The following is a 52,712-nucleotide window of genomic DNA, read 5'->3' as shown; positions in this document are numbered from 1 at the left end:
CTTGTTCTCGGCCGCCTGATCACTTGCGGTCAGCTCCTCGCATGAGCGGCCCGCCGAGCTGAGATCTTGGTGGATTTACCACCGAAAACGGTGGTAAATCCACCAAGATCTGCCAGGGCCGAGGCCGGGCGTGGACACGCGCGCCGAGAATTGACCACGAGCGGGCTCGCCACCAAGAAGAAGACTCAAATCGGCGGCAAAGTGACCAAGATCGACCCGGGGAGGACATTAGCGCGGAGAGGACATTGACACAGGAAGGGCATTAGCGCAAGAAAGGCATTAGCGCAAGGAAAGCGCGGCGCAAGGAAAGCATGGCGCAGGGAGGGCGCGGTGCGGGGAGGGCGTTGGCGCGGGGAGGGCATTGGTGCGCGGAATTGGCGGCAAGTGGACCCAAGGGGCGAGATGAAGGCCGAAGCTGCGGGAAACGATCATGCTTCGCCACGGGAGGACCTCGCTAGATCAACAGCGGACGAGATCAGACCGCCAGGAAGCGCGCTCACCCTCCACTGGTAACGGATGGATAACGAGAGCGCCGCACCGACCTTCACAGAGGTAGACATGTGTCTATTCCGTTACGGATTTGTTTCCGGATGAGGGAGTGACCATGGGTCTGCCGATCAGTCGTCGTGCCGTTCTGGCCACCGGGGCCGGAGTCGCCGCCGGAGTGGCTCTGCCGGGCAGCGCGGCCCTGGCCGGTGGCAGCAACAGCGTCACGTTCACGCTCGATGCCCGGACCCTTGACGGTGGGGAGCAGGTCACCTCGGTCACCCTGGACACCTCGCGGCTCGGCCGGATCGATCCGGCCAGTGTCACCGCCGGCACCTTCGCCGTGCATGTCACGGCCACCAGCCCGATCACGGGGACCACAGCGGGCTACGACCTGGACCGCACGGTCACCGCCGCCCGGATGGACCGGCGTGGGGACATCGTGCTCGACCTGAGTTCTGCCGAAGGTGCGGTCGGCGGCAACACCCTCGGGTATCTCGTCAGCAGGGGCCGTAACGTGCGCCTGACTCTGGCGTACACCATCAGGCAGTTGACGCCTTTGATCGTCAAGGGTCGACCGGTCACGATCGGGCGGTTCCGGCAGGGGCGGTTGGGTAATCCCGAGGTCGACGTGTACCGGCATCACGAGTCCGCGTCGGGGATGAGGTATCGGCTGTTCAGTCCCGGACAGCGCGGGCGCCGGCCGCTGATCGTCTGGCTGCACGGCGGTGGGGAGGGCGCGTCACTGCCGGACGGCTACTACGACAACGAGACGACACTGCGCGCCAACCGTGGGGCGCTCGGTTTCTCCACTCCGGAGGCCCAGCGGATCTTCGGCGGGGCGTATGTGGTGGCCCCGCAGAGTTTCTCCGCCTGGATGCTGGACGGCCCCCGGTTCGCCCCGCTGATCCAGGAGATCGTGACCGACGTGGCCCGCCGGCACCGGGTCGACCGCCGCCGGATCTACGTCGCGGGGTGCAGTAACGGCGGCTACATGGCGATGAAGATGACGACGGTCTACCCGGCGGCGTACGCGGCCTCGGTCCCGGTCTGCGGTGTGGTGGCCGGGAGTCCGCCGCTGATCCCGGACGCCGAACTGGCCGCGATCACCACCCCGACCTGGCTGGTCACGTCCCGCGACGACACCACCGTGGATCCGGTGGCGAATACCGTGCACGCGCACGATCTGATCGCCCGGTCCCGGATGACGCTCTACGACAACGTGATCTGGAACGGTCACCAGTTCCCCGGCCACTGGTCATGGATCTACCTGGCCCGCAACGACCGGGGTTTCTGGCAGTGGATGGCCCGGCAGTCGCGGCCCGAGCGCTGACAGGCCACGCAACGCCACCTCGGCCTACCTCGGCTTCACCATGGCCGGGCACATCCTCGGCCGCGCCACCGCCGAGACACCCGCCGCTTGAGAAGCCCCCCGGTCACTCGCAGAACGCCGGATGGCCGTCGATGCGGGTGACCGGGCCGGAGCCGTCCCGGTGCTCGCCGGTCCACAACAGGTCCGGCTCGGCCCTGGTGCGGATCGCGTAGAAGCCGAACACCTCGTCGTACTCACCGGTGGCCGTGGGGATCAAGGACAGGGCCTTGCTTACGGGCGTGGTGGTGCTCACCCCGTAGGGCAGGTCCAACCGTGCCGACATCCGGCCCGGTGTGACCGTCCAGGAGGCGACGGTCTCCGGGGCGCCCGCTTTCGAGGACACCGTCACGGTCAGGTTCTTCCAGATCAGAGCCCGTTGCCGTACGTCGGTGGGGCCGGCGAGTTCACAGGGTGTCATCTTCCGGACCTTGGTGGGACGGCCGAGCAGGGCGGTCACCTCGGCTCTCATCGTGGCGGCCGGACCGCCGATGGCCACGCTGCCCACCGCACCGGCGGTCAGCCTCAGGCGCGGCGGTTCGGCGGCCGGCGCGGGTGTGATCGCCGCGACGGCCAGGATCGATGTCGTCAACACGTGCATGCATGATCAACGGGTGAAACCGGGCTCTGGACACCGGAGGGGTGTGGCGGATAACACTGGTGACAGTGGATTCGGGTGGTGATCTCATGATCGCTCGCTGTTCGCGACCCTGGCGGGGTGTGCGGACGCCGCCGGCGCGGGAAGACACCGACGGCGACCGATTTGACCTTGGGCGAGAGAATCCCACCGATGAACACCGATAAGCCCACCCCCGATGCCAGTACGCCCGGCGAGACCGCCCCGGTCGACGAGGCGGCCGAACCGACCGTCGCCCTGACCGCTCCCGGTGACGGATCGCCTGCTGAGAGCCCCGCCGACGAGCCGACGGTGCTGCTGTCACCGGCCGCCGCCGAAGCGACTGTCGATCTGTCGGCCGCCGAGGCCGACGCGGGGAACGAATCGACTGCCGACGTGTCGGCGGATTCCGCCTCGGGGGTGGAGGAATCCGAGCCGACGGTGGTCCTGACAGCGACAGCGACCGGGGTGGCCGAGGAGACGGCCGAGGCAGCCGAGGAGACGGCCGCTCTCCCGGTGGAGAAGGCTGAGGCGACGGTCACTCCGCCGGTCGCGGCGGACACCGGCGAATCCGGCAGAACCGTCGCCCTGCCCGTGGAGAAGTCCGAAGAGACGGTCACTCTCTCCGTGGGTGAGGTAGCCGCGGCAGTGGCCGCCGCGGAGGCTGCCGAGAAGACCGCGCAGGTCACCGAAGCCCTGAAGGTCGCAGCGGCCGCGGAGGACGAGGCGACCGCGGTGATCTCCGGCGGGGACGAGGCGACGATTGCCCTGCCCAAGCCAAGGACCTCGCCGGAAGCGACGGTCGCCCTGCCGGTGTCGCGGGTGGCCGCGCCCGCGGCGGAACCGGCGACCGCCCCGGAGCCACCGGCCGTCCCGCTGACGCCGACGCCGTCCTGGGCCTCGCGGGCTGGTGAGTTCGTGCCGGCTTCCGGTGGGGAGTCGACGGTCGCGCTGCCGCCGGTACCCGCTCAGCGGTCCGCGCCGACGGTGACGCCGCCGCCCGCCGAGCCGACGATCGCGCTGCCGCTCGGCCCTCGGACCGACCCGGACGGGTTGGGGACCGCCCCGGCCGTACCGCCGCAATCGAGGCCGTTGAGTCGTCGCCGTCTGCTCTGGGCCATTCCGGCGATCGCCGGGACCGCCCTGGTCGGCGGGACCGTCGCCGCGCTGGCCGGGCGGGACACCCCGGCCGCCACCAAGGCGCCCAACCTGGTGGTCAGTGAGCCGCCCCCGCCGATCCCGTCGCCGGCGCCGACCACGCCCCGGCCCACCGCCCCGGTCATGAAGGTTCCGGTGCACACCCTGGCGGACTTCCGCAAGGTGGTCCCGGGTGACGACTTCCCCACCGACGCGATCGCGCTGACCATCGACGACGGGCCACACCCGGTGTGGACGCCGCAGATTCTGCGACTGCTGGAGAAGTACCACGTACCGGCGCTGTTCTGCATGATCGGCAACCAGGTGCTGGGGCATGAGCCGACCGCCCGGGATGTGGTCGCCGACGGCCACCACATCGCCAACCACACCTGGAGCCATCCGCTGAACGTGGCCGAACTGTCCGCCCGCAAGGCGCTCAAGGAGATCGACCGGGCCCAGGACAAGATCTACAGCACTACCGGGTACGCGCCCACCCTGTTCCGCGCCCCGGGCGGCGCCTGGTCCGACGGCCTGTCGAAGTCGGTGTCGAAGAGCAGTGTGATCCCGATGGACTGGACCACCGACCCGCGCGACTGGTCCCGCCCCGGGGTGGCTCACATCACCAAGCGCCTGATGGCCGCCAAGCCCGGTCAGATCCTGCTGTGTCACGACGGTGGTGGGGACCGTTCGCAGACGGTGGCCTCGTTGAGGAAGGTGATCCCGGCGTTGCAGGCCAAGGGTCTGAAGTTCGTGGCTCTGGTCTGATCACCGGATGCCACACGCATCGTCGTCGGCTGATCTGATCGGCCGGTACCCGCCACCGGCGACCGGGGCGGGCCCGAGCAGCGTCCGTCATTCCGGCGGGGTGGCGCCTCCGGTGGCCGTCTTGACCGCCGTGGCGATCCGGCGTGACGCCGCGAGGTCGGCCGGGTCCAGGCGGCCGATCAGGTATTCGCGGACCGCCGCGACGTGGCCCGGGGTGGCCGCCTCCACCACCCGGTAGCCCGCGTCGGTCAGGGTGGCGACGGTGCGCCGGCCGGGGCAGGGACCCGGGCACGGGCCGGCAGCCCGCGTTTCTCCAGCCGGCCGACCACGTGGGAGAGCCGGGACAGCGACGACGAGGTGCGGGCGGCGAGTGCCCGCCGCACGGTGCCGAGCAGGAGCATCCGCCGGCTGCGCTGGCCGGCCCAGAGTGTCCGGACGGCCGCCGGCCAGCAGCTGGCCGAGCTGGTCGCCGGGTGTCCGATGGTGGGTGAGGCCGAAGCCGTCCACTGGTTGCCTCCGCCCGGACCGATGGGCGTCCACATGGACGCCTGTCGGTGAATCTAGTCGTCGGGGACCCACCGGAGGATGTCTCCGGGCTGGCACTCCAGGACCCGACAGATCGCGTCCAGGGTGCTGAACCGGATGGCTTTGGCACGGCCGTTCTTCAGGACCGAGATGTTGGCGGCGCTGATGTTGACCGCGGCCACGAAGTCACCGACCGACATCTTGCGCTTGGCCAGTTGCACGTCGATGTCGACGATGATCGCCATCAGACGACCTCGTCCAGCTCGCTGCGCAGCGCGATCGCCTTCCCCAGCAGGTGACGGCCGACCAGGGTGAGCAGGAGCAGGGCCACCGACCCGGCCACCGAGGCGGCCGAGCCCATCCACAGGCCGATCACCTCCATGCCGTCGGCGGGTGACGGGATGTCCGCGAACGTCACGTACACCAACAGCACGAAGGTCACCACCGCGGCGCCGGCGGCCGCACCGAGCAGCACGTTCACCCAGGTCATGGCGGGTGGCTCGAAGACCGAACCGGCGCCCGCCCGGTGCAGCAGCAGGATCGACGCGACGATCCACGCCTGGACGCAGAGGACGAAGAGGATCGCCGCCGTGACCAGCGGGACCCGCAACGGCTCGTACGGCGGGAACCGCTCCACCTCGTCGGCGGCCACCGCCGGGATCAGGACGGTCTGCGCCCAGATCCCGGCGAGGAGCACGAACCCGAGGAACGCCTGCAGCAGGACCACCAGTGTGCGATGCATATATCGATATTCGATATCCAGCCATCGAAAGTCAAGCCATAAGACTCGAATATCGGAACACGATGGCTGGCTCACCGGTCAGCCGGCCCGGTTGTAGAGGCGCTTGGCCCACAGGTAGCCGACAGCCGCGATGCCGGCGCACCAGGCCAGCGCGATCCACACCGTGCCGCCGAGTGGGGTGCCCATGAGCAGGCCGCGCACGGTTTCGATGATCGGGGTGAAGGGCTGGTACTCGGCGAACCAGCGGATGCCCGCCGGCATCGAGTCGGTGGGGACGAACCCGCTGCCCAGGAACGGCAGCAGGATCAGCGGCATCGGCGTGTTGCTGGCCGTCTCCACCGTCTTCGCCGCCAGGCCCAGCGCCACGCACAGCCAGACGAACGCGAACGCCATCACGGTCAGGAACCCGATCGCGGCCAGCCACCCGAGCGGGCCGGCGGTGGGACGGAAGCCGACCAGCACGGCCACGCCGGTGACCACGGCCACCGCTAGCATCGCCTGGATCACGCTGCCGAGGACATGGCCGGTCAGGACCGAGACCCGGGCGATGTGCATGGTCCGGAAGCGCATGATGACGCCCTCGGTCATGTCCATCGCCACCGAGATGGCGGTGCCCTGCACGGCCGCCATCACCGTCATCATGATGATCGCCGGCGCCACGTAGTTGGCGTAGTCGGCCCGCCCGCCGCCCTCGCCGAGCCCGGCGCCCAGGGTGCCGCCGAGCACGTAGACGAAGAGCAGCAGGAAGACGACCGGCATCAGGACCAGCGTGAGCGTCATCGACGGATAGCGGATCATCCGCCGGAGGTTGCGGCGCAGCATCGTCGCCGAGTCGCGCAGCGGATGCGGCCGGGGAACGGCCGGGGTCATCGTCGTCATCGGGAGGCGGCCTTTCGATCGGTGAGGGCGAGGAAGACGTCGTCCAGGTCGGGCGTGTGCACGGACAGTTCGCCGACCTCGACGGCCCGCTCGTCGAGGCGCCCGATCAGGGTCTTGAGCGCGGTCAGGCTGCCGTCGCTGGGCACCCGCAGGGCGAGGGAGTCGTCCTCCCGGGTGGCGTCGCCGAGCACCCGCAGGGCGGCGCTGAGGCGCCGCTCGTCGGCGAACCCGAGACGGACGTGCCCGCCCGGGATGCGCCGTTTCAGGTCACCGGGGGTGCCCTCGGCGACGATGCGGCCGCCGTCCAGGACGGCGATCCGGTCGGCGAGTTCGTCGGCCTCCTCCAGGTACTGCGTGGTGAGGAAGATGGTGACGCCCCCGGCGACCAGGGACCGGACGATCTGCCACACCTCACGCCGGCTGCGCGGGTCGAGCCCGGTGGTCGGCTCGTCCAGGAAGATCACCCGTGGGCTGCCGATCAGGGTCATCGCCAGGTCGAGGCGGCGCGTCATGCCGCCGGAGTAGGTGCCGGCCGGTTTCCCGGCCGCCGTGGTCAGGTCGAACCGCTCCAGCAGCCGGGTGACACGCTCCCGGCCCTCGCCGCGGGGCAACTGGTTCAGGTCGGCCATCAGCCGCAGGTTCTCCGCGCCGGTGAGCAGCTTGTCGACGGCGGAGAACTGGCCGGTCACGCCGATCGCGGCTCGCACCGCGTCCGGCTCGCGGGTGACGTCGTGGCCCTCCACCCGGATGTCGCCGGCGTCCGCGCCGACCAGTGTGGAGAGGATCTTGACGGTGGTGGTCTTGCCCGCGCCGTTGGCGCCGAGCAGGGAGAAGACGGTGCCCCGGGGCACGTGCAGGTCGATGCCGTCGAGGACGGTGTGGTCACCGTAGGCCTTGCGCAGCCCGGTGACGGAGATCGCGGCGGTCATGGTGGGTCCTCTCGGCCGGAAGCTAGCGGGATCGGTGGATGCGGATGTCGCCGTGGGAGGTCCGGCCCCGCACCTCGACGGTGTCGTCCGCCTCGCCGGGGCCGGGTGCGTCCGCCAGATCGGTCCGCACCTTGCCGAACGACGTGTCCACCTCGAGCCAGGCGGCGGTGCCCGCGGCGACGCCGACCTCCAGGTCGCCCATCGAGGTGCCGAGCGTGATCCGGCCCCTGATCACCTCGCCGAGCCGGATGTCGCCGCTGGACGTCCGGGCGTCGACCCCGGCGCCGGCCCGGTCGACCCGGATGTCGCCGTTGGCCGAACGGACCTGCACGTCCCCGGAGGCCTGGTCGAGGATCGTCTCACCGTTGGAGTTGCGGATCACCGCGGTGCCGTCGACCTCGCCGATCTGCACCTTGCCGGAGCCGGTGGTGATCTCGGCGTGACCGGTGACGGAGCCGACGGTGACGTGCCCTGCCGAGGTGTTCACCCGGAGCGGGCCGCTGCGCTCGATCCGGATGTGCCCGGCGGAGGTCTTGACCCGGGCCTCGCCGATCCGCCCGGCCCCGGCGAAGTCGCCGGATGCGATCTCGGTGCTGATCCGGGAGTTTTCCGGCAGGCCGACGGTCACCTCCACGGAGCGGCTCTTGCGGGAGAAGTCGAAGGTGCGTTTCGGCGCGATGACCCGCAGCACCCCGTCGGCGAAGTCGACGCGGATCTGGCGCGCGGCCTCCACGTCGGACTGGTCGCCGGGGTCGCTGGGCTGGACGTCGACCACGGTGTCGGCACGGTCGGAGGCGGTGACCCGCACGTCGCCGATGGCCAGCTCGATGATGACGTCGATCGATGCGGGAGTGTCGAAAACAGGCATGGTTGTCCCCTCGAAGTGGGTCGGTGGAGCGTCCCCGCAGGTCAGGGACGCCTGAGGTGGCCGGGCTCGGCGACGCGATCCACGCGCCGGAACCCGGGCCGGACCGGGATCAGCGAACCCAGCCGGTGAAGGTCCTGCTGGATCGGGTGGTGTCACCCCGCGGCTCCGGCCGCGCGGTGTGGGCGGGCTGCTGCAGTGATGCGGCGGCGGCCCGGACGAGCCAGGCGTTGACCGAGCGCCCCTCCTTGGCGGCGGCCTCCTCGACGGCGGCCTTGAGCTGCTCGGGCAGGCGCACGTTGATCCGGGCGGACGGGCCGTCCTCGCCGAACAACGGCTCGGCCTCGGGCGCCGGAGCGGCCGGCTCCGGCGCGGCGGATGGGACGGGTGGCGGGGTGACGACGAAGTCCGGGTCTCGGCCACGCAGGCGCAGCTCGACCGAACCGGGGGCGAGGTCGCGGGTGATCTCGTCAGCGGCGGCCGACAGCGTCTCCAGCAGGGTCATCCGGATCGCCGACTCGAGCGATCCGGTCAGGCGCTCGACCAGCGCACGCGCCTCGTCGCCGCCGGCCTCGGCAAGGGTCGCGAACTCACGGCCGAGATTGCTCACATGCACGGTCAAGTCCATGACGCCATCGTGGCACAGCAGTGGTGCCACATCAAGAAGTTTCTGTGCCACACTGGCACCATGATGGCATCAGTGCCCGAGGGCGACCTTCAGCAGCGACACTCCCGCAGCCGCTCCGGCCAGGGCGAATCCGGCGATCAGCGTCCGCAGCGAGGCTCGCCGCGACCGCAGTCTCTCGATCAGCAGACCGATGAGCGCCATCCGGAAGAGCAGCCACCCCTCCGCGCCGAGGACCGCCGCCCGCTCCGGGATCCACCCGGCCCCACCGGCCACGAAGAGCAGCACCGGCACCAGCCCGGATGTGACGATCGGCAGCGCGTCCCGCAGCTCGTGCAGCAGGTCCGCGCGGCTCATCGGCTCCTCCGACCGCACGTTGTGGCCGACCACGTCGGCGAAGACGTGCGCGACGAAGGTCGACACCGCCGTCCCCAGCACCAGCAGCGCCGCGTGCCCGTGGTGCAGGTCGCCGGTGGTCAGCGGCACGGTCGCCGCGAAGACCAGGATGTTGCCGTAGACATAGGCCGAGATCCGCGCCGCCGCCTGCCCGCGGGTCAGAGCCGGATCCGCCCGGTACCGGATGATCCGGTACCGCCTTCCTCGATCTCGCATGCCTCCACCGTCACATGCCGGCTCGCCCTCACCCGGCTGGACAGGCCAAGAGATCAAGCCGATCTGGTTCGGGATGGGCCCACCGCCCGCAGGCACCGCGCCACCTCGCTGCGCCGGGTCACGCCCAGTTTCCGGAAGACACTGGTCAGATGCTGTTCCACGGTGCTGGCCGTGACACACAGCCGGGCCGACGTCGTCCGGCCGGACCGACGCGCACACGCCCGCGTGGTGCCCGGCGGCCAGGACCCGGCCGGCGAGCACGTGTGGCAGAGCCCGCTCCCCCGCCGTGGACAGGCCGAGGACGAACGGCGACCGAGCCTCCAGGAACCCTTCGGCCAGCACTCCCGGCGAGCATTGCAGGCTCAGCCCGGGACGATCCACGAGATCGAGGATCCGGGCGGCCGGCAGCGGGACGGTTCCGCCCCGCAGGTGGATCACGGCCCGGTGGACACCGGTCAGGGCGTCGAGCGTCTGCCGGAGCGGCTCCTCGTCGGCGGGCGTGGTCACGCTGATCGTCACCTGGTCCGGCAGCAGATCGCGGTCGACGACCGTACGCAGGAAGGCATGGTCCTCGGCCCGCACCGCGGGCGATCCGACCTCGATCTCGCACAGGCCGGCCTGGATCAGCTGCCGGAGGACGGTGAGCCGCCGCGCCACACTCATCGGCCGCCCGCCGCTCAGATCGGTGGCCAGCCACCGCGGCGCCGAGGCGACCGCCGTGTGCCGAAAGGGATGCACCGACGGGGACGGGCGTCGCGATGATCCGCCTCTGGGTTCCACCGGGCCATCGTCGGCGGGTCCGCTATCGATCCACCTTCGCCCCTCTATCGTGTGCCGGTTCAGCAGGCGACGCCCGGGCTTCGGCCAGCAGGGACAGCGTCCGGGCCTCGAAGACCGGGACCCGGATCCCACGGAACGCGGCCAGCGCCCACTCCAGGCCGGCCACCGCACGGTCCGTTTCGCCTCGGGTCAGGGCCAGTTCGCTGAGGGCCAGGACGATCCGGGCCTCGATCAGTTGTTCGCCGATGTCTCCGGCCAGAGCTCGGGCCTCGGTCAGCGCGGCCTCCGCCCCGGCCTGGTCGCCGCCGCGCGGGTGGCCAGTCCCAGCCCGTGCAGGAGGTAGGCACGGCCGATCGGGTCGCCGAGGTCACGTTCCGCGGCCAGTGCCTCGCCGAACCGGGCGGCGGCCCCGGCCGGATCGTCCGCGGCCAGGCGGGCGTGGCCGAGCAGGTGCAGCAGTTGTGTCTCGATGCGCCGGTTGCCGGGCTCCCGGCTGAGGGCGAGTGCCTGGAACAACAGTTCCGCCGCGCCGGCCGCGTCGCCCCGGTCCCGTTCGACCTGTGCCAGGTTGCCCAGCATGTACGCCTCCGCGGCACGGTCGCCGATGTCGTGCAACACGGTAAGGACCGTCCGGTACCAGCGGACGGCCTCGTCCGTGTTGCCCTCCATCCGTTCCAGCCAGGCGAGGCCCCGGTTGGCCATCGCCACGGTGAGAGCGTCGTCGACCGAGCCGGGCGGGGTGACCGACGCGGCCACCGCGAGCGACTCGCCGAACAGGCGCCGGGCGTCGGGCAGCCTGTTCTCGATCACCGCCAGCAGTCCGGACGACATCAGGATCGCCGCCTGGCCCCGCGGTTCACCGGCCTGCCGGGTGACGGCCAGCGCCACCTCGTGGGTGGCGCGCCAGTCGGTGCGGTAGATCCGCGCCTCGAAGGTGGTGGACATGCTGATCGCCAGATCCCAGCACAGGTCGGCGGCGCCGGACCGGGCCGCCTGGTACACCCCGTCGGTCAGGGTCTGCCGTTCCTTCCATCTGCCGCAGCAATTCGCCGGGTTCCAGGCCGAGCTCGTCGATCAGGACGCGGCGGGCGGTCCGGTACTGTTCCAGCGCCTCCGCCTGCCGCCCGGGCCGCCTCGACCAGCCGCTCGTGGTCGAGCAGGTCCACATCGGTGGTGTCCAGCGGATAGCCCTGGTTGCGGGTGACGAGCCGGCCGTCCGGGAGCAGCCGCCGGAGCGCCGACACGCAGATCTGCACCTGGGCCCGGGCGCTGGCCGGCGGCTCCGCCCCATAGATCGCGGCGACCAGACGGTGCACCGGCACGGTCCGCCCGGCCTCCAGGGCCAGGCAGGCGAGCACGATCCGCTGGCGGGCACCACCGAGATCGAGATGCCGCCCGCCGACGACGACTTCGAGCGGGCCGAGCACCCGGTACTCGACCCGGACGTGCTCAGCCAATGCCGGTACCCCCGTGTGTCGGTCACGAGGTTACCGCCCGGTCAGGAAGCGACCGCCCGGTCCCGGTCCCGGTGCCGGAGTGGGATGACCGTGCCGACGGCGATCAGGGCGAGGCCGAGTGCGGTGAACGCGCACGCCACCGGGATCCGCCACGGGTCGCCGACATACAGTGCGGCGAACCACAGCCGTTCGGTGCTGCCGTCGATGATCATCCAGAGTGGGATCAGGCCCTGTGGGAAGAGCGGGATCCAGCAGAACGTCCAGATCAGGGTGACCAGTGTGGACGTACGTTTGGGCAGGGGTGGTGCCGGCGACCGGCCGCGACCGGCCCGCACCGCGGAACCACCGCGCATGTGGGCGAGCATCTCCGGCCCGGTGGCGCTCAACCGCCGGATGGCCAGCCGCCCGCCGTGGACGGTCAGCCAGGCGCCGGTGGCGAGGCCGGCCGGGACCGCCGCCCAGGTGAGCAGGGGCAGGTCGAGGCGGGTGCCGGCCCAGGCGACCGCGACGGCCGGCAGCGCGGTCAGGCTGACCAGCAGCAGCGCCCCGATGACCTGCCCGAAGGCGGGGCCGGCTTCCAGGGGGTTGCCGCTGCGGCGGTTCGGTTCCAGCACCGGGACGAGGGCGTACACCGAGAGCAGCACGATCAGCCCGGCGCCGCCGCCGAGGGTGGCGGCGAGCAGGCCGAGCGCCCACGGCCAGATCTGCGCGGTGCCGCCGTAGAGCAGGCCCGCGACGGTGACGGCCACGGCGAGCGGGCCCACCTGGAGCAGCCAGGCGATCTGACGGCCGCGGATCTCGGCGTGTTCCCGGCCGGGGGCGGTCAGGCTCAGCCACAGCGCGGTGCCGTCGAGGCCGAACAGGTTGGCCGAGACGGCGGCGGCCATCACCACCACGATCACCCCGGTCCAGGGCAGCATGCCGCGCCAGTCGATGATCAGCGGGACCAGGGTGTAGAGCACCCCGAAGAAGACCGCGTAGTAGAAGAGGTGGGTGCGCATCAGGTCGCGGGACCAGGTGCGCAGTTCCTTGGCGGCGACCACGCCGACGGCACCGCGTTCGGTGAGCCGGTCGAGCACCGGGTGCCGGCCGCCGCCGCGGGGCACCCACTGGGCCGGCCGGGTGGTGGTGCGGCGGACCAGCAGGCGGGCCCAGGCCAGCAGGGCACCGGCGATCAGTACGGCGAGCCCGCCCAGCGTGGCGGCCACCAGCGGCCAGTCCCCGGCGCCGGCCGCCTCGATCGCGACGAGTCCCCACGACGACGGCAGCCACTGGAGCACGGTGGAGAACCCGGGCGGGAACCCGTAGGTGAACAGCTCCGATTCCACAGCCGCCCAGATCACGATCCAGGACTGGTTGAGGATCACCGCCATCGCCGCGTTGACCAGGGCGGACAGTACGGCGCCGAGGCGGGACCGGACGGTCACCGCGAGCAGTCCGACGACCAGCCGGGACAGCACCAGGACCAGGATGAGCTGCAGGACGACGGCGACGGCGGAGACCAGCACGGCGAGGATTCCGTGCCCGGCCGCGTACACGGTCAGCGACAGGAACGCGATCAGGCTGACCGCCGGCGCGATCCCGGCGAATCCGGCGACGAGCAGCCCGAAGGCGAGCCGCAGCGGCGGGATCGGCAGGAGCGCGAACTGTTCCGGGCGCAGGCTGTCGGCGCCGCCGCCGGTGTAGACCGGGCCGAGGATCCAGCCGAACATCCAGCCGGCCAGCAGCACGGCGAGCAGATCGGCGCGGACCGCTTCGGGGGCGAGCCCGCTGCCGGCCACCACGATGGTGCCGGCCGCCAGCAGCAGGCCGGCCAGCCCGCCGGCGAACATGTTGGCGGCGCGGGCGCCGGTCAGCGAGTGGGCCAGCACCCGCAGGCGCATCGAGATCAGGACGCCAGCCACGACGGCGCCCTCCGTGCGGTGTCACCGGCGCCGACCAGTGTCACGAAGCGGTTCTCCAGGCTGTCGCCGGCGCGCACCTCGTCCAGGGTGCCGGCGGCCACCACCCGGCCGGTGGCGATCACCCCGACGTGGTCGCAGAGCTGTTCCACGAGGGCCATCACGTGGCTGGACAGGATCACCGAGCCGCCGCCGTCGACGAAGCCGCGCAGGATGCCGCGGATGGTCATCGCGGAGACCGGGTCGACCGCCTCGAACGGTTCGTCCAGCACCAGCAGTCGCGGGCCGTGCAGCAGGGCGGTGGCCAGGCCGATCTTCTTGCGCATGCCGGTGGAGTAGTCGTTGACCAGGGTGCGTTCGGCGCCGAGCAGGTCCAGCAGGTCGAGCAGTTCCTCGGCCCGGCCGGCCGCGGTGTCCCGGTTCAGGCCGCGCAGCCGGGCCAGGTAGACCAGCAGTTCCCGGCCGGTGAGCCGTTCCGGCAGGGCCAGGCCGTCGGGCAGCACCCCGATCCGGGCGCGGGCCTGGACCGGGTCGGCCCACACGTCGGTGCCGAACACCCGGGCCGTGCCGGCGTCCGGCCGGAGCAGGCCGACGGCCATCGACAGCGAGGTGGTCTTGCCCGCGCCGTTGGGACCGACGAGACCGTAGAAGGAGCCGGCCGGCACGGTCAGGGTGACGTCGTGCACCGCGGTCTTGGGACCGAAGTGTTTGACGAGCCCGGTCAATTCCAGAGCGGCGGCGGGACTGTCCGGTGTGGGCAAGAGTGCTCCTGTGGGGACGCTGAGTGAGGGGAATCGATCATAGGCAACCGCGATTACCGGATCCCATCCCCGGCCGCCCCCTAAAAATCGCCTGAGCAGGCGCTAACCTTGCCCCGTGCCACGATCATCATTGACCGCCGTCGTCCGCCCGGCCACCGCGGCTGATGTGAGCAGCATCGCGACGATCTGTTCCACGGCCTACCGCGACACCTACCGGGAGTTGCTGCCGCCGGGCTACATCGAACGCAGCGTCACCGAGTTCTACAACGAGCCCCGGGTGACCGCCGAGATCCCCGCGGCGCCGCCGGAGTGGTTCGGCTACCAGGTGGTCGAGCGGGACGGCCGGGTGCTGGGTGCGGCGGGTGGCGGGATGACCGGCCGGGCCGCGGGTGAGCTGTCGCTGGTCTACCTGGAGGCGTCCGAGCGCGGCCGGGGGCTGGGCACACTGCTGCTGGACCGGGTGACTGATCAGATCCGGTCGGCCGGTGGCACCGAGATGTGGGTGTCGGTCTTCCTCGGCGATCAGACCGGCATCGGTTTCTACCGGGCCCGCGGCTTCCATCCGGTGGAGACGGTCCGGGCCGCCCTCTCCCGGGTCGACGATCACATCCGCAGCCTGCGGATGCGCCGCGAGATCTGACCGAGCGTGCCGACTTCCGGCCCGATCCGGACCGGAGAAAACCACACGATCCGCGGTGCGAGCGGCCGGCGTTGATCTCCGGGTCCGCTGCTGATGTCAAACCCGCGGCGGTACGCCCGGCGGCCCCACGAGGATCGGGTCGCTCGGTGTCGTCCGCGCGACGTGGGCGGCACACCGGACCGTCCGGCGTCCGCCGGGCGAATGCGGTGGTCACCGCATCACGGGGCGGACGCCGGGCCGGTTCCGGAGTGGACGTCAGGCGTCGAGGGCGGTCCGGTAGGCCGCCGAACCGATCAGCTCCATCGACACCTGGAGGCGTTCCAGGCTGACGTTCTTCGCGATGGTGTCCTCCGGGCTGTGGTAGGGCGGCTCCAGCAGGGCCGGGGACTCCTCACCCCGCCAGGAGAAGTTCGCCGAGGCGATGCCGACCTCCTGGAACGACTGGTGGTCGCTGGACCCGCGCAGGGTGACCGGCGAGATCCGCGGGGCATACCCGAGCCGGTCGGCGGCCGCGGCCACCCCGTCGGTGGCCCGGTTCGGTTCGCCGGTGTAGGACAGCAGCCAGTACCGGGTGGCCGGATCCCAGCTGGTGGCGACCATGTCGTTCTGGTAGACGGCCAGGATCCGGTCACGTTCGGCCTGCGGCAGCTGGGAGACGTAGTAGCGGGAGCCGATCAGCCCGCCCTCCTCCGAACCCCAGAGCGCGAACCGCAGGGTGGCCGCGGTCGGCAGCCGGCGCAGCACCCGGGCGATCTCCAGGGTGAGCACGGTGCCGGACCCGTCGTCGTTGGCGCCGGGCGCGCCGATCACCGTGTCGTAGTGGGCGCTCACCATCACCACCGGCCCGGTCCGCTCCCGGCGGCGCCGCTCGGCGAGCACGTTGTGCGAGGTCAGCCCCCGGTGCGCGACGGTGGACACGGTCAGTTTGAGCCGCCCGCCGGCGGCCAGGGCACGCAGCCGGTGCTTCTGCGCCTGGGCGACCCCGACCACCGGGATCGGCACCGGGCTGCCCGCCGAACCGGGCAGCTGCGGGCTGAACGCCGACGCCCGGCGCGGTTCGACCAGGTCGGCCGGGAGCAGGATCACCGCGGCGGCGCCCCGGGCCACGGCCTGGGCGACCACCGTCTCCCGGGTGGCGACCAGGTAGTCGATCAGCAGGACCTTGCCGGTCACGTCCTCCGGGTAGTCGGCGGGCCCCCCGGCACCGGCGTCCAGCACATCCCCGCGGACCTTGACGTCCAGGGCGGCGTGCGGCGAGGCGCCGGCCTGCCAGCACAGGTCGCGGGGCAGGCCGCGCGGGGCGTCCAGCTGGGCCAGGAACTTGTCGGCCACCGGGAACGGCTGCAACGTCACGTCATACCCCAACCGGTCGAGCACACCGGAGAGATAATCGGCGGCCCTCTTCTCCGACCGGGTGCCGCCGATCCGGGGCCCGATGCCCTCGGACAGGACCCGCAGGTCCTTCAGCGCCCGCTTGGCCGACACCTGCCGTACAACCTGAAGATCGGAAGCGGTCAGACTGGGCGGGCGAACCGCCCCCGGCCGCTGCTCCCCGGCGGCCCAGGCGGGTGCGGGCAGCGCGACGGTCGCCGCGCCACCGATCGCCATGGTCAGCATCCCGCGGCGGCTCAATGAAGGCTTAGTGGTGTCCAAGTCTCCCCCTCGCTGAAGAGATCACCGATCCCGGTCGGGATGACGATCCACGTGAAGGAAAGACTATGGTCGATATAGCCATCTAACAATGAGCAATGTCATCGTGACGGTCCGCCCCGAAGCGCACATAACAGAGCGAAGAGTCACTCACCCCACCCACGCCACCGAGGCCGGGAAACGCTCGCCAGCCTCCTCATGCCCCACCTGGACCACGGCCGACCCCCTGCACAAGCGTTCGCTTCATGAGCGAACTCGGCAAACCCACCACAGTTTCGAGCTCCCGACAGCCTGGCCGCTCGCCGCGAATTCCCCACGCGAGCGCCACTCCCAAGCCAATCTTGGTCGATTTGCCACCTTTTCGAGCCTTCTCCTCAGCTGCCGGCCCGCTCGCGGTCAATTCCCCGCGCGAGTGCCCGCCCCCCAGCCCCACCCTGGCCGATCTTGGCGGATTTACCACCGCTTCGAGCCTTCTCCTCAGCTGCCGGCCCACTCGTGGACACTTCCCCGCGCAAATGTCCGCCCTCCAGCCCCACCCTGGCCGATCTTGGTGTATTTACCACTGGAAACGGTGGTAAATCCACCAAGATCTCAATTGATCTAGTCGCCCGCGCGAGGGATTGACCGCAAGTGATCAGGCGGCCGAGAGCGAGGCTCATCTCGGTGGCAAATCGACCAAGATCGCCGCCGAACAGCCGCCCCGCGCGAGGGGTCAACCGGAGCGCGGCACGGAACCTGATGAAAGGGGCATGAACGGAAGATGGGCGGGCGCGAGGCGGAACCGCGGGACGGTGACGGAGCGCTCACGCCCGGCGGTCGCGGTGCGGTCCGGGCGGGCCGCCCTCCTCGCGGGGAGGAGACGGGACCGTTCGGTGGGTCGTACCGTCAAAGGGTTTCCGAGAGGACGCCCTCCCGCTCCCGGTAGACGGACCCGGTCTCGGGGCAGACCCAGGTGTTGCCGCCCTCGGCGACCAGGGGCCGCCCGGCCCGGCCGACCCAGCCGATCCGGCGTGCCGGGACGCCGACGACCAGGGCGAAGTCGGGGACGTCGGTGGTGACGACCGCGCCGGCGGCGACCAGCACCCAGCGACCCACGGTGACCGGTGCGACGCACACGGCGCGTGCCCCGATCGCCGCGCCCTCACCGACGGTGACGCCGACGGCGGTCCAGTCGTCGCCGGTCTTGAGGCGGCCGTCGGGGGTGACGGCGCGTGGGTATTCGTCGTTGGTGAGCACCGCGGCCGGGCCGATGAAGACGCCGTCGCCGAGGCGGGCCGGTTCGTAGACGAGCGCGTGGTTCTGGAGTTTGCAGTTGTCGCCGAGCACCACGCCGGGGCCGATGTAGGCACCGCGGCCGACGGTGCAGTCGCGGCCGAGGACGGCGTCCTCGCGCACCTGGGCGAGATGCCAGATCCGGGTGCCGGCCCCGATCACGGCCTTCTCGTCGACGTCTGCGGTGGGGGCGATCATGGGCGGCCTCTCTCCGGTCGAATAGCGGGCCACAGGGTAGTACCCGGAGACGCCGATCGATGTCGGCTACCTGACGCGACCGTCCATTCTGGCCGTTGGGTGGCCCCGCCGATGGCCGTCAGGGGCGGGGCGCTTGACCGAAGGTATCGGCCTCACCCCCAGCAGAGTCCGAAATCCATTCATCGTCTGGCGTCCGGCCACAGAGGATCGATAGCTTTCCCGACGGACCGCGTCCCCGTCCTTCGATGAAAGAGATCTCCGTGACTTCTGCTATCGGCGTGGCTGTCGTCGGGGCCGGCTACTGGGGCCCCAACCTGGTCCGCAACTTCCAGGGCAGCCCGTCCTTCCACCTGCGCTGGCTCTGTGATCTGGACGTCGAGCGGGCCCGCCGGGTGCTCGGCGGCTACTCCACCGTTCAGGTGTCGGCCGACCTGGACGAGGTGCTCGCCGACCCGTCGGTGCATGCGGTCGCGATCGCCACCCCGGCCGGCACCCACCTGCCGGTGGCGATGGCCGCGTTGCGGGCGGGCAAGCACGTGCTGGTCGAGAAGCCGCTGGCCGCCACCCATGAGGAGGGTCTGGCGCTGGTCGAGGAGGCGGACCGGCGCGGCCTGACCCTGATGTGCGACCACACCTACTGCTACACCCCGGCGGTGCTGCGGATCCGCGATCTGCTCGCCGCCGGCGAGCTGGGCGAACTGCACTTCCTGGATTCGGTACGGATAAACCTGGGCCTGGTCCAGCGGGACATCGACGTGATCTGGGATCTGGCGCCGCACGACCTGTCGATCCTGGACTTCGTGCTCCCGCCGTCGGTCCGCCCGATCGCGGTGGCCGCCCACGGCGCGGACGGGATCGGGGCCGGCCGGGCCTGCGTCGCCTACCTGACGCTGCAGCTGTCCAACGGTGCGATCGCGCACATCCACGTCAACTGGCTGTCCCCGGTGAAGGTGCGCACCGCCATCTTCGGCGGTTCGAAACGCACCCTGGTCTGGGACGACCTGAACCCGAGCCAGCGGCTGTCACTCTACGACCGCGGGGTGGACGTGGCGTCCCCGGACGAGCTGGGTGACGAGCAGCGCCGGGACATCCTGGTGTCGTACCGCTCCGGCGACATGGTCGCGCCCGCGCTCACCGAGCGGGAGGCGCTGCGCACCATGGTCGACGAGTACGCCCGGGCCATCACCACCGGCACTCCCGCGCTGACCGACGGCCGGTCCGGGCTGCGGGTGCTGGAGATCCTGCAGGCGGCGTCGCGCAGCCTGACCGAGGGCGGAACCATGATCAAGCTGGATGAAGGGCACATGGCGTGACAGGGGTAGAGATCGAGGGCGCGCGCGTTCTCGTCACCGGCGGCGCGGGCACCATCGGGTCGCACGTGGTGGACGAGCTGGTGCGCGGGGGCGCGTCGGAGATCGTCGTGCTGGACAACTTCGTGCGGGGGCGGCGGTCGAATCTGGCCGGGCATGATGGCGTCCGGATCGTCGAGGGTGACATCCGGGACATCTCGCTGGTGAAAGAGCTGACCGAGGGCAGGGATCTCGTCTTCCACCTGGCCGCGATCCGGATCACCCAGTGCGCCGAGGAACCCCGGCTCGCCAATGAGGTGCTCGTCGACGGCACCTTCAACGTGATCGAGGCTGCGGCCGAGGCGGGCGTCAGGAAGCTGATCGCGTCGTCGTCGGCGTCGGTCTACGGGCTGGCCGAGCGGTTCCCGACCACCGAGCGGCACCACCCGTACAACAACGACACGTTCTACGGGGCGGCGAAGGCGTTCAACGAGGCGACCCTGCGCAGCTTCAAGGCGATGAAGGATCTCGACTACGTCGCGCTGCGCTATTTCAACGTGTACGGGCCCCGGATGGACATCCACGGCCTCTACACCGAGGTGCTGATCCGCTGGATGGAGCGGATCGAGGCCGGTGAGCCGCCGCTGATCCTCGGCGACGGCCTGGCCACCATGGACTTCGTGCACGTGGCCGACATCGCGCGGGCCAACATCCTGGCCGCCCGCGCCGACGTCACCGACGAGGTGTTCAACATCGCCAGCAGCACCGAGACCAGCCTGGTCGACCTGGCGGCGGCACTGAGCACGGTGATGAAGTCGGAGCTGGCCCCGGTGCACGGCCCGGCCCGCGCGGTCAACGGCGTCACCCGGCGGCTCGCCGACATCTCCCGCGCCGAGCGGGTGCTGGGCTGGAAGCCGGAACTCACCCTGGAGAAGGGCCTGGAGGGCCTGGTCGACTGGTGGCGGTCGTCCAAGTGATCCCGGTGATGATCCCCGACCTCGGGGAGGAAGAGGCGCAGGCGGCGGCCGAGGCGGTCCGGTCCGGCTGGGTGGCGCAGGGGCCGCGGGTGGCCCGGTTCGAGCAGGAGTTCGCGGCCGCGGTCGGCGGCGGGCACGGGGTGGCGGTCAGCTCGTGCACCACCGGGCTGCACCTGGCGCTGGTGCTGCTCGGTATCGGGCCGGGCGACGAGGTGATCGTGCCGTCGCTGTCGTTCATCGCCACCGCCAACGCGGTCCGTTATGTCGGCGCCACCCCGGTCTTCGCCGACGTCGACCTGGCCACCGGAAACCTGACAGTGGAGACCATCGATGCGGTGCGCACCCCTTCGACGCGGGCGGTCATCGCGGTGCACCAGGGCGGGGTTCCGTTCGACACGGTGGCGCTGCGCAAGGCGGCCGACGGCTGGGGGCTGAAGCTCGTCGAGGACGCCGCGTGCGCCGCGGGTTCCACCGCTTACGGCCGGCCGGCCGGTACCGAGGCGTCCATCGCGGCATGGTCGTTCCATCCGCGCAAGCTGATCACCACTGGTGAGGGCGGGATGGTGACCGTCTCGTCGGCGGACGACGCGGCCCGGCTCAGGCGCCTCCGTGAGCACGGGATGAACGTGTCCGCCGCGGATCGGCACGCCTCGAAGCAGCCCGTTCTGGAGGCCTATCTGGAGACGGCCTTCAACTACCGGATGACTGACATCCAGGCGGCGGTAGGGTTGGTCCAGTTGGGCAAGTTGTCCGGTTTGGTGGCTCAACGACGACAGCTAGCCGAGCGCTATCACGCGCTTTTGTCCGATATTGACGGACTTATTGCGGTACGTGATCCCGCCTACGGCCAGACCAACTACCAGTCGTTCTGGGTGCTACTGGACGGCTTCCCGGTGAACCGCGACGACGTCCTGTCCGAGCTGGCGGCGCGAGGCGTCTCCGCCCGGCGGGGGATCATGGCCGCCCATCTGGAGCCGGCCTATGCTGACATCACTCCGGGACCGCTGCCGGTGACCGAGCGGATCACCCGTGACTCGCTGATCCTGCCCCTGCACCACAAACTCACCGAAGCGGACCAGGACCACATCACCGGCGTGCTGCGCGAGCTGGCCACCCGGTGAAGGACCTGGTCATCGTGGGAGCCGGTGGATTCGCCCGGGAGACCGCCGCCGCGGCGCACGCCGGCTGGCGGGTCCTCGGCTTCACCGACGACGACCCGGCGCTGAACGGGACCCAGCGCTCGGGTTTGCCGATCCTCGGGCCGGTCGACGGTGTTCGCGACATGGACGCCGCGGTGGTGGTGTGCGTGGGCAATCCCCGCGCCTACACCGCGCGGCGGCGCATCGTCGAACGCCTCGGCCTGCCCGTGGAGAGGTACGCCACCGTCGTGCACCCGTCGGTCTCGATCGGCGCCGGCAGCACGATCGGCGCCGGTTCGGTCCTGCTGGCCGGGGCGGTGCTGACCGCCGACGTGACGGTGGGCGGCCACGTGGCGGTCATGCCGCAGGCGGTGCTCACCCACGACGACCTGGTCTCGCCGTACGCCACGATCGCCTCCGGGGTCCGCCTGGGCGGTGGCGTGGTGGTCGGCGAGGGCGCCTATCTCGGGGCCGGCGCGCTGATCCGGGAGGGTGTCACGGTCGGCGCCGGGTCACTGGTCGGGATGGGCTCGGTGGTGCTGCGTGAGGTGCCCGCCCATCAGGTCTGGGCCGGGAATCCGGCCCGTTTCCTGCGCGAAGTCAAGGAGCTGACGTCATGAGCCGCATCCCCCTCGTCGATCTGGCCGCCGCGCACGCGGAGGTGGCCGAGGAGGTCGAGGCCGGATTCAAGCGTGTCATCGCGGACACCGCGTTCATCGGTGGGGCCGAGGTGGCCGCGTTCGAGCGCGAGTACGCCGCCTTCGCCGGCCTGCCGCACTGTGTCGGGGTGGCCAACGGCACCGACGCCCTGGAGCTGGCGTTGCGGGCCGCCGGGGTGGGGCCGGGCGGTGAGGTGATCCTGCCGGCCAACACGTTCATCGCCACCGCCGAGGCGGTCGCCCGGACCGGGGCCGAGGTGGTGCTGGTGGACTGCGATCCGGGCACCTACCTGATCGACACCGATGCCGCGCTGGCCGCGGTCACCCCGCGCACCCGGGCGATCGCGCCGGTGCACCTCTACGGGCAGCTCGCCCCGGTGGAGCGCCTGCGGGCGGCGGGGGTGCCGATCGTCGAGGACGCCGCACAGTCCCAGGGCGCCACCCGGCACGGCCGGGGTTCCGGGGTGGACGGGATCGCGGCGACCAGCTTCTACCCGGGCAAGAACCTGGGGGCGTACGGCGACGCCGGCGCGGTGACCACCTCCAGCGAGGAGTGGGCGACCGCGGTCCGGACCATCGGCAGCCACGGTGGCCTGCGCAAATACCACCACGACGTGATCGGGGTGAACAGTCGCCTGGACGGCCTGCAGGCGGTGGTGCTGCGGGCCAAGCTGGCCCGGCTGGCCGGGTGGAACGAGCGCCGCCGGGCCGCCGCCGCCCGCTACGACGAGCTGCTGCAGGACCTGGACACGGTGGTACGCCCGGTCACGCTGGACGGCAACGAACACGTCTGGCACATCTACTGCGTCCGCGTCCCGAACCGGGACGAGGTGCTCGCCGCACTCAACGCCGCCGGGGTCGGCGCGGCCATCCACTACCCGATCCCGGTGCACCGGACCGGCGCGTTCGCCGCGCTCGGCGGCTCGTTCCCGAACGCCGAACGGGTCGCCGGCGAGATCCTCTCCCTGCCGATCTACCCGCAGATCACCCCGGACCAGCAGGCCCGGGTCGCCGACCTGCTGAGGAAAGCGTGTATGTGACAGTTCGGGACCGTCCCGCCGAGGGACGGTCCGCGGCCGGAAAGGTCGCCACCACCGTGCTGCTGCTCGGCACGGTGAGCCTGCTGACCGACGTGTCGTCGGAGATGGTGGCCTCGGTGCTGCCGCTCTACCTGACCGCCGCGGTCGGGCTGAGCCCGGTGGCGTACGGCTTCCTGGACGGCATGTACCAGGGTGTCAGCGCCTTCCTGCGGATCGCCGGCGGTTATGCCGGGGACCGGGGCGGGCAGCCCAAGTGGGTGGCCGTGCTGGGATACGGCGCCTCCGCGGTCAGCCGGATCGCCATGCTGTTCGCCACCGGCTTCGCCGCCATCACCGCTGTGGTCACCGCCGACCGGCTCGGCAAAGGGCTGCGCACCGCGCCCCGGGACGCGCTGATCGCCGAGTCGTCCGATCCGCGGATGCTGGGCCGGGCCTTCGGGGTGCACCGCACTCTGGACACCATCGGCGCCGCGATCGGGCCGCTCGTCGCGTTCGCGCTGCTGGCCGTGGTGCCGGGCAGCTACGACTCGATCTGGGTGGTGTCGTTCGCGTTCGCCGTGGTCGGGGTGGCGGTGCTGGTGCTGTTCGTGCCCAACCTGCGGCCGGCCGCCGGGGCCGCGCGGATCGGGCTGCGCCGGGCCTTCCGGGCCGTCGGCGCCCGGCCGCTGCGCCGCCCACTGCTCGCCGCCGGACTGCTCGGCCTGCTCACCGTCGGGGACGGCTTCCTCTACCTGTCGTTGCAGGAGCGCGACGACTTCGCCGCCCTCTGGTTCCCGCTGCTCTACGTGGGCACGAACATCGCGTACCTGGCCCTGGCGGTGCCGCTGGGCCGGCTCGCCGACCGGGTGGGCCGGGCCCGGGTGCTGGTCGCCGGGCACGGTGCCCTGCTGGCCTGCTATCTGCTGGCCGCGCTGCCGTCCGGCGGGGTCGGCGTGACGCTGAGCGTGCTGCTGCTTCTCGGGGTGTTCTACGCGGCCACCGACGGGGTGCTGCCCGCGCTGGTCAGCCGGCTGGTGCCGGCCGAGGCGCGGGGCAGTGGGATCGCGGCGGCGCAGACCGTGGTGGCACTGGCCCGGTTCGCCTCGTCGGTGCTGTTCGGGCTGATGTGGAGTGTCCAGGGGCCGGGGTCGTCCCTGCTGATCTTCGGTGGGGTGCTGCTGGTGGCGATCCCGTTCGTGTGGTGGCTGCTGCGGGGCGTCCACGACGATGCCGCCACCCCCGGTGTGGTGGAGTCGTGAGTCTGCGGTACCGGGTGGCGCTGCTGGTGGCCGTGTTGATGGCGGCGCTGGCCGGGGCGGTCGGTTACGTGCAGAACGAACGTTCTGTCCAGGCGGAGACGCTGGCTGCCGCTCCCGAGGTCCGGCAAGGGGGCGACCTGTCCACGCTGCGGGCCGGGCCGCATCTCGTCTTCCGGAGCACCGCGCTGGGGGCCGACTACGGCAAGGTCGCGCTGGTGCCGTTGAATGCTCCGGACGGGCCGCGGACGTTCACTCCGGCGTCGTGCGAGCGGGTCTACGCCACCGGGGCCGAGGCGATCTGCCTGACCGCCAAGCGCGGACTTGTCACGAAATATCAGGCGTTCCTGCTCGATGCCGCCTGGGCCCGCAGCCGGGAACTCACCCTCACCGGCATCCCCAGCCGCGCCCGGCTCTCCCGCGACGGCACCCTCGCCGCCACCACCACGTTCGTGTTCGGGGACTCCTACGCCAACCCCGGACAGTTCTCCACCCGTACGGTCGTCACCCGCACCGGCGGCGCCGAGATCGGTGACATCGAGAAGTTCAAGCTGGTCGTCGACGGGAAGACGATCACCGCGGTGGACAAGAACCTGTGGGGCGTCACGTTCTACGACGACGACCGGTTCTATGCCACGGCGGCGTCCGGCGGCACCACCTGGCTGGTCGAGGGGAGCCTCTCCGCCCGTACCGTGAAAGCTCTCCGCAGTGACGTGGAATGCCCGTCGCTCTCCCCCGACCGGACCCGGGTCGCCTTCAAGAGACACGGCGATCTGCCGGCCGGCAGATGGCGGCTGGCCGTGTACGACCTGCGCACCGGCACCGAGACCGTGCTCGCCGAGACGCACAGCGTCGACGACCAGGTGGAGTGGCTCGACGACCGGACCGTGGTCTACGGACTCCCCCGGCAGACCGCCGGAACCGCCTCCAGCGACGTGTGGCGGGTGCCCGCCGACGGCTCCGGCAGCCCCGAGATCCTGGTGCGCGACGCCTGGTCGCCCGCCGTGGTACGACCCGGAGGACAGTGACGATGCGGGTGACCTTCCGGCTCAGTGGACGGCTCGACGCCGCCGAGTGGCAGCATCGGCACGCCCGCGGTGAGGTGCCGGACGCCTGGCCGTACGGCCTGGACCGGATGCGCGCCCACGGCGTCGACGTGACCCCGGCCCCCGCCTACCGCGGTGATGCGCGGCTGGCCCGGCTGGCCCGGGGCCTGGGCCGGTACGAGTGGCTGGAGGCCCGCACCCCGCTCCCCGACACCGACGTGGTGCTGTGCTGGGACGAACGCTCCGGGGTTCCCGCGGCCCGAAGCCATCGGGTGATCACCGGCGTGATCTGGCTGACCGACGAACAGCGCGACAGCCGCCTGCACCGCCTCCTGGCCGGCGGCGGCCTGCGCCGGGCCCACCGGGTGTGGGCGCTCTCCTCAGCCCAGCTGCCGGTATTACGCGATACGTTCCGAGTGCCGGAAACCCGCCTGGTCCACCTCCCGTTCGGCATCGACACCGACTTCTTCACCCCGAGTGCCGTCCCGCGGCCCGGTCCGAACCGCAACGCGGCACACGAAGCACAGCGTGACCACGTACGGTTCGATACCGACCGGAGCGCGGCACACGAAGCACAGCGTGGCCACATACGGTCCGATACCGACCGGAGCGCGGCACACGAAGCACAGCGTGGCCACATACGGTCCGATACCGACCGGAGCGCGGCACACGAAGCACAGCGTGACCACCCGCGGTTCGATACGGACCGGAGCGCGGCACGTGAGGGGGACGGGCGGCTTGTCGTCAGTGCCGGGAACGACCGGCACCGGGACCACGGCACCCTGCTCGCGGCGCTGGCTGAGGCACGCCGGAAAGAGCCCGGCTTGCGACTCGAACTCGCCACCCGGCAGGTGGTCGACGTGCCACCCGAGTGGGGGGTCCGGCACAGTGAGCTCAGCCATCCGCGGATGCGCGACCTCTACCGGCGCGGGGCCGTCACTGTCGTCGCGCTGCGGCCCAACCTGCACGTCAGTGGCATCTCGGTGACCCTGGAGGCGATGGCCTGCGGGCGGCCGGTAGTGGTCACCGACACTCCGGGTATGCGTGACTACGTGACCCACGGTGAGACCGGGCTGCTGGTGCCGGCCGGCGACGGTCAGGCCCTCGCCGCCGCCGTCGCCGAACTGCTCGCCGACCCGGACCGGGCCCGGGAGATGGGGGCCGCCGCCCGGCGGGATGTCGAGCGGCGGTTCAGCACCCACGTGCAGGCCGGGCACCTGGCCGGGATCGCCGGCTCCTGACCGGTCACGGGTGGCGCCAGTGCTGGTTGTCCTTGCCGACGCAGACCCAGACGTTCATCGCCAGGCCCTCGGCCTCCTTGCCGAACGGGATGTCCAGGCAGTTGCCGCCCAGCGCGGTGACCAGTTCGCGTGAGGCGGTGTAGGTCCACTGCTGGGCCTGGGCGCCGGTGCACGTCACCAGCGTCACCAGGGAGCCGTTGGTGGTTCCGTCCACTTCCGCGCATTTGCCGCGGGCCCGGAGCGTCCGGTCCGAGGCCAGTGAGAAGAGCTGGCCGGCGTCGGTGTCGTCGCACGTCCTGGTCTCGATCTGGCCGCCGCCCGCGGGCGCGTACAGGCAGGTCTTCGGGCCCACGCCCTGGAACACCGATCCGGTGGCGACGGCCCCGGTGGCCGGGGATTTGCTCGCGGGTCTGGTGGCGGTGGCCGTCTTGCGGCTGCCGGTCGGGGCCGGGGCGCCCTCACCCGGTGTCACCGCGCCCGGGGAGGGGCTGCGCCGGGGACGGTTGGCGGGGGATGCCGCCGGGCTGGGCGGTGGCGGGGCGATGCTCACCGCGCCCGGCTGCGAGACGCCCGGGAGCGCCTCGGGCGACGCCGGGTCCGGATTCGCCAGCGGCATGTAGGCGACCGCCCCGGCGATCAGCAGCGCCGCCGCGGCCCCGCCGAAGACCAGCGCCGACCGCCGGACCGCCGACCTGACCCGGGCATTTCCGCCGGCGGCGGGACCGGCAGGCCCGGGGGCCGCGGAATCCGGGACGGCGGGCACGGCGGATGACGGCCCGGCCGGCAACGGGGCAGCAGACGACGAGGCAGCAGACGACGGGGCAGCAGACGACGAGACGGGCGATGACAGCACGGGCGCGACGGCACCCGGAAGAGCAGCGAACGAGGGCTCCTCGTAGACCGGCGCGTCAGCCGGGCGCGGGGTGCCGGGAACGGTGGCCGCGACGAGCAGCCGCCTGGCGGTCTCGGCGTCCGCCCGGCGGGCCGGGTCGCGCTGGAGCAGGGCGGTCAGGGCGGGCAGCAGTTCACCGGCACGCTGCGGCGCGTCGGGAAGCTCGGTGGCCAGGGCGGCCAGAGTGGTCATCGGGGAGGAGCGGGAGTACGGCGGCCGGCCCTCGACCGCCGCGTACAGGGTGGCGCCCAGCGACCACAGGTCGGCCGCCGGGCCGATCTCCCGGTCCAGGGCGCGTTCCGGGGCCAGGTACTGCGGGGAGCCGAGGACCACCCCGGTGCTGGTCATCGCGGCGTCCCCGGCCACCAGCGCCAGTCCGAAATCGGTCAGCACCACCCGGCCGTCGTCGGCCAGCAGGACGTTGCCCGGTTTGACGTCGCGGTGCAGCAGCCCGGCCCGGTGGGCGGCGCCCAGACCGGCGAGGACGCCGAGGCCGATGCGGGCCGCCTGGTGCGGCGGCATCGGCCCACCGTCACGGATGGTGACGTAGAGGGAGCGGGACGGCACCAGCTCCATGACGATCCACGGGTCGTCGCCACCGAACACCACGTCGAAGACCCGGACCACGTTCGGATGGTCGAGCCGGGCGATCGCACGGGCCTCGCGGATGGCGCGTTCCCGCAGTTCGGCGAGTTCCGAGTCGGGGATCCGGGGTGGCGGAACCAGCTCTTTGATCGCGACATCGCGGTGGAGGAGCTCGTCGCGGGCGGCCCAGACACGCCCCATGCCGCCCTGGCCGAGCTGTCCTACCAGCCGGTAACGATCAGCGATCACATTGGACACTGCGGCAAGATACCTGGATCCATCGATCCCGGCACTCCCGCTCCGGTGTCGTCAGGTGTTCAGCGCCAGCGCGGCGGCCTCACCGCGGGAGCTCACCTCCAGCTTCTTCAGCAGGCCGGCCACGTGGAACTTCACCGTGCTCTCGGTCACCCCCAGCTCAGCGCCGATCACCTTGTTGCGTTTGCCCTGGGCCACCAGGCGCAGCACCTCCCACTCCCGGCGGTTCAGCCGGGACAGGCGGCTCTCGTTCTCCCCGGCCCGGTCGGGGGCCGCCGCCAGCGGCAGGGTGACGACCGCACGACTCCCCCAGCCGGGCACCGTGTCCAGTTCCACCGTGGCGCCGAGGGTGCGGGCGCGGCCGTCCAGTTCGCGCCGTAGGGCCGGCACGTCGAGACGGCCGGGGCCCTGATCGCGTACGTCGATCAGCAGTTGATCGGTCTTGTTCTGCCAGGCGATCCGCAGCCGGCCCAGGGTGGGCTGGGCGGTGAGGGCCAGCACCACCGTGCGGGACATCGCGTGCGCGGCGAAGGCGATCTCCCCCGGCAGCGGGCAGTCGTCCCGGTCCGGGGCGACGAACTCCAGCTCGGCGTCGTGGTGCCGCAGCATCTGCCGGATCTCCCGGCGCAGGCGGCCGAAGACCGCGGTCGCCGGTTCCGCCGAGGCGGCCTGATCGGACGCCGGCGCGGACCGCAACGCGACGAGGGCAGCCGACGCCGTCTCGGTGGCGTCGCGGCGCGCCCGGCCGTCGTCCAGAGCCGTCGATCGCAGTGTGTTCAAGACCGTGACCAGGGCGGTCTCGTGGGCCGCGGCCATCTCGGCGATGGTCCGGGCCCGCTCGCTGGACGCCGCCCGGGACTCGGCCAGGTAGTCGGGGCTGGCCTGGGCGACCTGCTGCCGGATCGAGGTGGCGACGATGCCGAAGATCCCGGCCAGTCGCGCGGGCTGCGGCACCGCGGCGGCCGCGCCGCGAGGGATCAGCACGAGCAGCGTGTCGACCGGATCCAGGACCACCCATGTCGTACGTTCCTCGCCCGCGATCCTCGCCGTGACGACCATCGGGCGGCCGACCTCGACACCGGCCTTGACCTGCTCCAGCTCGGCCAGGGTGACCCGGTCGACGGTCTCGGTGGCCCCGGCGACCTTGCGCGGCCGCCCGGTGCACTCCCGGGTGAAGACGACGAGCGCGGTGTGCGGCCAGTCGGCGGCCAGGAACCGGGAGAACCGGCCGGCGATCTCGTGCAGCGGGCCGTCGACGACCTCGCGCAGGCCGGTCAGGTCAGTGGTCACGGATCGCAGCCTAGGCCTGGCCGGAAGACCAGGTTCTTCTGGTCTCCCGATCAGGCGGCGACATGCTCAGATCCGCATATGGTCGGGATTGCCGTTCAACAGAAGGAAACACTCATGCCGCAGCAGGTCCGTGGAGTCATCGCCCGCGCCAAGGGCGCCCCGGTCGAACTCGTCGACATCGTCATCCCGGACCCCGGTCCCGGCGAGGTGGTCGTCAAGATCGCCGCCTGCGGGGTCTGTCACACCGACCTGACCTACCGGGAGGGCGGCATCAACGACGAGTACCCGTTCCTGCTCGGCCACGAGGCCGCCGGCACCGTCGAGACCGTCGGCGCGGGTGTCACCGGCGTGGCCCCCGGCGACTACGTGATCCTCAACTGGCGTGCCGTCTGCGGCCAGTGCCGGGCCTGCAAGCGGGGCCGCCCGCAGTACTGTTTCGCCACCCACAACGCCAAGCAGAGGATGACGCTCACCGACGGCACCGAGCTGTCCCCGGCCCTGGGCATCGGCGCGTTCGCCGACAAGACCCTGGTCCACGCCGGCCAGTGCACCAAGGTCGACCCGTCGGTCGATCCGGCCGTCGCCGGCCTGCTCGGCTGCGGCGTGATGGCCGGCATCGGCGCGGCGGTCAACACCGGGGCGGTCGGCCGGGGCGACTCGGTCGCGGTCATCGGCTGCGGCGGCGTCGGTGACGCGGCCATCGCCGGCGCCCGCCTGGCCGGCGCCACCACGATCATCGCCGTCGACCGGGATCCCCGGAAGCTGGAGTGGGCCACCGACCTGGGCGCCACCCACACCGTCGACGCGTCGGCGGTCGACGCGGTCGCCGCGATCCAGGAGCTGACCGGCGGTTTCGGCGCCGACGTGGTGATCGACGCGGTGGGCCGCCCGGAGACCTGGAAGCAGGCGTTCTACGCCCGCGACCTGGCCGGCACGGTGGTGCTGGTGGGTGTGCCGACGCCGGAGATGACGGTGGAGCTTCCGCTGCTGGACGTGTTCGGCCGGGGCGGTGCCCTGAAGTCCTCCTGGTACGGCGACTGCCTGCCGGAACGCGACTTCCCGATGCTCATCGACCTGTTCCGGCAGGGCCGCCTGCCGCTGGACCGTTTCGTCTCCGAGCGCATCGGCCTGGAGGACGTGGAGAAGGCCTTCCACACCATGCACGCGGGAGAGGTGCTGCGCTCGGTCGTGATCCTCTGAACATCGTGTGCCTGTCCGCGGCTCGAATCGAGCCGCGGACAGGCACACGGAACTAGCCGTACACCTCGTCCTCGATCGTCTCCCGGGTCACCCGCTTGGCCTCGTCCCACGGGGTGGCCCGGACGCTCGCCGCCACCACCCGCGGGGACGGTCCGTCGCCGGTGACCGCCGCACCGAGCGCCTCGGCCAGGCCGTGCGCGGTCGGATGCGCCCACCGGACGTACGGGTTGTCCAGGGTGACCTTGGCGTACTCGGATTCGGCCATCACCGGCACCACCCCGCAGGCCAGCATCTCGTCCGGCACCAGCGACAGGTTGGTGAACGACATGGCGATCCCGGCCGCGCACCGGTTGTAGAGTTCGGCCAGCCCGGCCGGGCTCAGCACCCCGTGGTTGACCGCCGGGAACGGCACCTCGACGGTGGGGTCGCCGAAGATGTGGATCGGCTGGTCCGGGTGCCGCCGGTGGAACTCGCGCAACGCCAGCAGCCCGAGCAGGAACCCGCGGCGGGGCACGTCCCGTTTGGCGTAGAAGACCACACCGGTGCGCGGGGCCGGGTTGCTCAGCCCGTACACCGCGGTGTCGATCCCGAAATTCGCCACCGCGGCCTGTACGCCGAACCGGTCCCGCAGCAGGTTCGCCAGCATCGGCCCGACGGTGATCGACCGGAACCCGAACCGGTAGGTGTCCTCGGCCAGCGCGTAGTGCGAGCCCTGCGGGTAGAAGAACGGCTCGAAGTCCTGGATGAAATACAGCCGCCGGGTGGGCAGGGCGGCCCGGGCGGCCAGGATGTGCGCGGTCTCCCAGGCCGACGCCACGTACGCGTCCAGGGGCTCCAGCCCGGCCGCCACCGACCGGATCTCGGCGCGCATCCCCGGCCAGTGCCGCCGGATCACCGCGATGTGCCGGTCCAGGTCACCGCGGAACGGATCGTAGAGGTAAAGCACGCAGGTGTGCCCGGCGGCCTCCATCCCCTCGATCATCCGGAAGAACGTGGTGTGCCCACCGGATCCGCCGCCGGGTGGCGAGCAGATCCAGCCGACGGTCAGCGGGGTGCCCCGGTCCGGGCGCCGTTCGGGTACGGCCGGGCGCAGGTCCCGCGAGTCGGCGACCAGGTCGAGGTCGAGCTGGGTCTCCAGTTCGGAGGCGCCCAGCCGTTTGTAGGCCACCCGGGCCACCCGTTGCGCGACGCCACGGACTCCGGACTCCCGCAGGAGCCGGACCGTCTCCCGGCGGCGCGCGTTGAGCCGGTTCAGGTCAGGACTCATCAGATACTCAGGATCCCCAGCCGGCGGGCCAGCCGTAGCGAACGGTCGAAGACGAACAGCCCGAGAGCGAACGTGACCAGGCAGAACACCGCCAGGATCAGGGTGGCCGCGAGCGGCGACAGTCCTTCGGAGGGCATGCCGGGGATCAGCAGCTGACGGACCGAGGAGATCACGTACGAGTGCGGCACCAGATAGCTGGCCCACCGGATCCACACCGGCAGCACCTCGATCGGGAACAGCGCCCCACCCAGCACCGACGCGGCCAGGCTGTACAGCATCACCACCGGCTCGCCCCGTTTGAACAGCAGGATGAAGCTGGCCGCGAACGAGCCGAGCGCGTTGCAGGCCAGGATGCCGAGGAAGAGCACCAGCAGCGCGGCCGGGATGCCGGCGGCGTGCACCGGGCCGCCGAGCAGCCCGCCGAGCGCCACCATCACACAGGCCAGCAGGGCGCCGGTGACACTGCGCCAGATGTTCATCGCGATCGGGATCAGCGCCCACGGCACCGGCTCGACCAGGTAGGTCTCCAGGGTGCCGCGTTCCATCGCGAAGTTGAGCCGGCTGGTCAGGCCGGTCAGCGCGTCCTGGAGGCCGGCGATCACCGCGGCGCCGATCAGCATGGTCATGAACAGTTCGTCGGTGATGGTGAGGAAGGTGCTCTGGAAGTAGTACAGCAGCACCGGGAACACCACGGCCAGGTAGCGCATGATCGTCGACGCCGGGAACATCCGCTCCTCGACGAGATCGATCCGGATGTACGCCTCCAGCGTGTCCTTGATCTTGGTGAACCGGCTGCGCTCATGAACCATCGACGGATACACGGAGGTCATGCCACGGTTCCCCGTTCGTAGACCCGGGCGATCAGGTCGCGCAGGGGCATCGGATGTTCACGCACGTGCCGGATCGACGCGGCCAGCGGGCCCAGCCGGGTCAGCAGCACACCGACCGGCTCGTCCCCGGCCAGCGGCACCCGTACCGAGGTGTCGTCCACGGCCGCGCCGGGCAGCAGGTCCGCGACCGCGTACGCGGTGGCCGGGCTGTCCAGGACGAACTCGACGACCGGCCGGTCCCATTCGCGGCGCAGGCTGTCCAGGTCGCCGGAGTATTTGACCCGGCCCCGGTCCATCAGCAGCGCGTGCGACTGCAACGCCTCGATCTCCTCCAGCCGGTGCGACGAGATCAGCACCGCCAGCCGCTCCTGCTTGACCAGGTCCATGATCAGGGTGAGCAGGCCGTGCGCGGCGATCGGGTCGACGGCCCCGGTCGGCTCGTCCAGGATCAGCGCGCGCGGGCCGGGCAGCATCGCCCGGGCCAGCCGCAGCCGGGCCCGCATGCCGGCCGACAGCCCGGCCACCACCGACTCGGTCTGCGGGGTCAGGTTCACCGTCTCCAGCACGTACGGGATCCGCTCGGCCAGCTCCTGCCGGGGCATGCCCTGGAGCCGGCCGTGCAGTTGCAGGTTCTCCTTGCAGGTGGCCCGCATCAGCAGGCTGCGGTCCTCGGACGGCATCCAGCCGACCACCTGGCGGACCTGTTCGGAGTCGCGTTCGGCGTCCAGGCCGAGGACGGTGGCGGTGCCGCCGGTGGAGGTGGTGAGGCCGACCAGGATCCGGAACAGGGTGGTCTTGCCGGCGCCGTTCGGCCCGACGATCGCGCAGATCTCCCCGGCCCGCACCGTGAGGTCGATGCCGTCCAGGGCCTTGACCGGCTCGGCCAGGTGCGAACGAGCGAAGATCCGCATCCAGTTGGGGGTGGGTTCGTAGAGTTTCGTCAGACCGGACAGGACGATGACGTCGTCGTTGTCCACGGGTGTGCTCGTCACAGTGACCGTACCGCCGGGGAGATGCCGGAGTGGCGCCAGCGACGCCATCCGAGGTGGAGCACCGCGCGGTCGCGCAGTGCGGTGACCGGAGCCGGGACGAGGGGTCCACGGCCGGACGAGTACCGCTCCCAGGAGCGCCACAGAGCGCTCTCCCGGATGGCCGGCCAGATCTCGGTGGCGAGTTCGGCGAGCCGGGCCAGCGCCGCGGTGTCCCCCGGGTCGCCGCCCCGTTCATAAGGGCGACAGGCCAGAATCAAGGACTCACGAGCCAGCGCCCGGTACGCGTCCGCACGGAGCCGATCCGGATCGGGCAACAGGTGGCCGTCCTCATCGAACAGGATCCGCAACGTCAGGTGCCGCTGCTCGATGTCGAGCACGTCGCCGGAGTACTCGCCAGTGTGCATGTTGGCCCCGTGCACCCGGTAGAACGCCTGGTCCACACCGTTGACCCGGCCGATCCCGCCGCGGGTGCCGGCCCGGAGCCACAGGTGGTAGTCGGCCGCGTGCGGGAGCCGGGTGTCGTACCCCACCAGGTCTTTCATGGTCGTCGCCCGCATCATCACCTCGGGCGTGTAGATCGGGTTGGTGGCGGTGCGGGTGACCGCGGCCACCCATTCCGGCCCGTCCCACACCGACCACGACCGCAGGGTGGCCCGCGGCTCGGGCGGGGTGCCGGTGAACCGGCGGGAGAAGCCGTAGACCAGGCCCACCTCGGGGTGCGCCCGCAGCAGCGCCGCCGACCGGGCGAGGGAGCCCTTGGCCAGCAGGTCGTCGGCGGAGAGCAGCACCACGTACTCCCCGGTGGCGGCGGCCAGGCCCTCGTTGTAGGTGGCGATGTGCCGCTTGTTGGTCTCGTGCGCGATCACGGTGACCCGCGGGTCCGCGGCGGCCAGCTCGCGGGCCACATCGGCGCTGCCGTCCGGTGAGCAGTCGTCGACGATCAGCGCGTCCACGTCGACCCGGTCGCTGTCGGCGAAGACGGTCGCCAGGCACTCAGCGAGGAAGTGCCCGTAGTTGTAGCAGGGGATGACGACGGTGACCCGGGGCCGGTCCGTCAGCGCTTGAGGGGTTTCCTTCCGCATGGGCTTCCTGTCGTCGGGTGGCCGGGCCGGCGCCTCGTCGCACCGGCCCGGGTCACCGGTCAGCTGTTCGGGATGAAGTACACGTCGACCCAGAAGTTGTGGTTGGACGCGTTGGCGGGGAATCCGCCGTCGTAGGTGAAGACACCACCGGCCGGCAGCACGTGCAGGGGCGCGTTGTCGTACCCGTTGGCGAACGCGTTCAGGTCGGCCGCGTAGTAGCCCTTGGTGGTGCGGTACGAGACGACGAACGTGGTGTCCGCCGCGATGTCGACAGGCGTGTCGAAGAGCATGGTCTGCCAGCCGGAGCCGGTCTCGTACTCGAACGTCCCGGAGGTGATCTCCTGGCCGCCGGCGGTCCACAGGGTGGCCCGGTGGCTGCCGGTGTTCTGGGTGCCCTTCCAGAACCGGACGCCGTGCACCTTGCCCGCGACGTCGGAGCGGAACTTCAGGCCGACCTCGATGGCCGAGTTGTCGTCGAAGTTCTCCACCGACGGGGTGTTCGCGCCGAGGATCGTCTGTGCTCCGGCCGGCGGGTCCGGCTGCTCCGCGGGCGGCGGCGGGCCGTCCGGCACGAACAGCGGATCCACCCAGTAGTTGGTGGCGCCGTAATAGGCCGTCGGGAGGGTGTCGCTGCCGTAGGCGTACACGCCGTTGGGCCAGGAGGGCGCGGTCATCGTCCGGTCCGGGGCGGTCCGGGCCTGGTCGAAGTAGCCGCCGTCGTGGGCGTAGTTCCCGTTCGGTGCCCAGTACGTGACGGTGTACGTGCTCCCGGCCGTCACGGTCACCGGTGTCGCGAAGTGCACCGACTGCCAGCCGGTCTCGGTCTCGGTGCCGAAGGTGGCCTTGCGCAGCAGGGCGTTGTCCGGCCCGTACAGCGTGCCGGTGTGCACTCCGGTGTTGCCCGGCCCCTTGTAGAACCGGACCCCGATCACCTTGCCGGCGACTGTCGGTTTGAACCGCATGCCGAGGGTGATCGCGTCACCGTCACCGGACGACGCGTTGGCCGGCACGGCGTCCGGGGCGAACATCGTGGACACCTGGTCGTACGGCGTGGTGGTGAACGTCCACTCGACCGGGGCGCTGGCGGCGCCCTGCTGGTCCTGGGCGGTGACCCGGGCCGTGTAGGTGACGGCGGTGTTCAGGTCGGCGGCCGGGTCGAACGTCGCCGACCGGGTGTCGGCGTCGTAGTCGACCGAACCGGCGACGGGTGTGCCGTCCGGGCGTTTCAGGGTGAACTGGATGCTGGACGGGTTGAGCGGCTTGGAGAAGACCGCCACCGGCTCGGAGTCCAGTGGCACGCCGATCTCGCCCTCCTCCGGTGACGAGGTGAGCACCACCGGTGCCGCGGTCTCCCCGTCGACGAAGGTGACGTCGACGTAGTAGTTGGCGTCCACCGACGACTCGACCACCGGGAAACCCTTGCCGGAGCGGAAGACGCCGTTGCTGCCGGCCGCCGCGCCGCGGGGTGCGGTCAGCGGTCCGGACACCCAGTCGGCGGCGCTGAAGAACCGCTCGTCGGCGGCGTACCGGCCGTTGGGCGCGTGGTAGCCGACCACGTACGTGGTGTTCTTGGTGACTTTCAGGGGTTTGGTGAATTTGAGCCGTTGCCAGCCGGTGCTGGTCTCGTTGGTGAAGGTACCGGTGCGCAACTGCTCACCGGACTCGGTCCAGACGGTGCCGGTGTGCGTGCCGGTGTTGCCGGCGCCCTTGTAGAACCGCACGCCGGTGACGGTGCCGTCGGTGGTCGGGGTGAACCGGGTGCCGAGGGTGACCGACGAGCCGTCGTCGGCGACCGGCACCTGCGGCACCCGCCTGCCGAACAGCGTGCTCGGGCCGTCCAGGGCCAGGGGGAGCAGGTCGGTGCTGGTGCCGATGTTGCCGCTGTCGTCGACCGCGCGGGCCCGCAGCAGCTGCACGGCCGCGCCCTCGGCGTAGAACTCGTAGCTCCACGACGCGGTGCCGGTGGCCGGATGCCAGGTCTCGCCGTCGTCGGTGGAGACCTCGACCCCGGCGACCCGGCCGCCGCCCAGGTCGGTGGCGGTGCCCTCGACGGTCACCTTCGCGCCGTTGGTCACCGTGGTTCCGGCGGCCGGCGAGGTGAACGTGGCGGTCGGCGCGATGGCGTCGCCGGACTCGTCGGTGGCCACCAGGTGCGATTCCAGGGTGGCCGGCTGCACGCCCATGTCGGCGAAAAGGTTGACGGTGGCCTGCTGGATCACCGGGTCGGCCGGGGTGTCGTCGACGTTGCCGTCGTGTTCGGCGTCCAGGCCCCACGCCCACTGGATGGTGCCGGCGCCGAAGACCAGCGCGTCACTGGCCGTCTTGTGGAAGGTCAGGTGGTGGGTGGTCTCGCCGGGGGTGGTCTTCAGGCCGAAGTCCCGCAGGTATTCCGGGGCCGGGCCGGTGGTGGTGGAGAGCCGGATCAGGCCCTCCGGCCGGAATCCGTTGTCCAGGTCCTCGTCCGACTCGTAGCCGACGGTGTGCGCGGCCAGCTCCAGTTCCTGCCCGGCGCTCTGGGTGGCCGCGTCGGTGTGCCGCCAGAACCGGTTCCTGCCCTGCTCGGCCGGCACGGTCAGCGGCAGGTCGGTGTTGTTCGACATGTACGCGGTGCCGGTCAGCGCGTTCTCCGGCTGCCCGCCGCCACTGGCCGGCGGGGTGAACCGGGGATCACGCCAGGTGCCGGTCCACTCGGCGGACGGGTCGATCTTGTTGCCGGCCCAGGTCTCCTTGTAGCAGACCAGGGTCCGGTTGGGCGTGTTGGAGCCCTCCACGCTGGGCTCCCAGCGGGTCCGCCAGTAGACCTCGTTGCCGCTGAAGAACGCCAGGTGCACCCCGGCGTCCCGGGCCGCCTCGACGTTGGCGCGCTGCGGGCCGGACCAGTACTCGTCGTGGCCGACCGACAGGAACACCTCGTGGTTCCGGATCAGGTTGCCGCGGATGTCGGCGTCCAGGTCGGTGAAGTAGCTGACGTCGTACCCGTTGCGCTCGATGAACCGCAGCATCGGGTACTCGTTGGCGAACAGGTAGTCGCGCCCGTACGCCAGGCCGCGCGTCTCGTACGGCCGGTTGTAGCTGACCTTGAGCGCCCGGCCGAGTGCCCCACCCCAGTAGAAGTTCGAGCCGCCGTACGTGTTGTACGCCTGCCAGGTCGCGTCCGAGGTCTTGAAGTAGAGCTTCGACGTGCTGGCGTCGTTGCGCACCACGAACGGCACCTGGCTGGTGTCGCCCTTGTTGTCGCCCTCGGCGGTGACCGTCAGTTTGGCGATGAAGATGCCGGAGACGGTGTTCTGCGGCACCGCCCAGGTGGCCGAGACCGCCCAGTTCCCGCAGTCGTAGATCTCGGTGCTCGCGTCGGTGACGCAGTTCTCCGGCTGGGGCGCGCCCAGCGGGGGTGAGAAGGTGTCGAGGCGGCGGGCGCCGTCCCCGTCGTACCAGCCCAGGCGGTAGATCTCGATCTTGTATGCCGCCACAGCCTTGATCTTGAACTGGACCTGCTGCCCGACGTTGACGCTGCTCTCAGTGGTGAAGCCCTGGATCGTGTCGTCGCCCGCGCCCCAGATGTCGTCCCACTCGTCGGAGGAGACGCCGTCCTTGCTGTTCTCGCAGACGATCGGATTGACCGGGTTCACGCACGGATCGGCGGCGTAGGCGGGTGCTCCGCCCACGCCGCCGGTGGTGAGCATCAGCACCACACAGCTGGTGACCGCCGCCGCGGTCTTCCACACGGTTCTGGCGCGGCGCGACATCACCGCTTCCACTCCCCCACGATTGCCCCCTGTATAAGAAGAAGCGAATAACTCCCGATGACGGCCAGACGCTAACGGGAGCCAGGCACCACGGCATCGCTCGTCCATCCCCATTGGACGACCGACAGTCGCCGCCGTTTCACCCTTTCGGGGGAACGATCAAGATGGACGGTCAGGCCCGCTTCACCTGGACGAACTCCGCCAGGCTGCCGAGCGTCTCGAAGAGTTCGGCGGTCACCTCGTCATCGTCGACGACGATCCCGAACCGCTCCTCCAGACCGGCGACGATCTCCAGCACGGCCATCGAGTCGAGCTCGGGCAGGCCGTCCAGCAGCGGGCTGGACGCGGTCAGCGAGCCGGCCCGGTCCTCGATGCCGAGAGTCGTGACGAGCAGGTCCCGCACCTCGTCCAGGTTCTCCGCACTGGTGACGCTCACGTTGGTTCCTTCCGGTCGTTCGGGTTTCACAACAGCACTTCGGCCGGGGCCGGGTGCCCGAGGAAGGCGGTCGGGCTCGCGGTGAGCCCGTACGCGCCGGCCTGGAACAGCACGATCAGGTCGCCGGCGCCGGCCCGGGGCAGCGACACGTCCTTGCCGAGCAGGTCGAGCGGGGTGCACAGACAGCCGACCACGGTCACCGTCTCGTCCGGATCACCGTCGATGCGCTCCGCCACCCCGATCGGATAGTTGCGCCGGATCACCTGGCCGAAGTTGCCGGACGCGGCCAGCTGGTGATGCAGGCCGCCGTCGACGACCAGGTAGGTGGTGCCGCGCGACTCCTTGCGGTCCACCACCCGGGTCACGTAGACACCGGCCTCGCCGACGATGTAGCGGCCCAGCTCGACCGCGATCCGTGCCTGCGGCAGCCCGGCCCGGATCGGCCCGGCGACCAGGTCGGCGAGGTTGGCGCCGACGGCCGCGAGATCGAGTTCAACATCCTTGTCGTGGTACGGGATACCGAAGCCCCCGCCGAGATTGAGGTACCGCACCGGCAGGGGCGACTCCCCGGCCAGCCGCACGGCCAGTTCGACGGTCCGGCGCTGGGCCTCGATCAGGCTGTCCGCGTAGAGGTTCTGCGAACCGGCGAAGATGTGGAACCCGAGGAAGTCCAGATCGGCCCGTTCCAGGTCCTTCAGCAGCGCCGGCACCCGCTCGCAGTCCACCCCGAACTGCTGCGGGCCACCGCCCAGCCGCATGCCGGAGCCCTTGACCGCGAAGTCCGGGTTGACCCGAACCGCAACCCGGGGTCGCACTCCCAACGCCCGGCCCAGCGCCCCCGTTCGCTCCGCCTCGCTCTCCGACTCCATCTCGATCGTCACCCCGGCGGCGATCGCCTGGCGCAACTCGGCGTCGGTCTTGCCCGGCCCGGCGAAACTGATCCGGTCCGGGGGCACCGTGGTGTCCAGCGCCGTCCGCATCTCCAGCGCCGACGCCACGTCCAGGCCGTCGACCAGCCCGGCCAGGTGCTGCACCACGGCCGGCATCGGGTTCGCCTTCACCGCGTAACTCAGCTTGACCTGGTCCGGCAGCGTGGCCCGCAGCAGTGCGATCCGGTCGGTGAGCAGCTGCCGGTCGTACGCGAAGAAGGGTGTCGAACCGACCCGCTCGGCCAGCCGGTCCACCGGCACCCCGCCGACGCTGAGCCGTCCGTCCTGCCGGCCGAAGGCGGCCGCCGTCGAATGAGTGGTCACGCGGTCAGCTCCTGGCGGATCAGAGTGCGGTCGAACTTGCCGTTCGGGGATCGGGGCAGACCGGGCCGCACCACGATCTCGCGGGGCACCATGTAGAGCGGCAGCTCCCGCTTGAACACCGCGGTCAGCGCGGCCGGATCCAGCTCGGCGCCGTCCGGCGGGCTGGCCACCAGCACCACCTTCTGGCCCAGGGTGTCGTCCGGCAGGCCCAGCGCGACCGCGTCGCCGACCAGGCCGCTGTCGTACGCCACCTCTTCGATCTCGGTCGGGCTGACCCGGTAGCCGGACGTCTTGATCATGTCGTCGGCGCGGCCCACGAAGTAGAGGAAGCCGTCCGCGTCACGGATCACCGTGTCCCCGGAGAAGACCACGATCTCCGGTACGAGCCGGCCCTCCCGCCCCGGCAACGGCCGGAACCGTTCGGCGGTGCGCTGCGGATCGTTCCAGTAGCCGAGCGCCACCAGGGCGCCCCGGTGCACCAGCTCGCCCTCCTCACCCGGGTCGGTAGGGGTGCCGTCCGGGCGCAGCACCAGGATCTCGGCGTTGGGAATGGCCTTGCCGATCGAGTCCGGGCGGCGGTCCACCTCGGCCGGATCCAGATAGGTGCTGCGGAAGGCCTCGGTCAGCCCGTACATCAGGAAGGGTCTGGCTTGTGGGAAGTGCCCGCGCAGCGTCTCCAGAGTGGCCTTCGGCATCCGGCCGCCGGTGTTGGCGAAGTAGCGCAGGCTCCGGGTCGCCTCCTCGGTCCAGTTCTGCCCGGCCAGCTGCAGCCACAGCGGGGCGACACAGGTCAGGCCGGTCACCCGGTGCTTCGCACAGAGTTTCACCACGTCCCGGGCGAACAGGTAGTTCATCAGAACCACGTGCGCGCCGACGGTGAACGCGGTGGTCAACTGGCTGAACCCGGCGTCGAAACTGAGCGGCAGGGCGGCCAGCAGGACGTCGTCCGGGCGATTGCCGAGGTACGTGCTGACGCTCTCGCCACCGGCCAGCAGATTACGGTGCGACAGCACCACACCCTTCGGGCTGCCGGTGCTGCCGGAGGTGTAGAGGATGGCCGCCACGTCGACGTCCGGCCCCTGATGCGGGGCGTCGTCACCGGCCAGGTCGTCCCAGGACGGGTCGCCGATCACGATCACGTGCTCCACCGACTTGAGCTGCTCCAGCTCGTCGCGGATCAGCTCGTACCGCTCCGGCGTGGTGATCAGCACCCGGGCCGTGCAGTCGGCCAGGATGTGCCCCACCTGCTTCACCTTCGACAGCGGGTTGACCGGCACGAAGACCCCGCCGGCCGCCGAGACACCGAAGATCGCCTCGACCGTCTCCAGCCGTTTCTCGGCCCAGATCGCCACCCGCTCGCCCGGTCTCAGGCCCAGCCGGCACAGGCCGCCCGCGACCCGGGACATCCCCCGCCCGAGTTCCTCGTAGTCCAGCGTCCGGTCGCCGAAGGTCAGAGCGGGCGCGTCACCCCGGCGGGCGGCGGCGTCCGCGACGATCTCGTGCAGTCTGGTGCGCATGGTGCCTTTCGTATCCTTTACCAGTTGAGGCTGACCAGCTCGCTGTAGAGGTAGTCGACGTGCTCCGGGCCCAGCGAGTCGCTGCGGAACATCTTGCGGCGCGGTGCCGTGAGCCGCACCGACAGCGCCGGGCGGGGACCGGTCACCCGGGTCTCGGCCAGCGTCAGCGGCACCCCGTGGCGCAGCAGCAGATGGCCGTGGAAACGCCGGCGCATCCGCCGGAACGCCACCGGATCGCTGACGTGCAGGATCGAGGCGAACAGCGGCAGACCCTTACGGCGATCGCGGCGGTACGTCACCAGGCACGCCCCGTGGCGATCGGTCAGCAGCACGTGCCGGGCCGCCGGGGCATCCGCGTGATCCAGATAGCGGGCCAGGTCGGGGCCGGTCAGCGCGCGCCGGATCCGCTCCGGGTCGCTGGTGGCCCGGCCCGGCCACGGCAGGTTCGGGATCAGGGCGGTCGTGGTGTCCAGGAACCGGAACCCGAGCCGGGTGTTGATCGGCACCACGTTGCCGCTCGGCGACAGGTCGGTGAAGTGGTAGCCCGGCCGGGACAGCATCGTCTTCAGCAGCTTGAGGCCGTGGAAGCGGTACTCCGGGAGCACACACCAGGCGCCCAGGTTGCAGAACCGCTCGGTGCGCCCGCCGATCTCCCGCTCCGAGTAGAAGGCGAGCAGCGCGCCCACCACCGCACCGGAGTCGTCGGTAAGCATCAGCCCGTGGTCCGGGGCGTCCACCTTCCACGGCACGTCGACGGCCCGGATCCAGTCCTCGACGGGCACCCGGGAGTTGAGGTGGGTGTGCAGGAACTCGGCCACAGCCCTGATCTCGCCGCCGGTCACCGGCGTCACGCGGACACCCATCGTCAGGCCCTCGACCCGGTGCCGGTGGAACACACAAAGGTGGGGGTCAATGCGGATGTCCTTTCACCATCGGCGGTCCGTGGACCGTACCGCGCGGAATCCGCCCCCTTCGAGGACTGCCGGATTTCCGTCACTTGCCCGTGGGAACCCTTTCATCCGGTCCACAGCGGACGGAACCGACTGAACGGGTGGGAAAATGAGCCGATCGCGGCATCACTCTTGCGCACGGCGGCGGTGAATCCCTTTAGTGTTGTCGATCGGTGACCGTTTCCAAGATCCGACCAGCTCCTCGGTCCCACCATTCAAGATCCGAATTGACGCCGGAGGGGACTAGCGTCGTGAACGATCCGAGAACACCCGGTGGACATCGACGCCGCCGCCGCTGGATACCCATCGCCGTGGTCGCCGCGGCGGTGCTCGCCGCGTCCGCCGGCGCCGCCGCCTACCGGCTCCGGCCGGCCTCGTCGACCGGAGCCGCCCCACCGCCCACCGCACCCACGGCCTCCACTCCGCCGGCCTCCGCTCCACCGGCGTCACCGCGGTCGACGCCGCCCTCCCTCGGCCCGGCCCCGGCGGTGCCACCGCTGAGCGCCAAACCGGCACCGTCCAGTCCCGCCCCCGCCGGCGGCGGCGGAAGTTGCGCACTCCCCGCCTACCCCACCCCGGCCTGCACCGGGGTGCCGGCCGGCTGGACCCCGCGCAAGACCGTCGACGGCGACCTGAAGATCACCAAGGCCGGCACCGTCATCGAGGACCACCTCGTGACCGGGAGCATCACCGTGCAGGCCGACAACGTGACGATCCGCAACACCCGGGTGTACGGCAAAGTCGACAACTTCATCGGCGACCGCATCTACGGCCCTCTGACCATGATCGGCTTGGAGGCGGTCAACCCGCCCGGCCAGGAGTTCACCACCAGCGGCGAATACGCGATCGGCACCGCCTCGTTCACCTGCCGCCGCTGCAAGATCGTGAACCGGATCGAGGGTTTCCGGGCCGGCGGCAGCGGCAGCGCCAACTTCGGCCCGATCCTGATCGAGGACTCGTTCGTGCAGCTGGCCGTGCCACCCGGCCTGTGCGCCAGCGAGGACCCGCACGGCGACGGCATCCAGGGCTACGGCGGCCCGCCGATCACCCTCCGCCACAACACCATCGACCAGCGCCTCGACGACTGCCCGACCGCCCCCGTCTTCATCCCCGCGGGCCAGGGCAACAACGGCGGAGCCATCGACGACAACCTGCTGGCCGGCGGCGGCTACTCGCTGCGCCTGACCGGCGGCCCGTTCACCTCGGTCACCGGCAACAAGATCGTCCAGGGCACCCCCGCGTACGGCCCGGTAGAGGTGACGTGCGGCGAAATCGACGAATGGTCCGGCAACGCCCTGGTCACCTATGACTGGGCCACCGGCCGCATCAAGAAGGAGGTAAAGAAGATCACCGAATGCGGCTAGCCCCGATGCCGCGGACATCCCGCACGGCCCTGAGACCGGGAGGCCACCGGGAACACCGACCCCATCGCGGGCCCATCACAGACCGTGTGGCGGACCGCATGGCGGACCGCGTCAGAAATCCTGCGGCACACCGTGTCACGCACCGTGCGGCACACCGTGTCACGCACCCTGTGGCAGACCTTGTCACGCACCGTGTCGCCGGCCCTGTGGCAGACCTTGTCGCGGAGGACCAGGTGGAAGCCCGTGGCGGAGGGCCACCGCCGGGCGCGAACCGAACCGGTGCCGCGACCAAACCCGAGCTGCGGTTTTCACCCCGGCCAGCGCACACACTGCCGGATCGGGTGCTCCCAACGGCATCCCGGGCCCGGCATACGCTCACGGGCCAGCGTGTGTGCGACGCCGCCGGGCCAGGACACCAAACCCCGCACACGAACCGGGAACCGTGCGCACCCAGCGGCCCCCGCCAACCGCGTGCCGACTTCCGGCGCATTTACCACCACAAGTCACCACACAACCGGCACCACCACACCCCGTGCCGACTTCCGGCGGGCGGGCCCCGGTCACCGGACGGGGCCGTACCGGCGGGTGGGTCAGGTTGGGGGTTTGCCGAGGATTCGGCGGACTGTGGAGGTTCGGACTGTTCGGCGGGGGTGGGTGAACCGCCAGACCGCGCCGCACAAACCCGACAACGCGGCCAGCGTGAACGCGAACGTGGTGAAGCCCAGCGAGTCGAAGGTGCCACCCACCACGATCGCCAGGACCTGGGTGGCGATCAGGGCCGCGCACAGGTGCCGGTCCTCCTCGGTACGGGAGCGGCGCAGGGCGATCGCGGCCAGCGCGATGCAGGTGATGTGCAGGGCCGCCAGTGCCAGGACGCCGATGATGCCGCCGGTGACCAGCGTGTAGAGCCACTGGTTGTCGAGGATGATGTACAGGTCGGGGATGAGGGTGCCGGGGCCGCGGCCCAGCCATGGGCGCTGGGAGAACCAGTGCGAGATGTATTCGTAGTCCTTGGTGCGCCCTTCGATGCTGGGGTCGGCGTCGACCCACAGGAACATCGATTTGAGGGTTCCGAGCAGGCCGGGCCGGACGACTGTCATGGCGCCGAGGACGGCGATCGTGATGACGCCCAGGTTGTAGCGGACCCGCCAGTTCCACGCAGTCACGAACATCACCAGGAAGGCGACGGCGAGGGCGACGACGCCGGTCCGGGAGATGGCGATCGGGATGGCGACCGCGATGGTCAGGGTGAGCACGGTGAACAGGGCGCGGCTGGCCCGGCTCTTGGCGAAGCGGGCGAAGTGCAGGCCGAACGGCACCGCCATGGCGAGTACGGTGCTGAACTCGATGTAGTGGGTGGCGGTGCCGGCCACCCGGAACAGGCCTTCGCCCCGTTTCTGGAAGTCGGCCAGGTCGGATTTGAGTTCGAGGCCGGGGACGACCAGGTGCTGGGCGACGTCGTACTCGAACAGTGATTGGATCAGCCCGACCGCGGCCATGAACGCGGCCGCCCAGACCAGCACCTGGATGACCTTGCGCAGGCGGGCCCAGTTGGCGATACCGTCGGCGGCCATCAGGATCAGGCCGAGGAACTGGAAGGTGATCAGGATGGTGAAGGTCTGGCCGTTGGCTTCCAGGGTGGGCAGGCCGCGCAGCATCCCGGCGATGCAGGACGCCAGGATCGACAGCAGGTAGAACAGGGCGGCCCAGCGCAGCGGCTGCGGGCCGATCATCAGCAGGGTGGGGCTCAGCCGGGCGAGTGCCCACCAGGCGAACAGGGCCAGGGCCAGCACCAGCGCGGGCCGGCCGGCGAAGGTCAGGCCGGGCACGATCAGGGTGGCCGGCAGCATGTAGAGCAGGCAGAGCAGCAGGCAGATGACGCCGGCCACGTCGAGGCGGACCCGCAGGCGCCGGGAGGTGTAGGTGCCGGGGGCGATCAGCGACGGTTCGAGATCGACCGGGTGGTGCAGCGTGGGTGCCGTCATGGCTGGTGCTCAGGAGCGGCGTGACTGGTGTGTCGAGGGCAGCACCACCGTCGAGTCCAGCGGGGCGTCGGCCGAGGCCCGCTGCCGGGGTGCGCGTTTGCGCTGGTCGTCGGGGCGGCGTTCGCTGCTGTAGACGTTGTTCTTGCGGGCCACCGGCGGCTTGATCACCTGGGTCTGTTCGCCGTAGGTCTCCTTGGACCCGTGCTCCGGCTCGGCAGGAGAGGCGGGCGAGGCCGGCGAGACGGACGAGGCAGGTGAGGCAGACGAGGCGGCAGCGGCCCCGACGACGGTGGCGGCGGCCTTGGCGGCCTTCCGCTCGGCCCGGCGGCGCAGCCAGTAGTCGAGGGCGATGGTGCACGCGGTGGTCAGCAGCACGCCCACCCCGGCGGCCACGATGAGCACCCGTTTCCGGGTGCCGCTGTCCTGCTCGGGGGCGCCACCGTCGTTGATCACCAGAGTGGTGATGGTGTCCTCTTCCATCGCCTTGTACTGCGTCTGTTTGGCCTGGATGTCGTCCTGCAGCATCTTGATGATCTTCTGCGTGGTGGCGGCGGCCTGTTCCCTGGTGTCGCCGACCACCTCGATCTCGAACAGCGGGGTGCGGTCGTTGAGGATGACCGTGATGCTGTCCGAGTAGCCCTCCTTGGCGAGCTGTTCGAGGGTGGTCGGGTTGGTGACGGTCAGCGAGGCGGCGTTGCCGAGGGCGGCGAATCCGAGGCCGAGCCACGGGTTGACCGGGCGGGGCTTGGCGTTCGGGTTGACCGGTTTGCCGCTGCTGGGCGCCGGGATCAGCTGCATGTAGCCCATCGACTTGTAGTCGGGTGACACGTTCTGGGCGGCCAGGACCACAGCCGCGACCGATGCCATGAGCAACGGGACGGCGAAATACCACCGGCGCAGCAGCAGCCGGGTGAGGTCCCACAGGTCCACGGTTTCCCTCTCGTCAACGGGTCGTTTCGCCGACCTCACGACGCGATTGGCGAGCCGGCAGCGCAGGGCCCAGTGTCTACCTGCGACCGATCATAGGCAACCGACCGGGAGGGCATCAGAAGACGGACAATCGGCGCCTGTCGCAAAGCCGACAAACTCATTCACATTCCACTGAGGACTCCTTTGTGGATCTTCAATTTACGTCAAAAGCCATCAATACCTGCGACTTGGGTACGGACATTTCTCACGTTCCCTGACGAGCACATGATTCCGGATTTACCCGCATCCGTGACATCCCCGGGAAACGTATGACGCAGGGCCGTCCGGACGGCCGGTTGCCGGTGCCCGTTCGATCCAGCACTGTCACTGCGTTCGGCGAGTGACCAAAGGAGACGGTCGAGACCATGCCCGGGAACCCACACGTCACGATCCTGATCGCCAACCTGCCCGCCGAACGGGACCGCCGGGTCATCCGGGAGTGCCTCACCCTGGAGGAGAAGGGGTTCGACGTCACCGTCATCGCACCCCGTGGTGACAAGAGCCTGCGTGTGCTGCCGGGCAGCCGGAACACCCGGCTCAAGCCGTACCCGGTGAAGATCTACGGCAGTGGGGTGCTGACCTTCGCCGTCGAGTTCGCCTGGTCCTTCCTCTGCATCGCGGTCCGGCTGATCGGCGAGGTGCTGGCCGGGCGCGCCCACGCCGTCCAGGTCTGCAACCCGCCGGACGTCTACTGGCCGCTCGCCCTGCTGCTGCGCGCCATCGGCCGGCCGTGGGTCTTCGACCACCACGACCTGTGCCCGGAGGTGTACGCCTCCCGGGTCGGGGCCGGCCAGACCCCGAACCGGTGGGCGATGCGCCTGCTCGTCGCCATGGAATGGCTCACCCTGCGCACCGCCACCGAGGTGGTCGCCACCAACGAGTCGTTCAAGGCCAACGCGGTCCGGCGCGGTGTCGACCCGGACAAGGTGACCGTGGTCCGCAACGGCCCGGCCGCCCGGGAGATCTCCTCCGGCGACACTCCGGACGACGGCCTGCACCGCATCGTCTACCTGGGCGTCTTCGGCCCCCAGGACAACGTCGAAGGGGTGGTGTCGGCGGCCGCCGAGCTGGCCCGCCGGCGCGGCCGGGACGGCTGGAAGGTGATCCTGGCCGGGGACGGCGAGAGCATGCCGTCGGTCCGCCGGCTGATCACCGAACTCGGTGTCGGGGACGTCGTCGAACTCACCGGCTGGCTGGACGGGCCGGCCGTCGACACCCTGCTGCGCGAAGCCACCGTCGCCGTCCAGCCCGACCTGCCGACCCGGATGAACGACCTGTCGACGATGGCGAAGACCGTCGAGTACGTGGGCCGTGGCCTGCCGGTGATCGCCGCCGACCTGACCGAGACCCGGGCCACCCTGGGCGACGCCGGGGCGTATGTGCCGGCCGGCACCCCGGAGGAGTTCGCCGAGGCGATCGACGCACTGCTCGACGACCCGGACCGGCGGCGGCAGATGAGCAAGCTCGGCCGCGAACGGTTCCTCGGACTGCTCTCCTGGGAGCACCAGGCCGGGCCGTACGCCGCGGTCTTCCAGCGTCTCCTCGCCAAACGCCTGCCGGTGCGCGTCCCCCGGCAGCGGACGGCCGCCGACGACACCGCCCGGACCGGAGAGAAGCAGGGATGACCAGCGTCGTCATCGCCGCCCACAACGAGGCGGCGGTCATCGGGCGCTGCCTGGACGCGCTCCTGGACGGGGCCGCGCCCGGCGAGTTCGACATCACCGTGGTCGCCAACGGCTGCACCGACGACACCGTCGCGGTGGCCTCGTCCCGGCCCGGGGTCCGGGTGCTGGACCTGCCGGTGGCCGGGAAGACCGGGGCGCTGAACGCCGGCGACGACGTGGCCGTCGGATTCCCCCGCGTCTACCTGGACGCCGATGTGGTGCTGACCGGCGCGGCGGTCCGGTCGCTGGCCACCGCCCTGGAAGCGGCGCCGGCCGCCACCGTCGGCCGGGAACTCGACGTCACCGGGCGGCCGGTGCTGGTCCGCGCCTACTACGCGATCCACGGGCGGCTGCCGGTGCTGCGGGACGGGCTGTTCGGGCGGGGCGTGGTGGCGGTGTCGGAGAAGGGACGGGCCCGGTTCGGCCGGTTCCCCGAACTGGTCGCCGACGACCTCTACCTCGACTCCCAGTTCAGTCGCGAGGAGAAGGCGCACCTGGACGCGTACACCTCGATGATCTCGACCCCGCGCCGCACCGCCGACCTGGTCCGCCGCCTGGTCCGGGTCCGGGCCGGCAACACCGCGATGCGCGCGGCCGCCGCCCGCGGTGAGATCACCGTCGGAGTCCGGGCCGCCGACCGCTCGTCCTGGCTGCGGGACGTGGTGCTCCCCCACCCCTGGCTGGCCCCGGCCGCGGTCTGCTACGTCGCGATCACCGCGCTGGCCGCCTGGTCGGCACGCCGGGCCACCCCCGCGGACGCCTGGGCCCGCGACGAGTCATCGAGGACCTGATGAGCATCCTGAACGTCTGCTTCCACGGCATCGGCACCCCGGGACGGGAGCTGGAACCCGGCGAGGACCGCTACTGGATCAGCCCGGAACTGTTCGAGGCCGTCCTCGACGAGATCCGGGACTGGCCGGGGCTGCGGATCAGCTTCGACGACAGCAACACCTCGGACGTCGAGTACGGCCTGCCCGCCCTGCTCGACCGCGGGCTCACCGCCGACTTCTTCGTGCTCGCCGGCCGCCTGGACAGCCCGGGAAGCCTCGGCGACGACGAGGTGCGGCTGCTGCACCGGCACGGCATGACGATCGGCACCCACGGCATGCGGCACATCCCGTGGCGCGGCCTGTCCCCGGCGGAGGCCGACGAGGAACTGGTGGCCGCCCGGGAGATCCTCACCAAGGTCACCGGCGTCGACGCCGGCACGGCGGCGTGCCCGCTCGGCCGCTACGACCGCGAACTGCTCACCCGGATGCGGCGGCTCGGCTACACCCGCGTCTTCACCAGCGACCGCCGGCCGGCCCGCGGATCGTCCTGGCTCCAGCCGCGCTTCACCGTCCGTAACGATGACACTCCGCAATCGCTCCGTTCCGAGGCGATCACCGGGCCGGGCCTGCTCGGGCGCGCCAAGCTGGAGACGATCGGGCTGGTCAAGCGACTGCGCTGAGGCGCTTGACGTCATCTAGCAGGATCAGGTGGGTGTGGAATGCGAGGCTCGTTCGTGCGCTGTCGGTAACCGGAGTGGTCCTGACGTTGGCCGCCTGCTCGACCCCGGCGCCGCCGGACTGGGTGTCACCCGCCCCATCGGCGTCGTCGTCCGGCCCGGCCGAGTCCACCGCGACCACGAACGCCGACCGGTCCGCACTGCGCGCCAGACACGGCATCCCCGATTTCGCCGACCCGCCCACCCCGCAGCCGATCACCCTGGCCGGCGGCGATTCCGTCGAATATCTGCACCGCATTCCGACCGATCAGAAAGTGGCGTTCCTGACCATCGACGACGGCTACCTGAAACTGCCGGAGGCGCAGGAACTGATCGCCGCCGCCGGCGTTCCGGTCACCCTCTTCCTGACCACCGACGCGATCAAGGACGACCCGGATTACTTCCGGCCGATGGTGGACGCGGGAGCCGTCGTCGAATCACACACCATCAGCCATCCGAACATGCGCGGCAAGTCCTTCGAATTCCAGAAGAAACAGATCTGCGGCTCGTCCGACAAGCTGGAGAAATGGTTCGTCCGGCGGCCCACCCTGTTCCGCCCGCCCTACGGCAACAAGGACGCCACCACGCTGCGGGCGGCCAAGGCCTGCGGGATGACCGCGGCCTTCATGTGGACCGAGACCGTGCACAAGGGGAAGGTGCGCTATCAGGGCCCCAAGGGGGTGAAGCCGGGCGACATCATCCTGATGCATTTCCGGGAGGCGTTCCGGGATGATTTCGTCTCCGCTCTCAAGGCCATTCACCGGGCCGGGCTGACTCCGGCCTCCCTTCAGGATTACATGCCCGCTTCCGATTAGCACCCGGCCCGAAACGTCAGAACCGTTCCTTCTGGTACGGGATTATCCGTTCGTCGCCGGATATCGGGGTGCTGTGGCTACCGCGCGCGGTCGCATGTGGTTTCGGCCTTCGGCGCGGGTTCCGGGCTTATGCGAGCTTGACGGCCGGCGGTCAGCTTTCGGGGATCCGTTTCCGTGTGATGTGGCTTGAGCCGGTCACCACGCTCATCGGGGGGACGTCCGTGGCCACTGTGGTGCCGGCACCCACTGTTGAACCATGGCCGATGGTGACGCCCGGGGTGATGGTGACGGCGGCACCGATCCAGACGTCGTCCTCGATGACTATCGGGGCGTGGGTGAGGTAGTCGAAGCGTTCGCTGGGGTCCACCGGGTGGCCCGCCGTGGTCAGGGTGACCCGGGGGCCGATCAGGACCCGGTCGCCGATGGTGATGCCGCCGAAGTCGAGCAGGTAGCAGCCCTGGTTGATGAACACCCGGTCACCGAAGGTCGTGTGCAGACCGTAGTCGCAGTGGAACGGCGGCAGAACGGTCAGCGAGTCCGGAACCGACCGTCCGAAGATCTCGGCGAGCAGCCCACGGCGACCGTCCAGATCGTCGAACGACAGCGCGTTCAACCGCGCCGTCAAACCCATCACCACGTCGACCCGCCGGGCAAAGGCCCGCGACTCGAACGTCCGAGTCGACAGGCGCTGCTCGTCACGCATCCACCCATGCTGCCACCCCCACCCCCAACCCCAACCCCCGTCACCCCATGCCCGTCACCCAATGCCCGTCACCCAATGCCCGTCACCCAATGCCCGGTGGTCGGTGCCCTGCGCCCGGCGCCCGGCGCCCGGCGCCCGATACCGGTGCCCGATGCCCGGTGGCCGATGGCAGATGCCCGATGGCCGGTGCCCGATGGCCGGTGCCCGGTGGCCGGTGCCCGGTGGCCGGTGCCCGGTGGCCGGTGCCCGGTGGCCGGTGCCCGGTGGCCAGTGGCCGGTGGCCGGATTGAGCCTCTCTCCTCAGCCGCAGTCGGTCCCTCGTGCTGGCGCCACTTAACCACGATCGTAATTGTTTATGCCGCAATGCACCTTATTTCGGTCGCCAGAAACCTTTGCAGCGATCCCGTACAGGGGCCATCCTCGCCCAACTACACAGATCTTGGAGGATTTTCCCCCGCCTGGTCACGTCCACCGAAGTGGTGTATGACCTGGACTTTCCGGGATGAACGAGGCGGCCACCGCAGATCCTTCGGATTGTTCGAAGATCACGAAGGAGAGACCTGCGATGGCCGCAGAACCGAGTTTGGACCTTGCCG

The 52,712-nt window shown here is 70.8% G+C and carries 49 protein-coding genes; 17 read left to right on the top strand and 32 right to left on the bottom strand.

What is annotated here, in order from left to right:
• Positions 1-604 precede the first annotated feature (604 nt).
• Positions 605-1,819, top strand: a complete 1,215-nt coding sequence (locus tag ACQ0O7_RS43065; protein ID WP_430791706.1) for a prolyl oligopeptidase family serine peptidase — start codon at positions 605-607, stop codon at positions 1,817-1,819.
• Between the two features lie 103 nt (positions 1,820-1,922).
• Here ACQ0O7_RS43065 and ACQ0O7_RS43060 read toward each other — a convergent pair whose 3' ends face one another.
• Positions 1,923-2,450 (bottom strand): hypothetical protein, encoded by a 528-nt coding sequence (locus tag ACQ0O7_RS43060; RefSeq protein ID WP_430791705.1) that lies wholly within the window; start codon positions 2,448-2,450, stop codon positions 1,923-1,925.
• A gap of 195 nt (positions 2,451-2,645) precedes the next feature.
• Here ACQ0O7_RS43060 and ACQ0O7_RS43055 point away from each other — a divergent pair, with 195 nt between their 5' ends.
• Positions 2,646-4,373, top strand: a complete 1,728-nt coding sequence (locus ACQ0O7_RS43055; protein ID WP_430791704.1) for a polysaccharide deacetylase family protein — start codon at positions 2,646-2,648, stop codon at positions 4,371-4,373.
• An 87-nt stretch (positions 4,374-4,460) separates the two neighbouring features.
• Here the strand turns inward: ACQ0O7_RS43055 and ACQ0O7_RS43050 are convergent, their stop codons facing one another.
• From ACQ0O7_RS43050 to ACQ0O7_RS42980, 15 genes are all read right to left on the bottom strand, one after another.
• Positions 4,461-4,601, bottom strand: a complete 141-nt coding sequence (locus ACQ0O7_RS43050; protein WP_430791703.1) for a hypothetical protein — start codon at positions 4,599-4,601, stop codon at positions 4,461-4,463.
• A gap of 20 nt (positions 4,602-4,621) precedes the next feature.
• A complete protein-coding gene (locus tag ACQ0O7_RS43045) occupies positions 4,622-4,915 on the bottom strand; it encodes a hypothetical protein (protein ID WP_430791702.1) in 294 nt (97 codons plus the stop codon).
• 18 nt (positions 4,916-4,933) lie between these two features.
• A complete protein-coding gene (locus ACQ0O7_RS43040) occupies positions 4,934-5,143 on the bottom strand; it encodes a helix-turn-helix domain-containing protein (protein WP_430791701.1) in 210 nt (69 codons plus the stop codon).
• Positions 5,143-5,640, bottom strand: coding sequence for a DUF2975 domain-containing protein (locus tag ACQ0O7_RS43035; protein ID WP_430791700.1), 498 nt, complete (start codon positions 5,638-5,640; stop codon positions 5,143-5,145). The genes ACQ0O7_RS43040 and ACQ0O7_RS43035 overlap by 1 nt, the downstream gene beginning before the upstream one ends.
• A 78-nt stretch (positions 5,641-5,718) precedes the next feature.
• Positions 5,719-6,519 (bottom strand): ABC transporter permease, encoded by an 801-nt coding sequence (locus ACQ0O7_RS43030; RefSeq protein ID WP_430791699.1) that lies wholly within the window; start codon positions 6,517-6,519, stop codon positions 5,719-5,721.
• A complete protein-coding gene (locus tag ACQ0O7_RS43025) occupies positions 6,516-7,448 on the bottom strand; it encodes an ATP-binding cassette domain-containing protein (RefSeq protein WP_430791698.1) in 933 nt (310 codons plus the stop codon). The genes ACQ0O7_RS43030 and ACQ0O7_RS43025 overlap by 4 nt, the downstream gene beginning before the upstream one ends.
• A 22-nt stretch (positions 7,449-7,470) precedes the next feature.
• Entirely contained in the window at positions 7,471-8,316 is an 846-nt protein-coding gene (locus tag ACQ0O7_RS43020) for a DUF4097 family beta strand repeat-containing protein (RefSeq protein WP_430791697.1), read from the bottom strand.
• 109 nt (positions 8,317-8,425) lie between these two features.
• On the bottom strand, positions 8,426-8,941 hold the full coding sequence (locus tag ACQ0O7_RS43015; RefSeq protein WP_430791696.1) for a YlcI/YnfO family protein: 516 nt from the start codon (positions 8,939-8,941) through the stop codon (positions 8,426-8,428).
• A 69-nt stretch (positions 8,942-9,010) separates the two neighbouring features.
• Positions 9,011-10,288, bottom strand: coding sequence for a hypothetical protein (locus ACQ0O7_RS43010; RefSeq protein ID WP_430791695.1), 1,278 nt, complete (start codon positions 10,286-10,288; stop codon positions 9,011-9,013).
• Between the two features lie 64 nt (positions 10,289-10,352).
• Complete coding sequence (locus ACQ0O7_RS43005; RefSeq protein WP_430791694.1) at positions 10,353-10,496, bottom strand: hypothetical protein; 144 nt, start codon at positions 10,494-10,496, stop codon at positions 10,353-10,355.
• Between the two features lie 107 nt (positions 10,497-10,603).
• Complete coding sequence (locus tag ACQ0O7_RS43000; RefSeq protein WP_430791693.1) at positions 10,604-11,275, bottom strand: tetratricopeptide repeat protein; 672 nt, start codon at positions 11,273-11,275, stop codon at positions 10,604-10,606.
• Positions 11,187-11,438, bottom strand: coding sequence for a hypothetical protein (locus ACQ0O7_RS42995; RefSeq protein ID WP_430791707.1), 252 nt, complete (start codon positions 11,436-11,438; stop codon positions 11,187-11,189). Before ACQ0O7_RS42995 ends, ACQ0O7_RS43000 begins: the two co-directional genes overlap by 89 nt.
• Positions 11,341-11,787 (bottom strand): AfsR/SARP family transcriptional regulator, encoded by a 447-nt coding sequence (locus ACQ0O7_RS42990; protein WP_430791708.1) that lies wholly within the window; start codon positions 11,785-11,787, stop codon positions 11,341-11,343. The genes ACQ0O7_RS42995 and ACQ0O7_RS42990 overlap by 98 nt, the downstream gene beginning before the upstream one ends.
• Before the next feature lie 41 nt (positions 11,788-11,828).
• Complete coding sequence (locus ACQ0O7_RS42985; RefSeq protein ID WP_430791692.1) at positions 11,829-13,691, bottom strand: hypothetical protein; 1,863 nt, start codon at positions 13,689-13,691, stop codon at positions 11,829-11,831.
• Complete coding sequence (locus tag ACQ0O7_RS42980) at positions 13,676-14,449, bottom strand: ABC transporter ATP-binding protein (RefSeq protein WP_430791691.1); 774 nt, start codon at positions 14,447-14,449, stop codon at positions 13,676-13,678. The genes ACQ0O7_RS42985 and ACQ0O7_RS42980 overlap by 16 nt, the downstream gene beginning before the upstream one ends.
• A 115-nt stretch (positions 14,450-14,564) precedes the next feature.
• On the opposite strand from ACQ0O7_RS42980, the gene ACQ0O7_RS42975 reads away from it, so the two are divergent.
• Positions 14,565-15,089, top strand: a complete 525-nt coding sequence (locus ACQ0O7_RS42975) for a GNAT family N-acetyltransferase (protein WP_430791690.1) — start codon at positions 14,565-14,567, stop codon at positions 15,087-15,089.
• Positions 15,090-15,344: 255 nt separating this feature from the next.
• Here ACQ0O7_RS42975 and ACQ0O7_RS42970 read toward each other — a convergent pair whose 3' ends face one another.
• Both ACQ0O7_RS42970 and ACQ0O7_RS42965 read right to left on the bottom strand, forming a co-directional pair.
• A complete protein-coding gene (locus ACQ0O7_RS42970) occupies positions 15,345-16,742 on the bottom strand; it encodes a M20/M25/M40 family metallo-hydrolase (protein ID WP_430791689.1) in 1,398 nt (465 codons plus the stop codon).
• Between the two features lie 882 nt (positions 16,743-17,624).
• On the bottom strand, positions 17,625-18,209 hold the full coding sequence (locus tag ACQ0O7_RS42965; RefSeq protein WP_430791688.1) for an acyltransferase: 585 nt from the start codon (positions 18,207-18,209) through the stop codon (positions 17,625-17,627).
• Between the two features lie 260 nt (positions 18,210-18,469).
• Here ACQ0O7_RS42965 and ACQ0O7_RS42960 point away from each other — a divergent pair, with 260 nt between their 5' ends.
• The 8 genes from ACQ0O7_RS42960 to ACQ0O7_RS42925 are packed head-to-tail and all read left to right on the top strand — an operon-like array spanning position 18,470 to position 26,835.
• On the top strand, positions 18,470-19,522 hold the full coding sequence (locus ACQ0O7_RS42960) for a Gfo/Idh/MocA family protein (protein WP_430791687.1): 1,053 nt from the start codon (positions 18,470-18,472) through the stop codon (positions 19,520-19,522).
• Positions 19,519-20,475, top strand: coding sequence for an NAD-dependent epimerase/dehydratase family protein (locus ACQ0O7_RS42955; RefSeq protein ID WP_430791686.1), 957 nt, complete (start codon positions 19,519-19,521; stop codon positions 20,473-20,475). The genes ACQ0O7_RS42960 and ACQ0O7_RS42955 overlap by 4 nt, the downstream gene beginning before the upstream one ends.
• Positions 20,457-21,596, top strand: a complete 1,140-nt coding sequence (locus tag ACQ0O7_RS42950; RefSeq protein ID WP_430791685.1) for a DegT/DnrJ/EryC1/StrS family aminotransferase — start codon at positions 20,457-20,459, stop codon at positions 21,594-21,596. Before ACQ0O7_RS42955 ends, ACQ0O7_RS42950 begins: the two co-directional genes overlap by 19 nt.
• Complete coding sequence (locus ACQ0O7_RS42945; protein ID WP_430791684.1) at positions 21,593-22,234, top strand: NeuD/PglB/VioB family sugar acetyltransferase; 642 nt, start codon at positions 21,593-21,595, stop codon at positions 22,232-22,234. Before ACQ0O7_RS42950 ends, ACQ0O7_RS42945 begins: the two co-directional genes overlap by 4 nt.
• A complete protein-coding gene (locus tag ACQ0O7_RS42940; protein ID WP_430791683.1) occupies positions 22,231-23,313 on the top strand; it encodes a DegT/DnrJ/EryC1/StrS family aminotransferase in 1,083 nt (360 codons plus the stop codon). The genes ACQ0O7_RS42945 and ACQ0O7_RS42940 overlap by 4 nt, the downstream gene beginning before the upstream one ends.
• A complete protein-coding gene (locus ACQ0O7_RS42935) occupies positions 23,310-24,551 on the top strand; it encodes an MFS transporter (RefSeq protein WP_430791682.1) in 1,242 nt (413 codons plus the stop codon). Before ACQ0O7_RS42940 ends, ACQ0O7_RS42935 begins: the two co-directional genes overlap by 4 nt.
• The gene (locus ACQ0O7_RS42930) at positions 24,548-25,576 is read left to right on the top strand and encodes a hypothetical protein (protein WP_430791681.1); all 1,029 of its coding nucleotides are present in this window, start codon (positions 24,548-24,550) and stop codon (positions 25,574-25,576) included. Before ACQ0O7_RS42935 ends, ACQ0O7_RS42930 begins: the two co-directional genes overlap by 4 nt.
• Before the next feature lie 2 nt (positions 25,577-25,578).
• A complete protein-coding gene (locus ACQ0O7_RS42925) occupies positions 25,579-26,835 on the top strand; it encodes a glycosyltransferase family 4 protein (protein WP_430791680.1) in 1,257 nt (418 codons plus the stop codon).
• A 4-nt stretch (positions 26,836-26,839) separates the two neighbouring features.
• Here the strand turns inward: ACQ0O7_RS42925 and ACQ0O7_RS42920 are convergent, their stop codons facing one another.
• Positions 26,840-28,570: a protein kinase domain-containing protein gene (locus tag ACQ0O7_RS42920; RefSeq protein WP_430791679.1), complete on the bottom strand. Its 1,731-nt coding sequence runs from the start codon at positions 28,568-28,570 to the stop codon at positions 26,840-26,842.
• Between the two features lie 51 nt (positions 28,571-28,621).
• A complete protein-coding gene (locus ACQ0O7_RS42915; RefSeq protein WP_430791678.1) occupies positions 28,622-29,857 on the bottom strand; it encodes a LuxR C-terminal-related transcriptional regulator in 1,236 nt (411 codons plus the stop codon).
• A gap of 114 nt (positions 29,858-29,971) precedes the next feature.
• On the opposite strand from ACQ0O7_RS42915, the gene ACQ0O7_RS42910 reads away from it, so the two are divergent.
• A complete protein-coding gene (locus ACQ0O7_RS42910; protein ID WP_430791677.1) occupies positions 29,972-31,057 on the top strand; it encodes an S-(hydroxymethyl)mycothiol dehydrogenase in 1,086 nt (361 codons plus the stop codon).
• A 52-nt stretch (positions 31,058-31,109) separates the two neighbouring features.
• Here ACQ0O7_RS42910 and ACQ0O7_RS42905 read toward each other — a convergent pair whose 3' ends face one another.
• The 9 genes from ACQ0O7_RS42905 to ACQ0O7_RS42865 all read right to left on the bottom strand — a co-directional run bounded on the left by ACQ0O7_RS42905 (position 31,110) and on the right by ACQ0O7_RS42865 (position 43,031).
• Positions 31,110-32,324: a hypothetical protein gene (locus ACQ0O7_RS42905; RefSeq protein WP_430791676.1), complete on the bottom strand. Its 1,215-nt coding sequence runs from the start codon at positions 32,322-32,324 to the stop codon at positions 31,110-31,112.
• Positions 32,324-33,154, bottom strand: a complete 831-nt coding sequence (locus ACQ0O7_RS42900) for an ABC transporter permease (RefSeq protein WP_430791675.1) — start codon at positions 33,152-33,154, stop codon at positions 32,324-32,326. The genes ACQ0O7_RS42905 and ACQ0O7_RS42900 overlap by 1 nt, the downstream gene beginning before the upstream one ends.
• Positions 33,151-34,146, bottom strand: coding sequence for an ABC transporter ATP-binding protein (locus ACQ0O7_RS42895; protein ID WP_430791674.1), 996 nt, complete (start codon positions 34,144-34,146; stop codon positions 33,151-33,153). Before ACQ0O7_RS42895 ends, ACQ0O7_RS42900 begins: the two co-directional genes overlap by 4 nt.
• Positions 34,143-35,228, bottom strand: coding sequence for a glycosyltransferase family 2 protein (locus ACQ0O7_RS42890; protein ID WP_430791673.1), 1,086 nt, complete (start codon positions 35,226-35,228; stop codon positions 34,143-34,145). Before ACQ0O7_RS42890 ends, ACQ0O7_RS42895 begins: the two co-directional genes overlap by 4 nt.
• A 59-nt stretch (positions 35,229-35,287) precedes the next feature.
• Positions 35,288-38,974 (bottom strand): DUF4082 domain-containing protein, encoded by a 3,687-nt coding sequence (locus ACQ0O7_RS42885; RefSeq protein WP_430791672.1) that lies wholly within the window; start codon positions 38,972-38,974, stop codon positions 35,288-35,290.
• Positions 38,975-39,146: 172 nt separating this feature from the next.
• Positions 39,147-39,410 carry an acyl carrier protein gene (locus tag ACQ0O7_RS42880; RefSeq protein ID WP_430791671.1) on the bottom strand — a complete coding sequence of 88 codons (264 nt, stop codon included), beginning with the start codon at positions 39,408-39,410 and terminating at the stop codon, positions 39,147-39,149.
• Between the two features lie 26 nt (positions 39,411-39,436).
• A complete protein-coding gene (locus tag ACQ0O7_RS42875) occupies positions 39,437-40,663 on the bottom strand; it encodes a pyridoxal-dependent decarboxylase, exosortase A system-associated (protein WP_430791670.1) in 1,227 nt (408 codons plus the stop codon).
• The gene (locus tag ACQ0O7_RS42870) at positions 40,660-42,180 is read right to left on the bottom strand and encodes an acyl-CoA ligase (AMP-forming), exosortase A system-associated (protein ID WP_430791669.1); all 1,521 of its coding nucleotides are present in this window, start codon (positions 42,178-42,180) and stop codon (positions 40,660-40,662) included. The genes ACQ0O7_RS42875 and ACQ0O7_RS42870 overlap by 4 nt, the downstream gene beginning before the upstream one ends.
• A 17-nt stretch (positions 42,181-42,197) precedes the next feature.
• Positions 42,198-43,031, bottom strand: a complete 834-nt coding sequence (locus tag ACQ0O7_RS42865; protein ID WP_430791668.1) for a hypothetical protein — start codon at positions 43,029-43,031, stop codon at positions 42,198-42,200.
• Between the two features lie 350 nt (positions 43,032-43,381).
• Here ACQ0O7_RS42865 and ACQ0O7_RS42860 point away from each other — a divergent pair, with 350 nt between their 5' ends.
• On the top strand, positions 43,382-44,494 hold the full coding sequence (locus tag ACQ0O7_RS42860; protein ID WP_430791667.1) for a hypothetical protein: 1,113 nt from the start codon (positions 43,382-43,384) through the stop codon (positions 44,492-44,494).
• 590 nt (positions 44,495-45,084) lie between these two features.
• Here ACQ0O7_RS42860 and ACQ0O7_RS42855 read toward each other — a convergent pair.
• Both ACQ0O7_RS42855 and ACQ0O7_RS42850 read right to left on the bottom strand, forming a co-directional pair.
• Positions 45,085-46,479, bottom strand: coding sequence for an O-antigen ligase family protein (locus tag ACQ0O7_RS42855; RefSeq protein ID WP_430791666.1), 1,395 nt, complete (start codon positions 46,477-46,479; stop codon positions 45,085-45,087).
• A gap of 9 nt (positions 46,480-46,488) precedes the next feature.
• Positions 46,489-47,409: a hypothetical protein gene (locus tag ACQ0O7_RS42850; RefSeq protein ID WP_430791665.1), complete on the bottom strand. Its 921-nt coding sequence runs from the start codon at positions 47,407-47,409 to the stop codon at positions 46,489-46,491.
• Between the two features lie 404 nt (positions 47,410-47,813).
• Between ACQ0O7_RS42850 and ACQ0O7_RS42845 the strand changes: the two genes are divergently transcribed.
• From ACQ0O7_RS42845 to ACQ0O7_RS42830, 4 genes are all read left to right on the top strand, one after another.
• On the top strand, positions 47,814-49,073 hold the full coding sequence (locus ACQ0O7_RS42845; protein WP_430791664.1) for a glycosyltransferase family 4 protein: 1,260 nt from the start codon (positions 47,814-47,816) through the stop codon (positions 49,071-49,073).
• Complete coding sequence (locus tag ACQ0O7_RS42840; protein ID WP_430791663.1) at positions 49,070-49,903, top strand: glycosyltransferase; 834 nt, start codon at positions 49,070-49,072, stop codon at positions 49,901-49,903. Before ACQ0O7_RS42845 ends, ACQ0O7_RS42840 begins: the two co-directional genes overlap by 4 nt.
• Complete coding sequence (locus ACQ0O7_RS42835) at positions 49,903-50,562, top strand: polysaccharide deacetylase family protein (RefSeq protein ID WP_430791662.1); 660 nt, start codon at positions 49,903-49,905, stop codon at positions 50,560-50,562. Before ACQ0O7_RS42840 ends, ACQ0O7_RS42835 begins: the two co-directional genes overlap by 1 nt.
• Positions 50,563-50,636: 74 nt before the next feature.
• The gene (locus ACQ0O7_RS42830; RefSeq protein WP_430791661.1) at positions 50,637-51,413 is read left to right on the top strand and encodes a polysaccharide deacetylase family protein; all 777 of its coding nucleotides are present in this window, start codon (positions 50,637-50,639) and stop codon (positions 51,411-51,413) included.
• Positions 51,414-51,564: 151 nt separating this feature from the next.
• On the opposite strand, the gene ACQ0O7_RS42825 is transcribed toward ACQ0O7_RS42830, so the two are convergent.
• Entirely contained in the window at positions 51,565-52,116 is a 552-nt protein-coding gene (locus ACQ0O7_RS42825; protein WP_430791660.1) for a sugar O-acetyltransferase, read from the bottom strand.
• Between the last annotated feature and the right edge of the window lie 596 nt (positions 52,117-52,712).

This window comes from Actinoplanes sp. G11-F43, assembly GCF_050589265.1.
GTDB lineage: Bacteria > Actinomycetota > Actinomycetes > Mycobacteriales > Micromonosporaceae > Actinoplanes.
Note: the sequence above shows the minus strand (reverse complement) of the source record. Positions and strands in the feature narration are given on the sequence as shown.

What these genes read in the sequence shown, in the direction of transcription:
- ACQ0O7_RS42825 (WP_430791660.1), bottom strand. Translation starts at nt 52,116, where the DNA reads ATGCGTGACGAGCAGCGCCTGTCGACTCGGACGTTCGAGTCGCGGGCC.
- ACQ0O7_RS43045 (WP_430791702.1), bottom strand. Translation starts at nt 4,915, where the DNA reads ATGTGGACGCCCATCGGTCCGGGCGGAGGCAACCAGTGGACGGCTTCG.
- ACQ0O7_RS42905 (WP_430791676.1), bottom strand. Translation starts at nt 32,324, where the DNA reads ATGAGTCCTGACCTGAACCGGCTCAACGCGCGCCGCCGGGAGACGGTC.
- ACQ0O7_RS42910 (WP_430791677.1), top strand. Translation starts at nt 29,972, where the DNA reads ATGCCGCAGCAGGTCCGTGGAGTCATCGCCCGCGCCAAGGGCGCCCCG.
- ACQ0O7_RS42870 (WP_430791669.1), bottom strand. Translation starts at nt 42,180, where the DNA reads ATGCGCACCAGACTGCACGAGATCGTCGCGGACGCCGCCGCCCGCCGG.
- ACQ0O7_RS43040 (WP_430791701.1), bottom strand. Translation starts at nt 5,143, where the DNA reads ATGGCGATCATCGTCGACATCGACGTGCAACTGGCCAAGCGCAAGATG.
- ACQ0O7_RS42900 (WP_430791675.1), bottom strand. Translation starts at nt 33,154, where the DNA reads ATGACCTCCGTGTATCCGTCGATGGTTCATGAGCGCAGCCGGTTCACC.
- ACQ0O7_RS43000 (WP_430791693.1), bottom strand. Translation starts at nt 11,275, where the DNA reads ATGTCCACCACCTTCGAGGCGCGGATCTACCGCACCGACTGGCGCGCC.
- ACQ0O7_RS43020 (WP_430791697.1), bottom strand. Translation starts at nt 8,316, where the DNA reads ATGCCTGTTTTCGACACTCCCGCATCGATCGACGTCATCATCGAGCTG.
- ACQ0O7_RS42885 (WP_430791672.1), bottom strand. Translation starts at nt 38,974, where the DNA reads ATGTCGCGCCGCGCCAGAACCGTGTGGAAGACCGCGGCGGCGGTCACC.
- ACQ0O7_RS43025 (WP_430791698.1), bottom strand. Translation starts at nt 7,448, where the DNA reads ATGACCGCCGCGATCTCCGTCACCGGGCTGCGCAAGGCCTACGGTGAC.
- ACQ0O7_RS42845 (WP_430791664.1), top strand. Translation starts at nt 47,814, where the DNA reads ATGCCCGGGAACCCACACGTCACGATCCTGATCGCCAACCTGCCCGCC.
- ACQ0O7_RS42925 (WP_430791680.1), top strand. Translation starts at nt 25,579, where the DNA reads ATGCGGGTGACCTTCCGGCTCAGTGGACGGCTCGACGCCGCCGAGTGG.
- ACQ0O7_RS43065 (WP_430791706.1), top strand. Translation starts at nt 605, where the DNA reads ATGGGTCTGCCGATCAGTCGTCGTGCCGTTCTGGCCACCGGGGCCGGA.
- ACQ0O7_RS43015 (WP_430791696.1), bottom strand. Translation starts at nt 8,941, where the DNA reads ATGGACTTGACCGTGCATGTGAGCAATCTCGGCCGTGAGTTCGCGACC.
- ACQ0O7_RS42890 (WP_430791673.1), bottom strand. Translation starts at nt 35,228, where the DNA reads ATGCGGAAGGAAACCCCTCAAGCGCTGACGGACCGGCCCCGGGTCACC.
- ACQ0O7_RS42840 (WP_430791663.1), top strand. Translation starts at nt 49,070, where the DNA reads ATGACCAGCGTCGTCATCGCCGCCCACAACGAGGCGGCGGTCATCGGG.
- ACQ0O7_RS42855 (WP_430791666.1), bottom strand. Translation starts at nt 46,479, where the DNA reads ATGACGGCACCCACGCTGCACCACCCGGTCGATCTCGAACCGTCGCTG.
- ACQ0O7_RS42835 (WP_430791662.1), top strand. Translation starts at nt 49,903, where the DNA reads ATGAGCATCCTGAACGTCTGCTTCCACGGCATCGGCACCCCGGGACGG.
- ACQ0O7_RS42940 (WP_430791683.1), top strand. Translation starts at nt 22,231, where the DNA reads ATGAGCCGCATCCCCCTCGTCGATCTGGCCGCCGCGCACGCGGAGGTG.
- ACQ0O7_RS43030 (WP_430791699.1), bottom strand. Translation starts at nt 6,519, where the DNA reads ATGACGACGATGACCCCGGCCGTTCCCCGGCCGCATCCGCTGCGCGAC.
- ACQ0O7_RS43035 (WP_430791700.1), bottom strand. Translation starts at nt 5,640, where the DNA reads ATGCATCGCACACTGGTGGTCCTGCTGCAGGCGTTCCTCGGGTTCGTG.
- ACQ0O7_RS42965 (WP_430791688.1), bottom strand. Translation starts at nt 18,209, where the DNA reads ATGATCGCCCCCACCGCAGACGTCGACGAGAAGGCCGTGATCGGGGCC.
- ACQ0O7_RS43055 (WP_430791704.1), top strand. Translation starts at nt 2,646, where the DNA reads ATGAACACCGATAAGCCCACCCCCGATGCCAGTACGCCCGGCGAGACC.